Below are 57671 nucleotides of genomic sequence, written 5' to 3'. Positions count from 1 at the left end.
CGTGGTACCGCTTCCTGATCGGGTTCGGCTTCTCCGTCATCGTCCTGTCGCTGATCGCCGCCCTGGTCGCGCACTACCTCTACGGCGGCGTCCGCCTGCAGACGCAGGGGCAGAAGGCGTCCGCCGCGGCTCAGGCGCACGTGTCGGTGCTGCTCGGACTGTTCGTTCTCCTCAAGGCGGTCGCCTACTGGTTCGACCGATACGGCCTGGTCACCGCCGGGCACCGGATGTCCAACCAGGCGTTCACCGGGCTCACCTACACCGACGCGCACGCGGTCCTGCCTGCCAAGACGGTGTTGACAGTGATCGCGGCGATCTGCGCGCTGCTGTTCTTCGCCAACGTCGTACGCCGCACCTGGCTGCTGCCCGGACTCGGTGTGGGTCTGCTGGTGCTGTCCACGGTGCTGCTCGGCTGGGCGTGGCCGGCGATCATCCAGCAGGTGACCGTACACCCAAACGAGCCGGTCAAGGAGAACAAGTACATCCAGCGCAACATCGACGCCACCAGGCAGGCGTACGGCGTGAACGGCGCGGAGGTGAAGGAGTACACCGCCAAGACGAGCACGACCGCCGGTCAGCTGGCCGACGACGCCGACACCCTGCCGGGCGTACGCCTGATCGACCCCGCGATCGTGGGGGAGACGTTCGAGCAACTGCAGCAGGTGCGCGGCTTCTACACGTTCAACAAGCCGCTGGACGTCGACCGCTACAAGATCGACGGCGAGTCCCGCGACGCGGTGGTGGCGGTGCGCGAGCTGAGCCTGGCGGGCGTTCCGGCCGACCAGCGCAACTGGAACAACGACCACACCGTCTACACCCACGGCTACGGGCTGGTGGGCGCGTACGGCAACCAGCGCACGGCGGAGGGAAGCCCGAAGTGGCTGCAGGGCGGCATCCCGACGCAGGGCGAACTCGGGAAGTACGAGCCGCGCATCTACTTCGGCGAGGAGTCGCCGCCGTACTCCATCGTGGGCGCGCCCAAGGGAGCCAAGCCGGTCGAGCTGGACATCCCCGGTGGCAGCGGTGACGCGAAGACCACCAACACCTACCAGGGCAAGGGCGGGGTGCCGATCGGGTCGTTCGGCAGCCGGCTGCTCTACGCCGCGAAGTTCCAGGACTTCAACATCCTGCTCAACCAGTCCCGGATCAACTCCGCGTCGAAGGTGCTGTACGACCGCGAGCCGCGCGAGCGGGTGCAGAAGGTCGCGCCGTGGCTGAGCCTCGACTCCGACCCGTACCCCGCGGTCGTGGACGGCCGGATCAAGTGGATCATCGACGGCTACACGATGTCTGCCGACTACCCGATGTCCCAGCGGCTGCTGCTGGACGACGCGACCTCGACGTCGCTGACCCGGCAGCCGGCGATCGCGGGCCAGCCCAGCGAACGCCTCAACTACGTACGCAACTCGGTGAAGGCGACGGTCGACGCCTACGACGGCACGGTTTCGCTGTACCAGTGGGACGACAAGGACCCGGTGCTGCGCACCTGGATGAAGGCGTTCCCGGGCACCGTGCAGCCGAAGTCGAAGATGCCCGACGCGCTGTTGGACCACGTGCGCTATCCCGAGGACCTGATGAAGATCCAGCGGGAGATCCTCGCGCAGTACCACGTCACCGACGCCGGGTCCTTCTACCAGGGCACCGAGCGGTGGCGGGTGCCCTCCGACCCGACCCAGCAGGGCGCGAAGCAGCCGGCGTACTACCTGTCGGTGCGGATGCCCGGTGAGGACGGGCCGGCGTTCTCGCTCACCTCGACCTACATCTACTTCAACCGCGAGAACCTCGCCGCGTTCGTGGCCGTCGACGCCGACGCCAGATCGAAGGACTACGGCAAGATCCGGGTGCTTCAGCTCGCGGACAAGACGCAGATCGACGGGCCGAGCCAGATCGCCAACAAACTCAACTCCGACACCCGGGTGGCCGACGCGCTGCTGCCGTTGACCCGAGGCGACAGCCGGGCCACCAAGGGCAACCTGCTCACGTTGCCGGTCGGCGGCGGGCTGCTCTACGTCCAGCCGGTGTACGTCGAGAGCGGCTCCGGCGACGCGTCGTACCCGCTGCTCCGGCTCGTGCTGGCGTCCTTCGGCGGGCAGACAGGTGTGGGCACGACGCTCCAGGAAGCGCTGAACATGGTGTTCCAGGGCGACGCGGGTGCCGACACCGGGGAGAACGCCGGCGACCAGCCGAACCAGCCCGAACAACCGGGCAAACAGCCGAACCAGCCGAACCAGCCGAACCAGCCCTCGGAGACGGTGGCCGCGGCGCTGGCCGAGGCGAGCAAGGCGTTCGACCAGGCTCAGGCCGCCTTGCAGAAGGGCGACCTCAAGGGGTACGCCGACGCGGTGGCGCGGGCGCAGGAGGCGGTGGGCAGGGCGGCGAAGGCCCAGGCGGCCGAGCGCGACCGGGCCGACCAGGCCACCCCGAAGCCGACCCCCAAGGCCACTCCGACCCGGACGCCGACCCCGGCGCCCCGGCCCGGATAGGCGACCCGCAGGCCTCCGCCGCAGGCCGGAGGACGCCCGGGCAAATCCGGGCGAATCCTCCCAGCCTGCGGCGGAGGTGGCCGATTTGCACTCGGCCACCATGACCCGTACTCTTTAACACGTCGCCGCGGGGTGGAGCAGCTCGGTAGCTCGCTGGGCTCATAACCCAGAGGTCGCAGGTTCGAATCCTGCCCCCGCTACCAGGTCAGAGGCCCGGAGGATTTCCTCCGGGCCTCTGTTCGTATGTCCGGTCATACGTCTGTCCATATGCGTCGATGGGGCACTGGCCGGTCGGGCAGACTGAGCGCGTGCTGCTGACCGTCTCGACCACCCACCAGCCGGCGACCGACCTCGGCTACCTCCTGCACAAGCACCCCGACCGCGTGCAGGAGTTCAGGCAGTCGTTCGGCACCGCGACGGTCTTCTACCCCGAGGCCACCACGGAACGCTGCACCGCCGCGCTCCTGCTCGACGTCGACCCGGTGAGGCTGGCCCGGTCCCAGGCGAAGAACGCTCCCGATTTCAGCCTCGCGCAGTACGTCAACGACCGCTCCTACGCCGCGTCGTCGCTGCTGGGGGTGGCGATGGCCGACGTGTTCAGCACCGCCCGGAGCGGTCGATGCGTCTCCCGGCAGGAGCTGGCCGACTCCGCGATCCCGCTCGAGATCGCCGTCCCCGTGCTCCCGTGCCGCGGTGGTGCCGACGTCGCGCACCGGCTCTTCGAGCCGCTCGGGTGGGCCGTCGAGGCCGAGCCGATCCCGCTCGACGAGGCATTCGAGGAGTGGGGCGACTCCCGCTACGTGCGCCTTCGGCTGTCCGCCGTCGTCCGGCTGGCCGCCGCGCTCAACCAGCTGCACGTGCTCCTGCCGGTGCTGGACGAGTCCAAGCACTACTGGCAGGGCCCCGACGAGGTGGACAAGCTGCTGAGGTCGGGGGAGGGCTGGCTCGGTAGCCACCCGGAAGCCACCCTCATCGCCCGCCGCTACCTGGGCCGTCGCAGCGGGCTCACCCGGACCGCGCTCGCCCGGCTGGCCGAGCTCGGCGACGAGGTCGAGGAGGCCGTCGAGCCGCCCGAGGACGAGGACGTCTCGCAGCCGGAGGAGAAGCGCGTCCCGCTGAACGTCCAGCGACATGAGGCGGTCCACCAGGCCCTGCTCGAGGTGGGGGCGAGGACGGTGATCGACCTCGGTTGTGGCCCGGGCCAGTTCCTCGACCGGCTGGTGAAGGACCCGGCGTTCACCCGCGTCGCGGGCAGCGACGTCTCCACCCGCTCCCTTCAGTACGCCGCGCGGAGACTGCGGCTGGACCGGATGAGCGAGCGCCAGGCCGAGCGGGTCGAGCTGTTCCAGAGCGCCCTCACCTACGAGGACGACCGGCTCGCCGGCTTCGACGCCGCCGTCCTGATGGAGGTCGTCGAGCACGTCGACCCGCCCCGCCTGGAGGCGCTCGAACGCGTGGTGTTCGGCGCGGCCGGGCCGGGGGCCGTCATCGTGACGACCCCCAACGCCGAGTACAACGTCCTCTACGAGGGACTTGCCGGCATGCGGCACCCCGACCACCGGTTCGAGTGGACCCGGGTGGAGTTCGCCGAGTGGTCCGGGCGTGTCGCCGCGACGTACGGCTACCACGTCGAGCGGCGAGGCATCGGCGACCTCGACGAGAGGCTCGGCGCTCCGACCCAGCTGGCGATCTTCACCCGGAAGGAGGGCAACGATGACTGACGTGACAGCCGGCAGGCACAAGGTCGCCGTTCCCGCCATGGGACTCGTCGTCCTGGTCGGTGTTTCCGGCAGCGGCAAGTCCACCTTCGCCGGTCGCCACTTCAAGCCCACCGAGGTCGTCTCCAGCGACTTCTGCCGTGGCCTGGTGGCCGACGACGAGAACGACCAGTCGGCCACGCCGGACGCCTTCGACGTACTCCACTACATTGCCGGCACCCGGCTGCGCCGCGGGCTGCTCACCGTTGTCGACGCCACCAACGTCCAGCAGGCGGCTCGTGCAGCCCTGGTCAAGCTCGCCAGAAGCCACGACGTGCTGGTCGACGCGATCGTCCTCGACGTCCCCGAGCAGGTCGCGGTCGAGCGCAACCTGCAGCGCCCCGAACGCGACTTCGGCGCTCACGTCGTCTCCCGCCAGCACCGCGACCTCAAGCGGTCGCTACGGCGGCTGAACAAGGAGGGCTTCCGCCGCGTCCACGTCCTGCGTGGCGCCGAGCAGATCGATGGCGCCGAGATCGTCCGCGAGCGCCCCTGGAACGACCGCACGGACGAGCACGGCCCCTTCGACGTCATCGGGGACGTGCACGGATGCGCGTCCGAGCTTCGCACCCTGCTCGCCGAACTCGGCTGGAAGATCGAGTACGACGGCAGCGCGGCGGTCGACGCCACGCACCCGGAGGGCCGGCAGGCCGTCTTCGTCGGCGACCTCGTCGACCGCGGCCCGGACACCCCGGGCGTACTCCGCCTCGTCATGGGCATGGTCGCGTCCGGCAACGCCCTCTGCGTCTCCGGCAACCACGAGGCCAAGCTCGTCCGTGCCCTCCGGGGCTCCAAGGTGGCCGTCTCCCACGGCCTGGCGGAGTCGCTCGCTCAGCTGGAGGGCGAGCCGGAGGAGTTCCGTGCCCGGGCGTTCGCATTCATGGACGGCCTCGTCAGCCACTACGTCCTCGACGGCGGGAAGCTGGTCGTGGCGCACGCCGGGCTGAAGGAGTCCTACCACGGGCGATCGTCGGGCCGGGTGCGTTCGTTCGCGCTGTACGGCGACACGACCGGCGAGACCGACGAGTACGGCCTGCCCGTCCGCTATCCGTGGGCGCGGGAGTACCGCGGCCAGGCGGTCGTCGTCTACGGCCACACCCCGGTACCGGCGGCGGAGTGGATCAACAACACCATCTGCCTGGACACCGGCGCCGTCTTCGGTGGCGCGCTCACCGCGCTGCGCTACCCCGAGCGCGAGATCGTGTCCGTACCGGCCGAACAGCAGTGGTACGAGCCGGTCCGTCCCCTCGCTCCGGGCACGGCGGACCGCGAGGCGTCGGTCCTTCGGATCGGCGACGTCGCCGGCACCCGCTGGCTGGAAACCACCCACGCCGGCAAGGTCAAGATCCCGGAGGAGAACGCCGCGGCCGCGCTGGAGATCATGAGCCGCTTCGCGGTCGACCCGCGATGGCTGATCTACCTGCCGCCGACCATGTCGCCGGTCGCGACCTCCACGACCGAGGGCTTCCTGGAGCGCCCCGAGCAGGCCTTCGAGGAGTACGCCGGGTGGGGCGTCTCGCGCGTGGTGTGCGAGGAGAAGCACATGGGCTCGCGCGCCGTCGCGATGATCGCGAAGGACGCCGACGCCGCCGAACGGCGCTTCGGCGTGGGGGACGGCACCACCGGCGTGGTCTACACGCGGACCGGTCGGCCGTTCTTCACCGACACCACCGAACTCGTCGACCGGCTGCGCCTCGCGACCCAGCCGCTGTTCGAGTCGCTGACCACGGACTGGCTCGCCCTCGACTGCGAACTCCTGCCCTGGTCGGCCAAGGCGCTCGACCTCATCAAGACGCAGTACGCCTCGGTGGGTGCGGCGGCCCGCACCGTGCTGCCCGAGGCGCTCGCCGTGCTGGAGCAGGCCGCGGCGCGCGGGCTCGACGTCGGTGGCCTCCTCGACCGGTCGCGGCGCCGGCTGGGCAACGCCGAAGCCTTCCGGGACGCGTACGCGGCGTACGTCCGGCCCACCGACGGGCTCGATGGAGTGACCCTCGCGCCGTTCCAGATCCTCGCCTGCGAGGGCCGCGCGCTTGCGCTCGCCGAGTCGCACGGGTGGCACCTCGCCGAGCTCGCGAAGCTGGAGGGCGACCTGATCACGCCGACGCGGCACCGGTTCGTGGACCTCGACTCACCAGACGAACGGGACGCGGCCACCCGCTGGTGGCTGGACCTGACGGCCGACGGGGGAGAGGGCATGGTGGTCAAGCCGGCGCACCTCGTCGAGAGTCGGGTGCAGCCCGGCATCAAGGTCCGTGGCCGGGAGTACCTCCGGATCATCTACGGCCCCGACTACCCCGGCTCCCTCGACGTGCTGCGCGGGCGCCACCTGGGCAAGAAGCGCCAGCTCGCCCAACGTGAGCATGGACTGGGGCTCGAGGCACTGACCGCCTTCGTCGGCCGCGAGCCGCTCTGGAAGGTCCACCAGTCGGTGTTCGCGGTGCTCGCCCTGGAGTCCGAGCCGGTCGACCCCAGGCTGTGACCCGGTGCGTCGTACGCGTAGAACGAAGACGCACGGGACCTTCGCCGCCGGACCGTCCGGCCGGGAGAACTCGTAGCCGAACTCCGCCACGATCGCCTCCGGACCGGTGTCTCGTGGACGACGACGTCGACGACCCGCCTCGCGAGGTCGTCAGCGGCGGCACCTCGGGTGTGGTCATCGGATGCCGTACGTCGGTCTGTTCGGCGTACAGGTCCGGCAGCTCCTCGAAGCGACCGTCGGCGACGCCGTGAACCGGCCGGCCACTCCGCGGGGTCGGGTCGTGGCCACGAGGAACGCGCAGTAGAGCGTGCGGGACAACCTCGGTGCAACCGGCTGGCGCCTGACCGCTGAGCAGGTGAGCCGGCTGGACGTCGCGAGTTCGGTGGACGCGCCCTACCCGCACTTTCCGTACGAAGGACAGGAGGGGTTCGCGCGTCTCAACCCGAGAGCGGTCAAGGGCTGCACGACGCCGCTCGGCGGCGCGATGGGTGGGGTCAGCGAAACGGCGGGCAGCCCGGGTCCGGAGTGGGGCAGGCTAAGCGGATGGTCTCGGTCCTGCTGGACGACATCGGTCTGCTCGTCACCAACGACCCGGAGCGCGACGGTCCGCTCGGTGAACTGCGGAACGCCGCGGTGCTCGTGGAGGGCGGCGTCGTCGGCTGGGTCGGGCCGGCCACCGCGGCACCGGTCGCGGACAGCCGGGTCGGGTGCGGCGGCCGGGCGGTACTGCCCGGCTTCGTGGACAGCCACGCCCACCTGGTGTTCGCGGGCGAGCGGGCGGAGGAGTTCACCGCCCGGATGAGCGGCCGTCCCTACGACGCCGGCGGGATCGGTGTCACCGTGCGCGAAACGAGGGCGGCGCCGGACGAGATCCTGCACGCCCGGGCCGGCACACTGGTGGCGGAGATGCTCGCGGGCGGCACGACGACGGTCGAGATCAAGAGCGGGTACGGCCTCACGGTGCGCGACGAGGCCCGGTCGCTCGCGGTGGCCGCCGCCCTCACCCCCGAGACCACCTACCTCGGCGCGCACGTCGTACCACCGGAGTACGCCGGCCGCCGCGACGACTACATCGACCTCGTACGCGGCGACATGCTGGCGGCCTGCGCACCGGTGGCCCGATGGGTGGACGTCTTCTGCGACCGGGGCGCGTTCGACGCCGACGAGTCCCGCGCGGTGCTCACCGCCGGGAGCGCTGCCGGGCTGTCGCCCCGGCTGCACGCCAACCAGCTCGGGCCCGGCCCCGGCGTGCGCCTGGGCGTCGAGCTCGGCGCCGCCTCGGTGGACCACTGCACGCACCTGACCGCGGAGGACGTGGCCGCGCTGGCCGGTTCGGCGACGGTGGCGACGTTGCTGCCGGGCGCGGAGTTCTCCACCCGCTCGCCCTACCCGGAGGCGCGCCGGCTGCTGGACGCCGGGGCGACCGTGGCGCTGGCCACCGACTGCAACCCGGGTTCGTCGTACACCTCGAGCATGGCGTTCTGCATCGCCCTCGCCGTCCGCGAACTGGGGATGACGCCCGCGGAGGCGGTGTGGGCGGCGACCGCCGGCGGTGCCCGGGCGCTGCGCCGCGACGACGTGGGCGTGCTGCGCCCGGGTGCGCGGGCGGACCTGACGGTGCTCGACGCGCCGTCGTACGTACACCTCGCCTACCGTCCGGGCGTTCCGCTGGTACGCGAGGTGTGGAAGGACGGACGTCCGGCCTCGGGTCACGCGTGGTCGAGGTAGCTCTCGCCGTACTTGTCCAGGAGCGGGCTCAGGTGCACGGTGGTCAGCGCCCGGACGGCCTGCTCCGCTCCGGCCCGCAACGCCCGCTGCGTGGTGGAACCGGACAGGTGCGCATGCAGGAACCCGGCCATGAACGCGTCGCCCGCGCCGTTGGTGTCCACCACCGCGGCCACCGGTGCGGCCGGGATCCGGTGCACCTCATGGCTGTCGTCGACGGCTGTCGCGCCCTGCGCCCCGAGGGTGCACACCGCGAGCCGCGCTCGGTCCGCGACCAGGCTGTGCATGAACGCGAGCGGGTCGTCCAGCCCGTCGGCGTTCATGAAGACGTACGACGCGGCGTCGATGAACGGCCGGTGGAACGCGGCGCTGCCGTCGTAGTCGTGGATGTCGGTCCAGATCGGCACCCCCATCGCGCGTACGACGTCGATCAGGTCCCGTGAGTGCTCGGACAGGTCGAGGACCACGGCGCGGGCGCCGCCAAGCTGCTCCCGCAGGACGGTATCCGGGCAGGCGCCGTCGGGCAGTCCTCGGTCGGCGAATTTCGGCAGGTCGAGGTAGATCGACAGCCGGCCACCCTGCGGGTCCATGAGATTCAGGTGCCGTTCGCTCGCGCCGGGCACCCGGCACACCCGCAGCGGTACGCCGGCCGCGGTCAGCGCGGCCTGGATGCGTTCGGCGTGGACGTCACCACCCACCACGGTGTGCAGGGTCACCGGCCGGCCGAGGTCGACCAGGTGCAGTGCCTTTCCGGCCGAGGTGCCGCCCAGCGTCTCGACGTCGCCGTCGGCGACCACCATGTGCGGGTACGGCGCGGGGAGTTCGGCCACCCGCACGATGTGGTTCCACGAGGCCGGGCCGCACACGACGACATCCGGCCGATGATCGGGCTGCATGGCCCAATGATGGCCCGGTATGTGCCGGCGGTCAGGCCTGGGCGATGTAGTTCTCCAGTTGCGCCCGCTCGAATTCCAGCTCACCGATCCGGGTCTTCACCACGTCGCCGATGCTGACCAGCCCGGCGAGCCTGCCGTCGACGACGACCGGGACGTGGCGTACGCGCTGCTCGGTCATCAACCGCATCAGGGAGTCCACGGTGGCGTTCGGCGCGCAGGTGTGCACCTCGCTGGTCATGATCGTGGACACCGGCTGGTCGAGGAGCCGGGACGGATCGGAGAGGTGCCGGACGATGTCGCGCTCGGAGACGATGCCGGTGATCGTGGCACCGTCCTCGCTGACCACGACCGCGCCGATGTTGGCACTGTCCAGCAGCTGAAGGAGATCTCGTACGGCGGCGTCCGGTCTGATCGTCACGACCTTGGGGCCCTTGCCGCGCAGCACGTCGCTGATCCGCATCACCGGCTCCCTTCGTGCCCTGCCGGTCCGACCTGCGGCCAGCACCGGCCAACTTTCTGTGTTGGGCACGCTAGCCCGGACCGGGCCGCAAAGAAATCCCCCGCGATGGCGTATGCGCGTAATTACCGGGAAGTCCGCCGGCCCGTGCGGGGGAGGGTTCGCCGCCGACACCGGCGAGTGCAGTCTTGGCGGTCACCCGATCATCGGCGCGCCGATCACCTCACTGGTCCCGCGATCAGGACTCGGTGACCGCGCGCTCGGTGATCGCCGGGTCAGTCCTTCTGGTCTTTCTGGTCGCCGACCAGACCGAGGACCTCGTCGTGCAGCAGGCCGTTGGTGGCGACCGCGCCGGCGCCGTACGGTCCGGGGGTGCCGTCCAGGGAGGTGAAGCGCCCACCGGCCTCGTCCACGATGACACTCAGCGCGGCCATGTCGTGCAACTCGAGCTCAGGTTCGCAGGCGATGTCGACGCTGCCCTCCGCCACGAGCATGTACGACCAGAAGTCGCCGAACGCGCGGGTGCGCCCGCAGCTTTCGAGCAGGCGCCCGAACCCGGCGCCGCGTCCGGCGTCGATCCATTCACCAGGACCGGAGTACGACAGGAAGGCCTCGGGCAGCGTGGCCACCTTCGACACCCGGCACTGCTGTGCCAGCCGCATGCTGCGCCCGGCGTGCGCGCCGTCGCCCTTCGAGGCCCACCAGCGCCGGCCGAGGGCGGGAGCCGACACGATCCCGACGGTGATCTCCTCCTCGACGGAGAGGGCGATCAGAGTGGCCCACACCGGCACGCCGCGGACGTAGTTGGCGGTGCCGTCGATCGGGTCGACGATCCATCGGCGGGCGCTCCAGCCGCTGCGGCCCATCTCCTCGCCCTGGATGCTGTCACGGGGGCGGGCCCGGCCGAGTGTGCGGCGGACGGCCTCCTCCACGGCGGTGTCGGCCTCGCTCACCGGAGTCTCGTCGGCTTTCGTCGACACCTGCAGGTCAAGCGCACGGAAGCGGCTCATCGTGAGCGCGTCTGCGTCGTCGGCAATCATGTGGGCGAGCCGCAGATCTTCGGTGTGCGTCGAGGCCATGGGGACACGGTAGTGGGCGCGCGATGATCGCACATTTCGACCCGCTGATCGAACCACCGGTGGGCCTTGGGCGTGTGAGTAGGAAACCACCGTCGGCCACGCCGCGTACCGACAGGACAGGCACCACGCGGGCGGTGACGTGGATGCAGTACGACCCCGGGAGGGTGGCATGTTCGATCGGGCCTTCGGACTTCCGCTGCACGTTCTCGTCAACCACCTGGTCGTGGTGTTCGTCCCGCTCGCGGTGCTCGCCGCCCTGGTGTACGCGCTGGTTCCGCGGTGGCGCCGGCTGCTGAGGTGGCCGGTGCTCGCCGGTGCGGCGGTGTCCCTGGTGGCCGCGTTCGTCACCGTGCAGAGCGGCTACGCGTTGTACGACCGGCTGGGCAAGCCGGCCGAAGTCGAACTGCACGAACACCGCGCCCAGCTGCTGGGATGGCTGGTGCTGGCGTTCTTCTGCTGGTGCGTGGTCTCGGCGTTCGTTCTCGGCGGCCCGGGCGCGCCGACTCCACGCTGGGAGGCGGGCCGGCGTCGTGCCGCCGGGATCGCCCGGCCGGTCCGGATCGTGGTCGCGGTCGTCCTCGTCGGCATCTCGGTGGCGACCGGGATCCAGGTCATCCTCGCCGGTGACGCGGGTGCGCGCGCGGTGTGGGGCGGCGGCGGATGACAGACGGCCGGCCAGGGACGTGCGGTGCGACTAGTCGCCCGCGTGGAACTCGCGGGAGTCCAGCAAGCGGCGGTACGACTCCACCCGGGCAGGGTCCAGTCGGCCGTCGGCCACCGCCTCGTCCAGGGCACACTCCGGCTCGGTCCGCTGGTGGGTGCAGCCGCGGGGGCATTCCTCGGCCACGTCGTCCAGGTCACCGAAGGCGCCGATCAGCCGGTGCGGGTCGACGTGTGCCAGCCCGAACGACCGGATGCCGGGCGTGTCCACGATCCAGCCGCCGAACGGCAGCGCCAGCATCACCGCCTGCGTCGAGGTGTGCCGGCCCCGGCCAGTGACGTCGCTGACCTCGCCGGTCGCCCGGTGTGCGTCCGGGATCAACGTGTTGACCAGCGTCGACTTGCCCACCCCGGAGTGCCCCACCAGCACGCTCACCCGGTCCGTGAGCCGCTCCCGGACAAGGTCGCCGAGTTCCTCGTCGTGCCGGGTCACCACCGAGGGGACGCCGAGCGGGCGGTAGATGTCGAGCAGGTCGTCGGGTGAGGCCAGGTCGGCCTTGGTGAGGCACAGCAGCGGTTCGACGTCGGCGTCGTAGGCCGCGACCAGGCACCGGTCGATCAGCCGTGGCCTTGGTGGGGGGTCGGCCAGCGCGGTGACGATCACCAGCTGGTCGGCGTTGGCGACGATGGGGCGTTCGATCGGATCGTCGTCGTCGGCGGTACGCCGGAGGACGGTGGTTCGCTCCTCCACCTCCACGATCCGGGCCAGCGTGCCCGGGTCTCCGGTGACGTCGCCGACCAGGCGCACCCGGTCGCCGACGATGACGCTGGTCCGGCCGAGCGTTCGGGCCCGCATGGCGATCACCTGGCGGGCACCGGCATCCCCACCGTCCCGCCTGTCCCCGTCGGCCGCCTCCACCCGGCAGGTGTAGCGGCCGCGGTCACGGGTGACGACCACGGCCGTGGTGGCGCCGGCGTAGTTCGGGCGCTGCTTGGTGCGGGGGCGGGTACGCCGGGCGGGCCTGCCGTAGCTCTCGTGGTCGTCGACCTCGAACCGGCGCTGCCGCGAACTCACGCAGCCGCCTCCGGGCCGAGCATGGCTGCCCACATCGCCGGGAAGTCCGGCAGGGTCTTGCCGGTGGTGGCGATGTCCTCGACGCGCAGGTCGGGAACGACCAGTCCGAGCACGGCGGCCGCGTGCGCCATCCGGTGGTCGTGGTAGGTGCGGAACTCTCCGCCGCGCAGGGGGCGCGGCGAGATCTCCAGGCCGTCCTCGGTGTCGCGTACGGCGCCGCCGAGCCGGTTGAGCTCGGTCGCCAGGGCGGCCAGCCGGTCGGTCTCGTGGCCGCGGATGTGCGCGATCCCGCGCAGCCGTGACGGCCCGGTGGCCAGCGCCGCCACGGCGGCCACCACCGGGGTCAGTTCGCTCACGTCGTGCAGGTCGAGGTCGACGCCGGTGATCGTGTCCGGGCCGCGCAGGGTGAGCCCTTCGCTGTCCAGGCGTACGTGGGCACCCATCAGGGTGAAGATCTCCCGGATTGCGTCACCGGCCTGCTCGGTGGTCTCGGGCCAGCCGAGGACGCGGATCCGGCCGCCGGTGACCATGGCCGCGGCGAGGAAGGGGGCGGCGTTGGACAGGTCGGGTTCCACCTCGGTGTCGTACGCCCGGACCGGACCCGGCGCCACCCGCCAGGTGTGGGCATCGCTGTCGTCGACGGCCACGCCGCGTTCGCGCAGCATCGCCACCGTCAGGTCGATGTGGGGGAGTGAGGGCACCGGCTTGCCGACGTGGTGCACCGTCACGCCGGCGTCGTAGCGAGCGCCGGCCAGCAGCAAAGCCGAGACGAACTGGCTGGACGCCGAGGCGTCGATCTCTACGCTTCCACCCGGCATCGCGCCGGATCCGCGCACGGTGAACGGCAACGCGTTGCGGCCGGCGTCGTCGACGGTGCCGCCGAGGGCGCGCAGCGCGGACAGGATCGGGCCCATCGGGCGTTCCCGCGCCCGCGGGTCACCGTCGAAGGAGATGTCGCCGCGGGCGAGCACCGCGACCGGCGGGACGAAGCGCATGACCGTTCCGGCCAGCCCGCAGTCGACCCGGCCCGGACCGCGCAACGGCTCGGGCGAGACGTTCCATCCCTGCGGCGTCTCCTGGATCCCGGTGCCGAGCGTGCGCAGGGCCCCGGCCATCAGGGCGGTGTCCCGGGCCCGCAGCGGGCGCCGGACCGCGGAGGGTCCGTCGGCGAGGGCGGCGAGCAGCAGCGCGCGGTTGGTGATCGACTTCGACCCGGGGATACGGACGTCGGCATCCACCGCGGCGGCGGCGCGCGGCGCGGTCCACAGGTCGCTGGCGAGACTTCCCATCGAACGCCGAGCGTAGCCGACCGGCCGGGCTGCGTATGGCGCCGCGTCACGCCGCGGCGGAACGCTCACAGCCCGCGCGGGTGAGCACGACCTGGCCGGAAGATCACCTCCCGGTCGAGGAGATCGCCGTGGTCCGATCCGACCACAGCCCCCGGGCCAGCGTGTCCGCCGCCCGCTCGGCCGCCGTCCGGTCCGAGGTGGACGTCTGTCCCGGGCAGCCGGCAGCGAGCAGGAACGCGACGACCACCGTCGCCACGAATGTCCCGCTTCGCGGTGTCCTCCTTCGGGGGTCGGCCCGGGCGGCCGGACCCGGGACCCCTTGGGTCAACTGCCGGGCGGTCCCGAAGCACCGCCCGTCGGCAGGTGATCGACTTCAGGAGCGACCTCCGACAACGGCCGCAGGTTTCGTATCCCGTTGGACAGGCTGGCCACCACCGCGGCGACCGCGAGGATCCCGGCGAACACGAGGAACCCGCCGCGACCGCCCCACCACGCGACGACGAGCCCACCGAGCAACGGCGCGAGTGGCTGCAGGCACTGGGCGAGCAGGCCGATCGCGCTGTCCACCCGGCCCTGCATCCGGTCGGGCGTGACCGCGATCTGGTAGCCGACCAGCGCCGCGTTGAGGGTGGGTGCGGGCAGGATCGCGAGCGCCAGCAGCGCCGCCACCGGATAGCTGCCCGGCACGAACGCCGCCGCGGCGACCAGGCCTGCGACGACCCACAGGAAGCCGACGATGAGGGCCTGGACGCGGATCCGCGGCTGTAGCCACGGCGCGGCCAGCGCGCCGAGCAGACCGCCGACCATGATCGCCGACTGCACCGCGCCGACCGCCGCGGGCGGTGTCCCGCGTTGCAGCAGCACCACCACGAGGACGAACAACACTCCCGAGAACGCCGCGTTCGCCAACGGCGCCAGCACCAGCACCGCCCGCAGGAACGGCTCACCGACGACGAACCGCAACCCCGACCAGACCGCCCGGCCGAGCGGTTCGGGCCGATCCGGGTGCTCGGGTTGGTCCGGGTGCTCGTCCCGCAGCGGTCGCCGGATCAGCCACACTGCGATCAGCGAGACGACGTAGGAGATCGCGTCGGCGAGGAACGGCGCCCAGCGGGCGACCGCGAACAACGCTCCACCCAGCGGAGGGCCGGCCAACTCGGCCGCGTAGCCGCGGGCCTCGTTGCGTGCCGCGGCGGTCGGCAGTTGCCCGGCCGGAACGATGTGGCGCACCGCGGCCGTCTGCGCCGGGCCGAACAACGCGCCGGCTCCGCCCTCCACCACCGCCACCACGAGGATGAGCGGCAGGGACGCCCGGCTGCCGATGATCGCGGCCACCAGCCCCACGGCCGCGCACGCCCGCAGTGCCTCGCAGCCGATCAGGACGCGGCGCCGGTTCCAGCGGTCCACCAGCGCACCGGCCGGCAGGCCGAAGAGGGTGCCGGCCGCCATCCGTACTGTTCCCACCAGCCCGGCCTGGACCGGCGAGCCGGTCAGTGCCAGGACCAGTAGGGGGTACGCCAGACCGGCGGCGCCGGAGCCGAGCTCGGAACAGGCCTGGCCGACCCACAGCCGCCGGAAGTCGCGGTTGCGGTGCAGTGGAAGCGGAGGATCGGCCGGCGCCGCGGCGGTCCGCCCCGCGCCGGCGCCCTGCTCGGTCCGCTCGGCGTCGTCGGTCGTGTCGCTGGTCATCCCGCCCCCTCGGAGCACTCCACGCCGACACCGGCGCGACGGCCAGATGTGAAGGTAATGCTTCATATCTGGTCCGGGCAAGGTCGTTTCACCGGAGCTTGGTGGTCGGTGTGGTCGGTGTGGTCCGTGCGGCAGCCGGGAGCTCGCCGTCCTAGTCCACGATCGGCACCACGAGCAGGGACGTCCGAACCCGCCGGGTTCCCTCACGCCGGCGCCGGCCCAGCCGCTGGAACGGCTCCGCGGCCGCGTGCAGCGCGGTGAGGAGTTGTTCGGTCTCGGCCGCGGTGAGGTACGCCGTGCCGGTGTCCAGCCCGACCTTGCCCCGCCACTCGGCCGGCAGCGTGGACTCACCGGCGACGTACGCGTCGAGTTCGGCGCGCTGGGTGTCCAACAGCGCGCCGCTGAGCAGGGTGACCGCCGCCTGCTGTGCGCGGGTGGCGAGGGAGGAGACGTTCAGCGCCTTGGCGGCCGCCCGCCAGGGCCGGGACCGTCCGTCCGTGGCGGCGGCGGACTCGTCGCGTTCGACGATGCCGAGGTCGGCGAGGGCGCGCAGGTGGTAGCTCATCGCGCTCGGAGTCAGCCCGGTGAGCTCGGCCAGTTCGGTTGACGTGGCCACCCGCCCGCCGTACAGCTCGTCGATCACGGTCAAGCGCGCCGGGTGACTGAGTGCCCGGATGGCGCGCGGGTCCTCGAGAGTGATCTGGGAACGGCGACGTCTGCCCGGGCGACGTCGGGGAGACGCACGGCCTGAAGAAGTGCTGCCAGCCATGACCCGACCCTAGGCGTCACTACGTCGGAGCGCGGCGGCAGAACCCAAGCGGCGCCGACCGGACGACGGACAGGATCCACCGACCGGCCGGCGTCGGAAGGTCGCTCGGCCTCGCTCGGGTCAGCTACCGATACCGGCCTTCGCCAGCACCGGCTTGGCCGCGTGTGTGGCGCCCGAGCCCAGGGCCTTCGCGGCCTTGCCGGCGCGCTTCGCGTCGCGCTTGGCGTCGCGGGTGATCCGGGCCGGCTTGGACGCCTTGGAGGCCATGGCCGCGAGCTTCGCCTCCTGGCGGGCGAAGAGCTTGGCGAGCTTGGCCTCCTGCCGGGCGGTCCGGGCGGCGTACTTCGCCTCCCGGCGGGCGCCGCGGGTCATCCGCTTCGTCGCCGCGCGGGTGTGCTCGGCGCTGTGGCTGGCCCGCCAGGCCAGGCCCGGCTTGCCCTCGGTGTCCACCGCGGCGAGGAGCAGTCCGCCGAAGATGCTGAGGTTCTTCAGGAAGTGGACCTGCTGCTGGCCGCGCGACTCCGCGTCGTCCTCCTGCCAGAACGCATGGCCGGCGTACGTCGTCGGCAGCACCGAAACGGCGAGCGCGAGCGCGCCCCAGCGGCGGCCGACACCGGTGGCGAGCGCGAGCCCGCCGACGACCTGGACGGCGCCGTTGATCCGGACGAGCGTGCGCGGGTCCTCGGGGATCCGGTCGGCGACCACGGGCGGGGCCACCCGCTTGGCGGCCGGGACCAGCTGGTCGGTGACCGACTTGGCGCTGGGCACCAGGGGGTCGGGGTTGCGGATCGCGCGGACCCCGTGGACCACGAAGGTCGACGCGAGCATCGGACGAGCGAGCATTCGTACGAGCGTCATGAGATCTTCATACCGCGTCCGGGGGTGGTCCGAACATCCCGGCTCCCTCCGGCCGTGCACTCGCTGACCGAATCCGGGCGGCCGACCACACAGAGGGGCGCTCGCGCCCGGGTGCCGCGCCGGTCGGCACGGCACCCGGACCCGAACCCGAACCCGGGCCCCGACCGGCTCAGGGAGCCAGGCGGTGCAGGTCACGTGGGAAGAGCGTCACCTGCCGGATGTTCTCCGCGCCGACCAGCCGGGCGACGAACCTCTCCAGCCCGAACGCGAACCCGCCGTGCGGCGGCATGCCGTACCTGAACGTCTCGAGGTACGTCGCGTACGGCTCCGCCGGCTGCCCCGCGGCCTCCAGCGCGGCGAGGTAGTCGGCGTACCGGTGCAGCCGCTGCCCGCCGGTGACGAGCTCGACCCCGCGGAACAGCAGGTCGAAGGAGTTCGACCAGCGCGGGTCGTCCGGCTGCGGGTGCGTGTAGAACGGCCGCTTGCTCATCGGGTAGCCGACGACGAACACGAAGTCGCTGCCGTGCTCGCGCAGCGCCCATTCACCGATGGCGCGTTCGTGCGCGGGCGCGAGGTCCGACTCGTCCGGGTCGGCGCCCACCAGCGCCAGCGCGTCGGCGAAGTGCAGCTCGGGCACCCGCGGCGGCAGCTTGGGCAGCTCCACGCCGAGCCGGTCCAGCGCGGCCGGGGCCCGCTCGCCGACCGCCGCCAGCATCCCGCCGACGACCGAGGAGACGACCTCCATGACGTCGCGGTGGTCCCGGACGAAGCCGAACTCCGCGTCCAGTGAGACGTACTCCGCCAGGTGGCGCACCGTGTCGTGCGGCTCGGCCCGGAACACCGGCCCCACCTCGAAGACCCGCTCGAACACCCCCACCATCGTCTGCTTGTAGAACTGCGGCGACTGGGCGAGGTAGGCGGGCCGGCCGAAGTAGTCGAGGCGGAAGACGTTCGCCCCGCTCTCGGTGGCCGACGCCACGATCTTCGGCGTCTGGATCTCGGTGAACGCCAACCCGGTCAGCGTTTCCCGGAACCCCGCGACCGCGGCCGCGGCCAGCTCGAACGGCGCCCGCAGCAGCGGGTGCCGCAACGTGACCGGGGCATGGTCGAGCAACGTGGGCAGGCCGGCGTTGACAGCCGGGCGCCACAGCTCGATCGGCGGGGTGGGTACGGGGTCGGTGAGAAGTGTGAAGGTCGGTTCGCCGACCTCGACCCCTCCTGGTGCCTGCGGGTTGGCCACGGCCTTCCCGGTCACCTCGACGACTGTCTCCTCGGCGTACTCCTCGATGCGTTCCATGGTGGCCGGGTCGCGCACGACGACCTGGGCCAGCCCGGAGCGGTCACGGAGTACGACGAACGTGACGGACGCGAGGCGCCGGCGGCGGTGGACCCAGCCCGCGAGCCGGACGTCCTCACCGGCCCGGGCGGGCAGCTCGGCGGCGAGAGTACGGACACCTGTCTGCTCGAGGCTCTGCTCGGAGGTCTGCTCGAGGGCATGGACAGGTCGCTGCATGGTGGTCACCTCCCACGGGTGCGGGACCCCCAGGTCTGCTCGGCAGTCGGTCTGGGCGGTCCCTGCCTGGTTGCGTCCCCTGGGGTGTGGGCGAGGGGGACTCGCGGTGCCACCACACCTTCGCCGCCGATCCCGCGAAGGCGGGGCCGACGGCCTCGTTCGGGCCCGTTGACGGGGGCCGGTCGGCGGGGCTTACAGGCCGGGTGAGCGGCGTTCTTCCCCGCGGCTCGGGAGTGTCTTCGCGCCGGGGTCGGAGGCCGCCTTCTCAGCTACCGGTCGGCTCTCTGGGCTCCGGGGTGCCCCGCGCTACTTGTCTCCGTCGTTGCCGTTGGCGCCCAGAGTACGCGGGCGGCCGTCGGCCCGCACCGGGGATTTGGCACCCCGGCGAAGGGCCAGAAGAATGGGGGCCGGCGCCGGTCCACCCTGACCGGTCACGGGAGGTGGTCGGTGTGTGCGGAAGATACTCGCTGAGCCGGGACCCTGAGGATCTCGCCCGCGAGTTCGAGGTGACCCAGGTCGACGTGCGGGAGAAGCTGGCCGACTACAACGTCGCACCCACCAAGCAGGTGGCGGTCGTGGTGGACCGCCCGCCGGGCAAGGGCGGTGAGGACGACAAGAGTGCCGCCAAGGGTGCCAAGGGCGGCAAGAGCGCCGACGCCACGCTCGAACGCCACCTCCGCACGGTCCGCTGGGGCCTCATCCCGTTCTGGGCGAAGGACCCGAAGATCGGCAACCGGCTGATCAACGCCCGGATGGAGACCGCGGCGGAGAAGCCCGCGTTCCGCAAGGCGTTCGCCTCCCGCCGGTGCCTGGTGCCCGCCGACGGCTACTACGAGTGGTACGGCGAGAAGAAGGGCCACAAGCAGCCGTTCTTCATCCACCGCAGCGACGGTGGTGTGCTGGCGATGGCCGGTCTGTACGAGATCTGGCGCGACCCGGGCAAGGCCGAGGACGACCCCGACCGGTTCGTGTGGACGTGCACGGTGCTCACCACCACCGCCGAGGACGAGCTGGGCCGCATCCACGACCGGATGCCGTTGCTGGTCGAGCCCCAGGAGTACTCCACCTGGCTGGACCCGCGCCTCGACGACGCCGACCAGCTGCGGTCGGTGCTGGTGCCCGCGGCGCCCGGACGGCTGGACGCGTACCCCGTCTCGACCGAGGTCAACAACGTCCGCAACAACGGCCCGCAGTTGCTCGATCCGCTCCCGGCAGAAGAGGCAGGCGACGTGGCGGACCCCCGTTAAGGTAGGTCACCCCTGCCGATGAGGACGTCATGAACACCGTGAGCGAACGCGTGGTGAAGACCCCGGAGGGTCCCGCCCGCCTGATCTACAACCGGGGCCGCCGGACGGCCGTCACGCTGGTCCTCGGGCACGGCGCCGGCGGCGGGGTGGACGCCTGGGATCTCGCGGTCCTCGCCGAGGCGCTGCCCGAGTACGAAGTGACCGTGATCCGCGTCGAGCAGCCCTGGCGGGTGGCCGGACGGAAGATCGCGTCGCCGCCGGACAAGCTGGACAAGGCCTGGATCGCCGCCCTGAACAGCATGCGCACCAGGACGCCGCTGATCGTGGGCGGGCGCAGTGCGGGCGCCCGGGTCGCCTGCCGGACCGCCCGGAGTCTCGGCGCGCTCGGCTGCCTGGCGCTGGCGTTCCCGCTGCGTCCGCCGGGGCGTCCGGACAGGTCCCGCGCCGACGAGCTGCGCAACACCGGAGTGCCCACGCTCGTCGTCCAGGGGGAGCGCGACGCGTTCGGCGGCCCGCGCAACATGCCCCGCGGCCTGCGGCAGCAGAAGGTGGTGGCCGTGCCGGGCGCCGACCACAGCTTCGTGGTGCCGCGCTCCGCGCCCGTCAGCCAGGAGGAGGCGCTCACCCTGATCGCCGAGTCCACGCTGGAGTGGATCGCCAGGACGACCGGGATCGAGCTGCCACAGGTGTGACGGATCGGCCGGCCGGGCGACCGCCGGTCGCGCTCGCGGACGCGGCTGTCCGGGACGCGAGGTTCGGGTGGTTTCGTCCGGCGGCCGGGAATTCCGGCGGGCCGGTACGTGTTCCGGTCTCGGACGGTGCCGCGCGAGTGTCCGGCGCCGTTGCGAAGGAGGCCTTGTGGTTGCCGCGTGCCAGAACCGCCCGACGCCTTCCACCCCGCCGGAGGCGGTGGTGGGCTGGCGGGAGTGGACTCCCGAAGACGGCTCCTCGTCGGTGGGGCTATCCTCGCGGGCGATGACAGCTGCCGTGAACGCCGAGACGCCGGAGGAGCGGAGCGCCCGATTCGAGCGGGATGCGCTGCCCTTCCTGGATCAGCTGTACAACGCCGCCCTGCGGATGACCCGCAACCCGGCGGACGCGGACGACCTTGTGCAGGAGACCTTCGCCAAGGCGTACTCCTCGTTCCACCAGTTCAGCGAGGGAACCAACCTCAAGGCGTGGCTGTACCGCATCCTGACCAACACCTTCATCAACACCTACCGCAAGCGTCAGCGCGAGCCGCAGCGCGCCGCCACCGAGGAGATCGAGGACTGGCAGATCGCGCGCGCGGAGTCGCACACCTCGGCGGGGCTCAAGTCCGCCGAGGCGGAGGCGCTGGAGCACCTGCCCGACTCCGACGTCAAGGAGGCCTTGCAGCAGGTGCCGGACGACTTCCGGATGGCTGTCTATCTCGCCGACGTGGAGGGCTTCTCCTACAAGGAGATCGCCGACATCATGGGAACACCGATCGGCACCGTGATGTCCCGGCTCCACCGGGGCAGGCGCCAGTTGCGTGAGCTGCTGCAGGACTACGCCCGCGGACGTGGGCTGGTGCCGGCCGCCGACGCGAAGGGTGGCGAGAACGCATGAGCTGCGGCAAGCCCCACGAGACCGACTGTTCTGAGGTCCTGGAGCGGGTCTTCCTCTTCCTCGACCGGGAGATGGAGGACGCGGACTGTTCGCAGATCCAGCGGCACCTGGACGAGTGCGCACCGTGTCTGCAGAAGTACGACCTCGAGGGTCTGGTGAAATCCCTCGTCGCCCGCTCCTGCGGGCAGGACAGGCCACCGAGCGACCTTCGCCAGAAGGTGCTCCTGCGTATCCGGGCGGTGCACGTGGAGATCAGCGAGGACTCCGGGCCGCCGGCCGGCTGAGACCCCCGGGCGAAGGCCCTCGGCACTGCGAGGTCGCCCGAAGACGAAGACGGACCCCACGCCATCGGCGGTGGGGTCCGTTCGTTTTTCCAGGGCTGCCGCAGGTCCGCTGCCCGGACCCTGGTGGCCCGGCCGGCGCGCGCGGCGGCTCAGGTGTTGGGGCGCTTGCCGTGGTTGGCGGCCTTCTTGCGCCGGGCCCGACGTCGCCTTCCGTTCTTCGCCATCTCGTCACCCTCTCGTGGTCCATGTGTCGCGTACGGTGCGCCGATGCGTTCGCACGCCCGGGCATCTTCCCACGACCTCGGATCCGCGTCGGCAGGGCGTCCTGGCTGAGGCACCGGCGCGAGGGTGCGCGTACCCAAAAAACCTGTGACTCTGCGTAGAAAACTTTTGTGACCAAGGCTGCTCGCTGGATGGAGAATCTTCAGCGGACGGTCACGTCATGTGATCATCGTTCGGTCAGCCCGTGGTGCAGTGCTGACCACGCCGACGGGCGGCTGAACGCCGGCCCTCCGCGAGCTCGTCGGCACCTGCGCGCGCCCAGTGGGACCGTTGACTCTGTGTGACTTCCGGTGGTCGATCTGCCGGATTCTCGGTCTGACCATATGAACGACGGGTAACCGAATCTCCCTTGGTTCGTACGCTTTGGGAGCTTCTGCGGTCAAACACCTACCCGCCGGTACTCACTGAGAGTAGTCGCTACTCTTCGGAGTTATCACCTCGGTACGGAGTTGACCGCGCTGATCTTTTTCCGTTGACTCGTCACCGCCGGGTCACGAGCAACCAACGGAGCCGCGACCGAGGTGATACCTCGGTAGCAGAAAGTGATCATCGGGGCCAGGAAACACCTCCCTCCGATGTAGCTCTCCGTGTTGACTTCCCCGGTCCTTGTCGATTCCACCCCCGTCATCACTGGAAGGAAGGCAGGCTTATGAACGGCGTTCGCACCAGCACACCCGCCGCCAGGCGCGGCTGGGAGTGGAGCTGACCGTGGACCCGGCCGAGCACCTCGGCCATGGGAGACCCACGTGCCCGTCCATGCCCCCCGTCCACCACCACGTCCGAGGACGCGACCAGGTACCACCACGAGACCACCGGGATGGTTGCCGGTGAATTGCGGGAGACAGGCCCAGAAGCTGTGCCGATACTTGGGAGGAGGGGACAACATGAGTGCGACCGGTGCGCGGCGGCGCGACGTGCTTCGCGGCGGCTGGGAGTGGGCGTGAGCATGGGCGCCACTACGACTAAGCTGCACCGCAGCCGGTCAGGAAGAGTGGTCATCCATGCCGAGTCGGTCCACCCGGGCTTACGTTCTGGGGCTGTGCGTGGTCGCTGCCTCGGTCTCGGTCGTGTCGATCGTCAACGTCTCGCGGCCGACCGACATCGCGTGGTTCGCCGCCCTGGTTCTCCTGAGTGTGCAGCTGAAGGCACCGCTCGGCCGTAACGTCGACGTGTCCCTCACGTCGGTGGTGGCGGTGGCGACGTACCCGGTGCTCGGGATGTGGGGCGCACCCGCGCTGATCGGCGCGTTGTTCGCCACCAGGCAACAGACCTCTTTCTACAAACGGGCCTACAACGTCGCCCAGAACGTCGTCTGCACGTTCATCGGCGGCGCCGCCTACGTCGCACTCGGCGGCGAGGTCGGCGCGCTGGCCCGCGGCTCGTTCCCGCAGATCCTGCTTCCCATGACCGTGGCGATCATCGCCTGGCACGTGGCGAACGCCGCACTGTTGATCGGGGTCCTCTGGCTCGACGGGGGCCGGGCCCCGGTGCGCGGCATCCGGACCAACTTCTTCGAGGTCTTCCTCTCCTTCCTCGGCTATTCCTACCTCGGCCTGCTGCTCGCCGTGCTGTGGCTCGGCCAGCTCGGGCCGTTCGCCGGTCTGCTGCTGCTGGTTCCGTTGCTGGTCGCGCGGTGGGCGTTCGCGCAGTACGCCGCGGAGCAGAAGTCCCACCAGTCCACGCTGCAGGCGCTCGCCCAGGCCATCGAGACCAAGGACCTCTACACCCGCGGCCACGGTGAACGGGTTGCCCGGGCCGCGCGCATGCTCGGGAGCCAGATCGGCTGGGACGGTGACCGTCTGGACGCCGTCGCCGAGGCCGGTCTGCTGCACGACGTCGGCAAGATCGGCGTGCCGACCCGGGTTCTGCAGAAGGACGGCCGGCTCACCGAGGAGGAGTTCGAGGCCATCAAACAGCACCCGCTGCACGGCGTCGAGGTGGTCGGCGACATCGCGTTCCTGGAGGACGCCCGGGCCGGGATCATGCACCACCACGAGCGCTACGACGGCACCGGCTACCCCTCCGGGCTGCGCGCCTGTGACATCCCGGTCTTCGCCCGGGTGTTGTCGATCTCCGACGCCTTCGACTGTATGACCAGCGTGCGCTCCTACCGCGCGGCCCGCCCGGTCGCGGAAGCACTGGAGGAGCTTCAGCGCTGCCGCGGAAGCCACTTCGACCCCGAGCTGGTCGACGAGTTCGTCACCGCCGTCGAACGCGAGGGCTGGCAGGCCGCGCCCGTGCAGCCGGTGCAGCCGGTCCCGCGGGCGGAGCAGAAGGTCGTCTTCGACCACGACGACCCGGTGCACCCGCCCCAGGTCGAGGGCTCGGCCGAGGCGAACTCGTGAGCGGCACGCTGTCGCCGTACCGATCCCACCCGCGACTGGACGGCTCGGTCCTGCTGGCGGTGTGCGCCGGCGTCCTGGTGCTGGTCGCCGTCGTCGAGACGGCCGTGCGCGGCGTCGCGGCGCCAGCTGTGGCAGGCGTGTTCGGGTGCCTCGTCGCGGTGGGGGAGATGGTGCGGCTGCGACTGCCCGACGACCGGGTGCAGGCGCCGATCGGGCTGGCCACGGCACTGGGCTACGCCCTGCTCAGTCACCTGCCCACCGAGGGACGAGCGTCCCACTCGATCCTGCAGACGGTCGCGGTGACCTCCGGCGGAATGCTCGCCGGCGCGCTTCCGCACGTGCTCGCCGGCCGGTCGGCGGAGCTGGAGGGCATCGCCCGGCGGGTGATAGTCGTGGCCGGTGTCGCCCTGCTCTTCCGCCCACTGGTCCTGGACGAGGACCTGTTCGCCGCGTTCGACAGCCACGTCCCCTCCGACTACGTCCTGCTCACGGTGGTCGTCGGCCTGGTCGCCTGGCCCCTGGAGGCGGTACTGGCCGCCGGGGTCGCGGCCAGCCAGCAGTGGGGACCGTTCCGGGCACTGCTGCGCAACGAACTCGGCGCGTTCTTCGGCATCGGCGCGGCGATCGCCTCCACCGGGGTGCTCATCCCCCTGGCCACCTGGGAGGTCGGCCTGTGGGGCCTGCCGCTGGTGACCATCCCGCTGCTGCTGGCCCAGCTGTCCTACCGCCGGTACGCCGCGATCAGACGTACGCAGGTGCAGACCATCCAGGCGCTGTCCCGGGCCACCGAGGTCGGCGGCTACACCGACACCGGCCACGCCCGCCGGGTCACCGACCTCGCTCTCGCCATCGGCCGCGACCTCGGCCTGCCCGAACGCCGGATGCGGGTGCTGCAGTACGCCGGGCTGATGCACGACCTCGGTCAGCTCTCCCTCACCGACGCCATCCCCGGCGGCGCGACCGTGCTGGTGACCCCGGACGAGCGCCGGCGGATCGCGACGTTCGGTGCGCAGGTCGTCCGCCAGGCAGGCGTCCTGGAGGACGTCGCGGAGGTGGTGGAGGCGCAGTCCGAGCCGTACCGCCGCCCGCACCTGCCCGACGACCCGACCGTGCCGCAGGAGAGCCGGATCATCAAGGTGGTCAACGCCTACGACGACATGGTGGGCCGGGCCACCAGCGAGGACGCCCGGCTGGAGGCCCTGGAAGGCCTTCGGCTCGGGATGGCCTACGAGTACGACCCGCGGGTCGTCGCCTCGCTGGCGAGAGTCCTCGACCGGGTGACGCCGGCCCCACGCTGACCCCGCACTGACGGCGTGGCGGACGCCGGACCAACGCTGCGGCCGTGCCCGGCGTGGTTGGATGGCGGGCGGTCCAGGGGAAGGAGAGGCTGTGGCCGAGCAGGTCAGGGCGGAGATGGTCGCCAACGTCTTCGAGGTCGCGGTGCAGTCGGGCGACCCCGTGCAGGCGGGGCAGATGCTGCTGGTGCTGGAGTCGATGAAGATGGAGATTCCCGTCCTCGCCGAGCACGCCGGCCGGGTCCGCGAGGTGACGGTGAAGCCCGGCGAGGTGGTCCAGGAAGGCGACGTCCTCGTCGTACTCGACTGAACCTCCCGTGAGCTCGCCTGAGCTCCGGACCCACGTCCCTGGCACCCAGGACGCGCAGGGGCGCGGGTCGGGTCAGATCTCGCGGCGGTAGGCCAGCAGGGTGACACCCGGCACGGGCTGCCAGTCGCGGTCGGGCACCCGTCCGAAGCCGAGGCGTTCGTACAGCCGGTGCGACCGGTGCCCCACCGTCGTCGTCGACAGCACCACGGCGTGGTGGCCGTCCGCGCGCGCCTGCCGCAGCATGGCGCGGACGAGGAGCGCACCGATGCCCCGGCCCCGGGCGGCCGGCGCCACCGCGAGCATCCGGAACTCTCCCTCGCCCGGGCCGCTCAGCTCCTGGTAGGGCGACCCGGGCGGGCAGTAGGTCACCGTGCCCAGCACCGGGGCCTCGGTCTCCGTGCCGGCCTCGTCGACAGCCACCAGCAGGGCTGCCTCGACGGCCCGCCGCTTGGTGTCGAGCAGCGTCTCGGCGTAGTCGTCGGTGCCGGCCAGCAGGCCGTCCTGCCGGTAGGCCGCGAGCGTCACCTGCCCGGCCGCGGCGTACTCCTCCGGACGCGCCTCCCGGATCACCGGCGCGGGCGGCAGCGAGCGGACGTATGCGCGCAGGTGCTCACCGGAGTCGGTCACCCAGTCGCGTTCGGGAACGCGGACGAAGCCGAGGCGTTGATAACGGCGGTGAGCATCGACCATGGAGTCGGTGGTCGTCAGCGCGAAGGTGGTCTCCCCGGCCAGCCGGGCCCGCGCGGCGCACTCCTCGACCAGCGCGGTGCCGACGCCGCCTCGCCGCGCGTCAGGAGCGACCGCCAGCATCCGCAGCATCGCCTCCCGCGGCGGATCCTCGGTCCAGCGCGTCCCGGGCAGGGTGAGCGTGGCGGTGCCGACCAGCCGGCCTTCGTCGACCGCGACGACCACGTCGGTCGCCGGATCCTCCGCTCGGCGCCGGGTGTCGTCCAGTGCCGGGAGGTAGTTGGGGTGGACGAGGCTCTCGCCGCCGTAGACCTCGCCCAGCAGGCGGCTCACGGCTGCGTACTCGCTCGGGCGGACGTCGCGGACCAGCATCCGCCCGTTATAGCCGAGGCCGCCGACAGCCGGACGGGCAGACCGGCGGGGTCCGGCCCGCCGTGCGCACCTCAGACGCCGAAGGTGGCCCTGGGGTAGGGGATCTCCGGGTCGGTGAGGACGTTGAGGAGGTACGGCACCTCCGAGTCGAACGCTCGCCGCAGCGCCGGCCCGATGCCGTCCGGGCGGGTGACCGTCTCGCCGGCTCCGCCCAGGGCGCGTACCACCTCGTCGTACCTGGTGGCCGGCGCCAGGTCGGTGGCGACGTCGTAGCCGTACAGCATCCGCATGGGGTGCTTCTCCAACCCCCAGCAACTGTTGTTGCCGACGACCATCACCACCGGCAGCCGGTGCCGCACCAGCGTGTCGACGTCGAGCAGCGACATCCCGGCGGCACCGTCCCCGAGCAGCAGCACGACCTGCGAGGACGGTCGGCTCACCCGGGCGGCGATCGCCGCGCCGAGGCCCGCACCGAGGCAGCCGAACGGCCCGGGGTCCAGCCAGCAGCCGGGGCGGGCCGGCTCGACGTACTTTCCGGCGAACGACACGAAGTCGCCGCCATCACCGATCACCACGGCGTCCTCGGCCAGCAGGCGGCGCAGCTCGCCGTAGATGCGGGCCGGGTGGATCGGGTCACTGTCGGCGGCCAGCAGCGCGAGGTCACGGGCCCGCGCGGCCTGGTCGCTCGCCCGCAGCTCCGCGGCCCAGGCCGTCCAGCCGGGGCGCCGCAGCACCTGCTCCCACGCCGTGGCCAGGGTGGCCAGCGTGACGCGCAACGGCCCGGCCGCGGCGGCCGCGAGAGGGACGTGCCGGGCCAGCTGGTCCGGTGCGTCGACGATGTGCACGACCTTCGCCGACGGCGCGCCGTCGCGGCCACCGAACGAGCCGTACGCCAGCCGGAAGTCCAGCGGCGTACCCACCACGATGGCCAGGTCGCAGCGTCCGACGGCGGTCGAGCGGGCCCGGGAGACCAGCTGCGGGTGCCCGGACGGGAAGATCCCGCGCCCCATGCCGTTGGCGACGACCGGTAGCTCGAGCTCCTCGACCAGCGTGCGGGCGGCGCAGTCGGCCCGATCCAGGTAGACGTCGGAGCCGAGCACCAGCAGCGGACGCTGGGCGGACGCGAGCAGCGTCGCGATCTCGCCCACCGCCTCGACGTCCGGCTCGCCGAGGTCGGTCTCGCCCACATCGGGCACGGACGCGGAGGTGCGGCTGTAGAGCTGGTCCATGGGTACGTCGAGGAAGACCGGGCCCCGGTGCCGGGTCCCAGCCAGGCGGAACGCCTGGTCGACCGCCGGAGCGATCTCGTCCACCTTCGGCACCGTCGCGGCCAGCTTGGTGACCGGGGCGAGCAGCGGCGGATGGTCCAGTTCCTGCAGGCTGCCCGCACCCCACCGCTGGGTGGGTGCGCGGCCGCCCAGCAGCACCAGCGGCGACCCCGCCTGGTGGGCCTGGGTCACCGCGCTCACGGCGTTCGTGACGCCCGGCCCGGCGGTGACCACGGCCAGGCCGGGAGTGCGGGTGAGCTTGCCGACCGCCTCGGCGGCGAACACCGCGGTCTGCTCGTGCCGGACGTCGACCAGGCGCAACGGGGGAAGGGAGGGCCGCTCGGCGCCACCGACGGCCGCGTCGTAGAGCGGGAAGACGTGGGCGCCGGACAGGGTGAACATCGCGGAGACACCATGTGCCCGGGCCACCGCGACCGCGAGGTCGCCGCCGTGCCCTTCGCGCACCACCGAGCTCCCCGAGCCGGTCTGCTCGATCTCGGTCATGTCCGAAACCTACCGTGCGGTATCCCTCACCCGCCCCGGTTACGCCTCCGCGGCCGCGCCGGATTTTCCGGTCGCGCCCGGGGTCAGGACGTCCCGCACGCCCGGCTCGCCGGCGTCGGCGAGATAGTCGTCGGGCCGGGTCTGGTCCTGTCCGTTCGGGACCTTCAGCGCCCGCAGGACCACCGTCACCACCACCGTCACCACGACGTTGAGCACCCACGCCGTCATCGCGACGTAGCCCTTCTCGCCCAGCAGCGGAATGCTCGCCGTGGACCCGCCGAAGTGCTGCGCGCCGGTGAGCGGGTTGGCGATGTTGTACGCCGTCCAGGTGCCGTAGGCCATCCCGACCGCCCAGCCGGCGAACAGCCCCCAGCGGTGGAACCACCGGGTGTAGAGCCCGAAGACGATGGCCGGGAAGGTCTGCAGGATCCAGATGCCGCCGAGCAACTGCAGGTTGATGGCGAAGCTCTTGTCCAGGCCCAGCACGAAGATCAGCGCGCCGAACTTCACCACCAGCGAGACAAGCTTGGCTTGCCTGGCCTCCGCGGCGTGACTGGCGCTCGGGCGCAGGAACGCCTTGTAGACGTTGCGGGTCCACAGGTTGGCCGCGGCGATGGACATGATCGCGGCGGGAACCAGCGCGCCGATCGCGACCGCGGCGAAGGCCACCCCGGCGAACCAGCTCGGGAACATCGCGTCGAACAACATCGGCACCGACAACTGCGCGTTGGGCTTGCCGTTCAGTCCGACGGGCTTGATCCCGGCCGCGATCGCCATGAAGCCGAGCAGCGCGAGCAGCGCGAGCAGGAAGGAGTACGCCGGCAGGATCGCGGCGTTGCGACGCGGCACGGAACGGTTCTTCGACGACAGGACGGCGGTGATCGCGTGAGGGTACATGAACAGCGCCATCGCCGAACCCAGCGCCAGTGTGGCGTACGGCCAGGCCTGGCCGACGGCCGCGAAGGAGAAGTTCGCCGGATGCCCGCCCGCGCCGTCGGCGGCGGCGAACTTCTTCTCCGCCGCGTCGAAGATGCCGCCCCAACCGCCCAGCCTGGTGGGGATGTAGACGACGGCCACCACGATCACGAGGTAGATCAGGAGGTCCTTGACGAACGCGATCAGCGCGGGTGCGCGCAGCCCGGAGGAGTAGGTGTAGGCGGCGAGGACCGCGAACGCGAGGAAGAGCGGCGCGTCGGCGAGCAGGATGTTGCCCGAGCCGCCCAGGCCCATCACCTCGAACACGGCCTGGATCCCGACCAGCTGCAAGGCGATGTAGGGCATTGTGGCCAGGATGCCGGTGAGGGCGACCGCCAGGGCGAGGGCGCGCGAGCCGAAGCGTCCCTGCACGAAGTCGGCCGGGGTGACGTAGCCGCGGCGGTGCGACACCGACCACAGCCTCGGCAGGAACAGGAACACCAACGGGTACACGATGATCGTGTACGGCACCGCGAAGAAGCCCTGTGCGCCGGAGGCGAACATCACCGCGGGTACGGCGACGAAGGTGTAGGCGGTGTAGAGGTCGCCGCCGAGCAGGAACCACGTCACCCACGTACCGAACCGCCGCCCGCCCAGGCCCCACTCGTCCAGGCTGGCCAGGGACTCGCCCTGCTTCCACCGGGCGGCCTTGAACCCGAGCACCGTCACCGCGACGAACAACACCACGACCACCGCGAGCGCGGTGGCGTCGATCCCGGGTTTCATCGAGTACCGCCTTCGGTCCGGTCGGTCGGCCTGGTCGTGGTGTTCGGGCCGCCGGCTGCCGCGGCCGCCGAGGTCGACGTGGAGATGCCGCGTCGGCGGTTCTCCCGCCGCACCAGCAGGTAGGCCGCGCCTGTGCACAGGGCGGACAGGAAGATCCACAGGATCTGGTACCAGTAGAAGAACGGGAACGCTCCGAGGCGCGGCTCGACCCGGGCGTACGACGACGACCACAACGTGCCCACGAACGGCGCCGCGAGCAGGACCGCGACCACCACCCGGGTAGGCGTGACCAGTGGTGCGGCTCTGCGTGCTGCTGGTGCCACCATGACGACCTCCGTCGACCTACGACGACGTACGACGACCCTCCGTGCCGGACAGCCGCGACGAGAGTAGTGCCCGGGCAGGCTCGGGGAAAGGGTTCTGACCGTGACGCGCCTGAGGTCGGCGAACGAAGAGCGGAACGTCAGCGCGCAAGCATGGGGAACGTCAGCGCGACGGCGCGGAGAACAGCCCCGGTCGGCTGGCCCTCAGCACCCGCAACAGCACCAGCAGCAGGTCGGCGCGTACCTGCGGAGGTGTTCCGAACAACGCCACGTCGCGCGGCGTCTGCTGCCCGACGACTCCGAGCGCCAGTTGCAGGTGCAGCGCCCGCAGGAACGAGCCGGTGTTGCCGGCGACCGGGGTGGGCCACTCGGGCCGGGGCTCGTCGTCGCCGACGTGCGGCGGCACGAGTGCGGCGGCGAGGCGTTCGACCCACGGCTCCAGCACGTCGACATCGAGCAGGTTGCGGTGGAGCACGGTCATCACCGCGAACGCCAGCCGGTCGTCCTCGCCGTTGCGGAAGTGGAAGCCGGAGGGTGTGAGCAGCCGGTCGGCCATCACGTCGAGCAGCACCGTGAGCTCGAGCTTCTCGAAGTGCTCGGAGCGGGCCAGCGCCGCGAGCAGGTCGGCGCCGTGGGCGACCGCGTGCGCCCAGCCGTGCCCGTCGACGTATCCGCGGAGATCGCGTTCGCGGACGAACCACGACGCCGCCCGGTCGCCCCAGCGGAAGATCGCGTCGGAGTGCAGGACCCTGGCGGTCTGGTCGCGCAGCACCGCCTCGGTCAGCAACATGGCAGAGCCCGCGCGCCGGAACACCGTATCGGTGCCGTCCTCGCCGAGCCCGGTGTACAGGCCCTCGGCCACTCCGTCGCCGAAGCCGGTCAGCAGCTCGTCGTACACGCCGTCGCCCAGCCAGGTGAGAAGCACCGGCCGGGCGATTCCGTCGCGGACCCGTGGGTCGGGGTCGCCGAGCATCTGCACCAGCTCGGCGGTGAGGTCGTCGAGGGGCCGGTCGTCGGGCAGCCTGAACCCGCTGGCGCGGACGTGTTCCCAGTAACCTGACCGAACCCCCACGGGGACATCCTTCCAGACATACGCGTGCTCCGCGTGCTATCGAGGACCGCCCGGGCGTGATCGAACCGCCGCAGGCGGCGAGACTAGCGCGCCCTCCGGTTACGCTCTCGGCGTGCCCTCCCTCGATGACGTGGTCCGCCAGTACACCGAGCTCGCCGAGCTCGATCGTGAGTGGCTGCACCGGCTGGTGGCCGAGTGGCAGATGCTCGCGGACCTGTCGTTCGCCGATCTGGTTCTGTGGGTCCCCGACCGCGAGGGGCTGGGGTTCTGGGCGTGCGCGCAGATGCGTCCGACGACGGGACCGACCGCTCACCTCGACGACCTGGTGGGGTCGTTCGTCCCCCGGGGGCGCAGGCAACTGCTCGACACCGCCTACGACGACGGCCGGATCTGCCGGGAGGGCGACCCGGAGTGGCGGGACGAGGTGCCGGTCCGGATCGAGAGCATCCCGGTGCGGCGAGCCGGCCAGGTACTCGGCGTCATCACCCGCAACACGAACTTGCTGTCGGTCCGAACGCCAAGCCGGCTGGAGCTGACGTATCTCAAGACCGCGGCGGATCTCGCGCAGATGATCAGCGAGGGTGGGTTTCCTTTGCCGGGGGAGCCGGCCGACCTGGACGCGGCGCCCCGGGTGGGTGACGGGCTGATCCGGCTCGACGTGGACGGGATCGTGACGTACGCGAGTCCCAACGCCCAGTCGGCGTACCGCCGGCTCGGCCTGACCGGCGACCTCCTCGGCTGTCACCTGGGAACGATCACCGCCGGGCTGCTGCCGCCGTCGCGCCGCCCGGTGGACGAGGCCATTCCGGTGCTCATCTCCGGGCGCGCGCCCCGCCAGACCGAGGTGGAGAACAACGGTGCGGTGGTCACCATGCGGGTGATCCCGTTGGTGCCGAACGCCACCCAGGTGGGTGCACTGGTGTTGGTTCGCGACGTCACCGACCTACGCCGGCGCGAGCGGGAACTCCTCACGAAGGACGCGACGATCCGCGAGATCCATCACCGTGTCAAGAACAACTTGCAGACGGTTGCGGCGCTGCTTCGCCTGCAGGCTCGGCGGATCGGGGTGGCCGGTGGGCGGGAGGCCCTGGAGGAAGCGGTCCGGCGGGTGGGCACGATCGCGATCGTGCACGAGACCCTGTCCACGGCGTTCGAGGAACGCGTGGAGTTCGACGAGGTGGCCGACCGGGTGCTGGCGATGGTGGCCGAGGTGTCGGTCCCGGAGACCCGGGTGGTGCCCCGGCGGGTCGGATCGTTCGGTCTGCTCGGCGCGGAGACGGCGACTCCGCTGGCGATGGTGATCACCGAGGTCGCGCAGAACGCCGTCCAGCACGGTGTGGGCAGGCGAGGTGGCCGGGTCGAGGTGCTCGCGGACAGGTCGGCGGGCCGGTTGCGGGTGGTGGTCGAGGACGACGGGCAGGGGCTGCCCACGGACTTCGACCTGGAGCGCTCCGGTCAGCTGGGGCTGCAGATCGTCCGCACGCTGGTGGAGAGCGAACTCGGCGGGGTGCTGTCGATCGGCGGCCGGGAGGAAGGCAGCGGGACGCGGGTGGTGGTGGATCTCCCCGACGAGGGGCAGCCACGCGGACGGGGCCGGCACGCCCAACTCCGACGCCCAAGGCTCTGACGCCGCCGACCTCCGCGCGGAACTGACAGCGGACATGAAACAAGCCCCCGCCCGAGGGGCGGGGGCTGCTTCCAGGCGTCGCGAAATCAGATGATGCGGGCCCGGGAGCGGGCGGCGCGGCGCTTGAGCGCCCGTCGCTCCTCTTCGCTCATTCCGCCCCAGACTCCGGCGTCCTGGCCGGTTTCAAGGGCCCACTGCAGACAGAGGTCGACGACTTCACAACGACGGCAGACCGCCTTGGCCTCCTCGATCTGCAGGAGCGCGGGCCCGGTGTTCCCGATGGGGAAGAACAGCTCAGGGTCCTCGTCCCGGCAGATGGCCCGGTGGCGCCAGTCCATCAAGGCTTCACTCCTCAGTTCGTTGCGTGCCGGATCCACCGGCCTCGCAGGTGGCTTGATTCTACTGTGTGAACACTTTCACGATCTTTTGCGTGACAACGAGCGCGCACCAGCATCCTGGTGGCGGCCACACGTATGTGATCGCGGTACGTCAGCCCCCGGCGCACGCACCGATCGGGTGTCTGCGCCTCTCTGCAGGCTCGATAGTTTCAACTCTGCCAGCGATACACAAGACCCTTTCCGCGTTATGCCGCGGAAAAGTCCATGTCGGTTACGTCACAAACCAGGCCCATCGGTCACCCAGTGTAATTTTGATCTACACGCACCGAACATGTCGCCGCAAACCACACAGCATATCGACGGGCCGGCGCGGCCCTCGCGGCGGCGTCCACCGGTCCCGTGGTAGGTAACCTTCGCGGTATGTCCCGCCGTCGTCCCAGTACCTCACCGAAGTCGTCGACGCCCGCCGCCGCGACCGCCGGCTCCGCCGGGAAGAGCTCCGGTGGACGACCGGGGCGGCCCCAGAAGGGGCAGACGGCGCACCGGCCGGCAAACCCACACCCGACCGGACAGCCGGTCGAACACCCGGTCGAACAGCCGCCGGAGGCGGGCTCCCGGCCGCAACGCACGCCGGCCACGTTGTACGTCGCGGCGGTCGTGGTCGTCCTGGAAGCACTGGGTGCGGTGGTGGCCGGCGGCTGGCTGACCGTCGAGGCGATCATCACCCGCACTCGCGGGATGGGAATCGCCGCCAGCGCGGGCGTGTTCGTGCTCGCCGCCGGGGTAGGACTTGGGTTTCTGGCATGGGGTCTGCTGCGCGGCCGTCGATGGAGTCGCGGTCCGGTGGTCGCGATCCAGTTGCTGATGCTGCCGCTGGGCTACGAACTCCTGTCGGGGAGCACGACCGTCGTCGGCGCGAGCATGCTGGCGACGGCGATCCTCACGCTGGTGCTCGTACTCGCGCCCCCCTCGACCGCCGTCTTCCGGGACTAGGTCGTCGGCCCGGGAGAGCCGGGAAAGCCGGGAAAAGAACGCCGCGTGTGCATGTGGTGGTGCGCGGCGGCGATTCCGTCTTGTCAGTCCTGCAACAGGCGTTCGCGAAGTTGCGCGAGCGTGCGCGACAGCAATCGGGACACGTGCATCTGCGAGATGCCGACCTCGGCCGCAATCTGTGATTGCGTCATGCCCTTGAAGAACCGCAGCAGCAGAATGCGCTTCTCCCGCTCGGGAAGCTGCGACAGCAACGGCCGCAGGGCCTCGCGGTATTCGACACCTTCCAGCGCCTCGTCCTCGGTGCCGAGGGAGTCCACGACCGCGGGTGCGTCGTCCTGCCCCTGGTCGGGTGCGTCGAGGGACAACGTGCTGTAGGCGTTGGCCGACTCGAGCCCCTCGAGGACCTCCTCCTCGCGCACACCGAGCTTGCCCGAGAGCTCCCCGACCGTCGGTGCGCGGCCGAGTTCCTGGGTGAGGTCGCCGGTCACGGTGGCGAGGGACAGCCGCAGTTCCTGCAGTCGGCGGGGAACCCGGATGGCCCAGCCGCGGTCGCGGAAGTGCCGCTTGAGCTCACCGACGATGGTGGGTGTCGCGTACGTGGAGAACTCCACACCGCGTTCGGCGTCGAACCGGTCCACCGACTTGATCAGGCCGATCGTGCCGACCTGCACCAGGTCGTCCAGCGGCTCACCACGGTTGCGGAACCTGCGGGCGAGATGCTCGACCAGCGGCAGGTGCATTTCCACGAGGCGGTCGCGGACCTTGGCTCGGCGCGGGTCGTCGCAGTCGAAGCGCGCGAGGTGGGCGAAGAGCTCGCGGGTCAGCGTCCGGGTGTCGAGCACCCGGTCCAGGCCTGGCAGGTCTTCGGGTGCCGACCCGAAATCGTGCGTCACTGGGTGTTCGATCATTTCTCTGCCGAGCCTCTTCCCCGTGGCGGTAACTCCGCCGAGGTGCCGCCGGACGACGCGGCGCTGCCCTCGGGCGACGTACCGGATTCGCCAGTGTTCTTGTGGTGACCTCGACCGCGCTGGCTGCGCGCGTCGTCGAGGGTGCGGACGGCGCCACCCGATGGGGGCACCAGGCCCGCGGTCTCGCCACGCTTGGTCAGCGTGACGGTGGCCCGCTGGTGTTCGGGCTCTACGAGGGTGTCGACCTGGCCGGCGAGTGCGGTGAGCACTGTCCAGGAGAAGGAGTTACGGGCGGGCACCCGCGGGTTGCGCGAGTGGACCGTGACCGCGACGGTGAGCTCGTCACCGGAGAGTTCGAACCGGCATCGCAGTTGCGTCCCGGCCACTGCCTGGTGGAGCAGGAGCGCGCTCGCCTCGTCGACCGCGATGCGCAGGTCCTCGATCTCGTCGAGGGTGAAGTCGAGTCGGGCTGCCAACGCGGCTGCCGTTGTGCGGAGGACCGAGACGTACGCGGTTCGTGCGGGTACGCCGAGCTCCACGACATCTGTGTCCTGGTCGCCTTGTTCCGCCTCGGCGCTGTGCGGTACCTCGGTCACTGGGGGTTCCTCCGCAGGTGGTTGCAGGGGGCGCTCGACGGGTGTGCGCGCGAGGGTCCGGGTGCGCGTCGTCGAGATGGCCGAACCTGTCGGTCGGGCCTTCGGTCGCGGGCTTCGGTCGGGACAGCCCCACCGTACGCCGGGAGACTACCTGCTGGCGGCAGGTTTGGCGACGGGGAGTGCCAATCGCATCGCTACACGTGACAACGTGATGTGGAGCTTCGAAGTGTGGTGGCGCGTCGGTGCGGCGTGTCGACGCGGTGTGTCGGTGCGCGCAGATCTGCGCGCCGGCGGAAAGCACGAACCGCACCGCTCCCGCGTCGCGGGAGTCGGTGCGGTTCGTGGCCGGGTGCTCGGGCGTGCGGTCGCCGTCGCCGGGACGCGGTCAGGCTGCCTTCTTGGTCTCCCAGAAGATGTCCGCGATCTCGTCGATCTTGGCGAGCAGTTCGTCGGCGACCTTGAGGTCGGCCGAGCCCTTGGTGCCCGAGGCGCCGGCGAGCTTGGTGGCCTCGTTGACGAGCGTGTGCAGCTGCGGGTACTTCTCGAAGTGCGGCGGCTTGAAGTAGTCGGTCCACAGCACCCACAGGTGGTGCTTGACCAGCTCTGCCCGCTGCTCCTTGATCAACAACGCCCGAACCCGGAAGTCGGGGTCGGAGTTGCCATCGAGCTTCTTGATGATCTCCTTGACCGACTGGGCCTCGATCCGTGCCTGGGCCGGGTCGTACACCCCGCACGGCAGATCACAGTGTGCCGAGACTTCCACTGCCGGTGCGATCAGACGCGAAAACATCCTCGCCCTTCCTTCCCAACCGTGTCTGGGTGGTTTGGTTCCCTTGCAACGTCTTGTGACACTACTACCGCATTCAAACACTGGTGAGCGGGGGAGCTTGTGCCGCGGTTCGGAATTGCCGTCGTACGCGGACGGTCCATGCAACCGACGCTACGGGACGGAGACCGGCTGGTGGTGCGCTACACCGGCGTCGCGGGCGTTTCCGCGCCCACGGGCAACGCGGAGCCCGGGAGAAGCACCGGGGGAAGTACCGAGGAGAGGGCGGCGGGGGAGCCCGAGGTCGTCGTGCGGCCGGGTTCTCTGGTCCTGGTCCGGCTGCCGCACCGTCCGCTGTCGGTGAAACGGCTGGTCCGCCGCGAGCCCGAGGGCTGGTGGGTGGAGCGGGACAACCCGTACGAAGGTGTCGACTCCTGGCAGGTCGGCGCGGTGCCCCCGCAGGATCTGGTCGCCGTCGTGGTCAGCCGGCTCCGGCTCCTCAACGCCGTCGCCCGCCGGGTGCGGGCCCGCCGCGCCGGCCGCGGGCAGCGGCACTGACGCGGAGCCGCCCCCGGCGGTAGGGGGCGCAGGGCAGGCCGCGGGTCAGCGGCCCGCCCGGTCCTCCTCGGTGCGCACGTGCAGGACGCGCTGGAGGAAGGCGCGGGTGCGTTCGTGCCGCGGGTCGGTGAGCACCTCCGACGGCCTGCCGGACTCCACCACCACGCCGTCGTCCATGAACACCACCGTGTCGGCGACGTCGCGGGCGAACCCCATCTCGTGCGTGACGACGACCATGGTCATGCCGTCCAGCGCGAGCTGGCGCATCACCTCCAGCACCTCGCCGACGAGCTCGGGATCCAGCGCCGAGGTCGGCTCGTCGAACAGCATCAGCTTCGGCCGCATGGCGAGCGCGCGGGCGATGGCCACCCGCTGCTGCTGGCCGCCGGACAACTGGGCCGGGTACTTCCGCATGTGGTCGCGCAGGCCCACCCGCTCCAGCAGATGCTCGGCGTGTTCGCGGGCGGCCGAGCGCGGCTCGCGTCGCACCCTGACCGGCGCCTCCATGACGTTCTCCACCGCGCTCATGTGCGGGAACAGGTTGAACTGCTGGAAGACCATGCCGATCTCGCGGCGCTGCGCCGCCACCTCGCTCGGCTTCAGCTCGTGCAGCCGGGTGCCACGCTGCTGGTAGCCCACGAGCTCGCCGTCGACCCACAGCCGGCCGCCGTCGATCTTCTCCAGGTGGTTGATGCAGCGCAGGAACGTCGACTTGCCCGAGCCGGACGGCCCGATCACGCAGCACACCTGGCCGCTGGCGACGCCGAGATCGACGCCGCGGAGCACCTCGTGCCGGCCGAAGCGCTTGCGTACCTGTTCAGCCCGCACCATCTCCGCGGTGTTCGGCACGCCCTGGGTGCCGTCGCTCGTGCTCGCCGGTGTCGTCATGAGCCACCTGTCCCACCGCGGCCGAGCCGCATCCAGGTCGTACGGGCTCCACCCGTCGACCGCTCCGAACGGGAGGACGCTCCGCGGGTGAAGTGTCGTTCGACGAAGTGCTGGATCACCATCATCACGCTGCTCATCGCGAGGTACCACAGGCACGCGGCGACCAGCATCGGGAACACCTGGAACGTACGGCTGCCGATGCCCTGCAACTGGAACCAGAGTTCGTACGCCGGGACGTAGGCGACCAGCGCGGTGTCCTTCAGCATCGCGATCGTCTCGTTGCCGGTAGGCGGCACGATCACCCGCATCGCCTGCGGGAGGATGATCCGCCGCAGCGTGAGCGCCCGGGACATGCCGAGCGAACCGGCCGCGTCAAGCTGGCCTTGCGGGATGGACTGGATGCCCGCACGCACGATCTCGGCCATGTAGGCGGCCTCGGACAGCGCGAGGCCCAGGATGGCGGCGACGAAGCCGGAGATGACCGTACGTGCGTCGAAACCGAACAGCCGGCCGTCGACGTCGACGCCCAGCAGGTCCGCCAGCGCCCAGTCGAACGGCACACCGAACTCGAACCGCTTGTAGAGAATGCCGAGGTTGCCGAACAGCACCAGCAGCACGACGCGGGGTACGGCGCGGAAGAACCAGATGTACAGCCAGGCGATCCCGGACAGGATCGGGTTGACCGACAGCCGCATCACCGCGAGCACCACGCCGAGCGCGATCCCGATCGCCATCGCCACGACGGTGAGCGCGATCGAGGTGCGCGCGCCGTCGAGGACCGGCCCGGAGAAGGCGTTGCGGGCCATGAAGTCCCACTGGAACGCGCCGTTCGTGAGCAGCATGTGCACGAACATCGCCGCCAGCACGAGGATCACCGCGCTCGCGGCCCACCGCCACGGGTGGCGGACGGGGACGGCCTCGATGGCGTGCGCCTGCCCGGACGGGGTCTGGGTACGGGCTTCGCTCATGAGGAGGCGGACTCGACCTTCACCTGGTCGGCGGTGATGGCGCCCTTCTGGTTGCCCCACTTCTTGAGGATCTTGGCGTAGGTGCCGTCCTCGATGATCGCCTTGGTGGCGGCGGCGAGCGCGTCGGCGAACTTCTTCTGGTCGCGGCCGACGATGAAGCCGTACGGCGCCTGGCCGTAGGGCTCACCGAGCAAGGCGAGCTTGCCCTGGCTCTGCCGCACGGCGTACACCGCGATCGGAAGGTCGGCGGTCATCGCGTCGTACTTGCCGGTGACGACGTTGCTGGTCACGGTGTCCTGGCCGGGCAGCGCCTGCACGCCGATCTTCGGTTTGCCGGCGGCGACGCACTTCTTCGACCGGGCTTCCAGGTCGGGCACCTCGACGGTGTCCTTCTGCACTCCGACCTGCAGGCCGCAGGCGTTGTCGATGCCGACCTTCTTCGGATTGCCCTTCTCCGTGACCCACTGGATGGGGGAGTTGAAGTAGGAGATCATCAGCACCTGCTTGGTGCGCTCGGGATTGATCGTGAACGACGACACACCCGCTTCGTACTTGCCCGACTGCACCGCCGGCAGGATGTTCCCGAACTCGCTGGGCACCCAGTCGACCCGCAAGCCCAGCTTGGCGGCGATCGCGTCGTACAGCTCGACGTCCATGCCGATCACCGTCTTGCCGTCGGCGTCCATGAACTCGTTCGGCGCGTAGGACGCGTCGGTGCCGACCCGGATCTTCTTGTCCGACTTGATCTCCGCGGGCACCATCGCCGCGAGCTTGCTGTCGGCCTTGGTGGTGACGGTCGGCTTGGCGGCCGAGCCGGACTGGCTGCTGCTGCCACAGCCGGCGAGCACGGTCGCGGCGGTGACGAGCACCGCGCACGAGGCGGTCGCGAAGCGGGTGAACTGCCTGGGCATGGCACGTCCTTTGCGTGTGAACTGCTGGTGCGGAGTGCTGCGGGAGTGGTGCGAGTTCGCGTTGTCCCCCGCGAGGCCGAACATGGTATGACACACTCATCGGATACGGGTGATCCCCGTTTGACGCAGCGACCGACCCGGACCCTCCCGTCGCCGCCGCGGTGTCTTCCTCTCGTACGCCGGCCGGGCACCGAACGCGTGCCCCCGCGTCGATCCGCCCCGTTTCTCCCTCTATTTCGCAGGGTCCTCATGTCGACAGACTCCTTGACAGACTCGTCCGTGACCGGACTTTCGCCGTCCAACCCGGCCCCGCCGCCCGCCGCGTCCATGGGTGGCGAGGAGGATCCGGCGTTCCCCTTCCACCGCGGCGGCAAGCTCGAGGTCGCCTCGTCGGTGCCGTTACGCGGCCGCGACGACCTGTCCCTCGCCTACACCCCGGGAGTCGCCCGGGTTTGTACGGCGATCGCCGAGTCGCCCGAACTCGTCCACGACTTCACCTGGAAGTCCCGTTCGGTCGCGGTCGTCACCGACGGCACGGCGGTGCTCGGGCTCGGCGACATCGGGCCTGAGGCGGCGCTCCCGGTGATGGAGGGCAAGGCCCTGCTGTTCAAGAAGTTCGGCGGGGTCGACGCCGTGCCGATCTGCCTGGACTGCACCGACGTCGACGAGCTGGTGGAGACCGTCGCCCGGATCGCACCGGCGTTCGGCGGCATCAACCTGGAGGACATCGCCGCACCGCGGTGTTTCGAGGTCGAACGCCGACTGCGGGACCGGCTGGACATCCCGGTCTTCCACGACGACCAGCACGGCACGGCGATCGTTGTCCTCGCCGCACTCACCAACGCCCTCGAGCTGACCCGCCGCAAGGCGGTGGACATCCGGGTGGTCATCTCCGGCGCGGGCGCGGCCGGCGTCGCGGTCGCGGCCATCCTGCTCGCGGCCGGTGTGGTCAACATCGTGGTCACCGATCGCGGTGGCGCGCTGCACCCGGGCCGGACCGACCTCAACCCGATCAAGCAGACGCTGGCGCTGACCACCAACCCCACCGGGGCGACCGGCTCGTTGTCCGACGTCCTCGCGGGCGCCGACGTCTTCATTGGCGTGTCGGGCGGGCAGGTCGAGGAGGACCTGGTGGCCGCGATGGCGCCGGACTCGATCGTGTTCGCGCTGGCCAACCCGACCCCCGAGGTGCACCCGGAGGTCGCGGCCCGGCACGCCGCGGTGGTGGCCACCGGGCGTTCGGACTACCCCAACCAGATCAACAACGTGCTGGCGTTCCCGGGAGTGTTCCGGGGCGCGCTGGACGTGCGGGCCAGTGGGATCAGCGAGGCCATGAAGCTGGCCGCAGCCCAGGCGCTGGCCGGGCTCGTCGGTGCGGACCTCGCCGCCGACCGGATCGTCCCCTCGCCGTTCGACGCCCGGGTGGTGCCCGCGGTGGCCGCGGCGGTCGCCGACGCGGCCCGGGCGGAGGGGCTCGCCCGGCGCTGAGTCCGCGTACCCGACCGTGCCGGCCCGGAAGTGGGAGTGCCTGACGGCGCCCGGCCGGGTCGGTAGGGTCGGAGCGTGTTCGCCGCCTATGCCGCACGACTCGACGCCCGTGACCCGCTGTCCGCGCTGGAGTGGGGTGAGCGCCCCGAGCCGGAGCCCGCGCCGGACTGGGTGCGCGTCGACGTCCGGGCCACCGCGCTGAACCACCACGACCTGTGGTCGCTGCGCGGTGTCGGCCTGGCCGAGAAACAGCTCCCGATGATCCTCGGCTGCGACGCCGCCGGGGTGGACGAGGACGGCAATGAGGTCGTCGTCCACGCGATCGTCGGCGACCCGCACTGGCGCGGTGACGAGACGCTGGACCCGCGGCGTTCGCTGCTGTCCGAGCGGCACCCGGGCACGTTCGCCGAGCAGGTGGCGGTGCCCCGCGCCAACCTGGTGCCCAAGCCTGCCTCGCTGTCCTTCGAGGAGGCGGCCTGCCTGCCCACCTCGTGGCTGACGGCGTACCGCATGCTGTTCACCCAGTCCGGGCTGCGGCCCGGCGACACCGTCCTGGTCCAGGGGGCCGGCGGCGGTGTGTCGACCGCGCTGGTGGTGCTCGGCAAGGCCGCCGGCCTGCGGGTCTGGGTGACCGGCCGGGACGAGGCCAAGCGCACGCGGGTGGTGGACGAGCTCGGTGCGGACGCCGCGTTCGAGTCCGGAGCCCGGCTGCCCGAGCGGGTCGACGCGGTGATGGAAACCGTCGGCGAGGCCACCTGGAGCCACTCGCTGAAGGCGCTGCGGCCGGGCGGGACGCTGGTGTGCTCGGGGGCCACGAGCGGTCCGAACCCGCCGGCCGAGCTGAACCGCATCTTCTACCTCGGCCTGCGCGTGGTCGGTTCGACGATGGGTACGCGTGACGAGCTCGCCGCGCTGCTCCGGCTGTGTGACCAGTCCGGCGTCCGGCCGGTGATCGACCGGGTGCTGCCGTTGTCGCAGGTGAAGGACGGGCTGGCGGCGATGGCCGACGGCGACCTCTTCGGCAAGGTCGTCTTCACCGTCCAGCCGTAGCACAGGGCCCGGCGAAGTTCCGGCGTACTGTCCGGCCTCCCGGCGCTTCGTCGCCGGCTGTGTCAGGGGCCGAGCACGCCAGGGCTCACTCGTCCTCGTCGTCCAGGCGGGCCAGCCAGGTGGCCAGGCGCTCGATCGGCGTCTCGAACTCGGGGTTGAGATCGACGAACTCCTGCAGCCGTCCAGCCAGCCAGGCGAGCGACACCTCGTCGTCTCCCCGGCGGTCGGACAGCTCCTCGATTCCGCGGTCGGTGAAGTACATCGTGGCTACGAACTCCGGTCTGCGAACCTCGTGGTGTGGTGCCCGGCGGCTCAGCCGAACACGCTGTCGAACAGCGCGGCCTGCTCGGTCTTGTGCACCGAGCCCGAGCCGACGGCCGGTGCCGCCGAGGCGGGCCTGGCGGCCAGGCGTACGGACTGACCTAGCTGGGGCACGAAGTTGAGCGCCATGTGCGGCCAGGCACCCTGGTTGGCCGGCTCGTCCTGCGCCCACACCAGGTCTCGCGCACCGTCGAACTTCGCCAGCTCCGCCCGCAGCGCCTCGGCCGGCAGGGGGCTCAGCTGCTCCACCCGGACGATCGCGGTGCGCGGCTCGGCACCCTCGCGCCGCTTGCGCTCGGCGAGCAGCTCCCACGCGATCTTGCCCGAGCACATGACGACCCGTTCGACGTTGCCCGGGTCCACGGTGTCGTCGCCGATCACCGGAAGGAACCGGCCCTTGGTGAACTCCTCGGGCTTGCTGGTCGCCGCCTTGCTCCGCAGCATCGACTTCGGAGTGAAGACGACCATCGGCCGGTGCACGGCACCCAGGCTGTGCCAGCGCAGCAGGTGGAAGTAGTTGACCGGGGAGGACGGCTGGGCGACGGTCATCGAGTCGTCCGACGCGAGCTGCAGGAACCGCTCGATGCGGGCGGAGGAGTGGTCGGGCCCCTGGCCTTCGTACCCGTGCGGAAGCAGCAACACGACGCCGGACAGCTGGCCCCACTTGGCCTCACCGGCGGAGATGAACTCGTCGATGATGGTCTGCGCGCCGTTGTGGAAGTCGCCGAACTGCGCCTCCCACAGCACCAGCGCGTCCGGCCGGGCCACGGAGTAGCCGTACTCGAAGCCCATCGCGGCGAACTCGCTGAGCAGGGAGTCGTAGATGTAGAACGGCCCCTGGTCCTCGTCGAGGTTCTGGAGCGGTGTCCACTCCTCGCTGGTGTGCCGGTCGACGATGGTCGCGAACCGCTGGACGAACGTGCCCCGCCGGCTGTCCTGACCGGCCAGCCGGACCGGCCGGCCTGCCATCAGCAGGGAGCCGAAGGCGATGATCTCCGCGGTGGCCCAGTCGATCGGGCCGTCGGTGATCGCCGCCGCCCGGCGCTGCAGCTGCGGCAGCACCTTCGGGTGGACGGTGAACCCCTCCGGCGTGGACACGTGCGCGTCCGCGATCCGCTTCAGCGTCTCCAGCGACACCGAGGTGTCCGCCTCGGCCGCCGGCTTCTCGGGGTAGTCCGGCGCGGTGAAGTAGTCGTCCGACGGTGCGTTCTTGGCGGCCCGGACCTCGGCGAACACCCGCTCGAGGCGTTCCTGGTAGTCGCGGAGGGCCTGCTCGGCCTCCTCCACGGAGATGTCGCCGCGCCCGATCAGGGCCTCGGTGTAGAGCTTGCGGACCGAGCGCTTGCCCTCGATCAGGTCGTACATCCTCGGCTGGGTGAACGACGGGTCGTCGGTCTCGTTGTGGCCCCGGCGGCGGTAGGAGATGACGTCGATCACGACGTCCTTGTGGAACGTCTGGCGGTACTCGAACGCCAGCCGGGCCACCCGGATGCACGCCTCGGGGTCGTCGCCGTTGACGTGGAAGATCGGCGCCTGGATCATCCGCGCGACGTCGGTGCAGTAGGTCGAGGAGCGCGACGCTGTGGGCGAGGTGGTGAAGCCGACCTGGTTGTTGACGATCACGTGGATCGTTCCGCCGGTGCGGTAGCCGCGCAGCTGGGAGAGGTTGAGCGTCTCCGCCACCACGCCCTGCCCGGCGAACGCCGCGTCACCGTGCACGAGCACCGGAAGGACCGGGAACTCCAGGCCGCGGTTGAGGATGTCCTGCTTGGCGCGGGCGATGCCCTCCAGCACCGGGTCGACGGCCTCGAGGTGGGAGGGGTTCGCGGCCACGGACACCTTGATCTTGGCGCCGCTGTCCGCGGTGAACTCGCCCTCCGCGCCGAGGTGGTACTTCACGTCGCCGGAGCCCTGGATCGTCCGCGGGTCGATGTTGCCCTCGAACTCGCGGAAGATGTGCGCGGCCCGCTTGCCGGCGATGTTGGCGAGGACGTTGAGCCGGCCGCGGTGGGCCATGCCGATCGTGACCTCGTCCAGGCCCGCCATCGCGGCCTGCTCGCACACCTCGTCCAGCAGCGCGATCGCCGACTCGCCGCCCTCCAGGCTGAACCGCCGCTGGCCGACGTACTTCGTCTGCAGGAAGGTCTCGAACGCCTCGGCCTGGTTGAGCTTGGACAGGATGCGCAACTGCTCCTGCTGCGGCAGCCGGTCCTGCGGACGCTCCACGCGGTCCTGGATCCAGCGCCGCTCGTCCGGCTCCTGGATGTGCATGTACTCGATGCCGACGGTGCGGGAGTACGCGTCGCGCAGCAGCCCGAGGATGTGCCGCAGCATCATGAACCGCTTGCCGCCGCCGAAGCTGCCGGTGGCGAACTCGCGGTCGAGGTCCCACAGCGTCAGGCCGTGGGTCACCACGTCGAGGTCCTCGTGCCGGCGGACCTTGTAGTCGAGCGGGTCGGTGTCGGCGATCAGGTGCCCGCGCACGCGGTAGGCGTGGATGAGCTCCAGCACCCGGGCCTGCTTGCCGATCTCGTCGTCGTGCGAGGTCGGGATGTCGGACACCCAGCGCACCGGCTCGTACGGGATCCGCAGCGCGGCGAAGATCTCGTCGTAGAACTCCTCGTCGCCGAGGAGGAGCTGGTGCACCCGCCGGAGGAACTCACCGGACTGTGCGCCCTGGATCACCCGGTGGTCGTAGGTGGAGGTGAGGGTCATCACCTTGCTCACCGCGAGACGGTTCATCGTCTCCTCGGCGGCACCCTGGTAGGCGGCGGGGTACTCCATCGCGCCGACGCCGATGATCGCGCCCTGCCCGGCCATCAGCCGCGGGACCGAGTGGCTGGTGCCGATCGTGCCCGGGTTGGTGAGGCTGATCGAGGTGCCCCGGAAGTCCTCGACGGTGAGCTTGTTGTTGCGTGCGCGGCGTACGACGTCCTCGTACGCGCTCCAGAAGGACGCGAAGTCGAGCGTCTCGGCGGCCTTGATGTTGGGGACCAGCAGCTGGCGGGAGCCGTCGGGCTTCTGGATGTCGATCGCCAGGCCGAGAGCGAGGTGGGGTGGCTTGACCAGGGTGGGCTTGCCGTCGACCTCGGTGAAGCCGTAGTTCATCTCCGGCATCGACCGGACCGCCTTGGCGATCGCGTAGCCGATGAGGTGGGTGAAGCTGACCTTGCCGCCGCGGGAGCGGGCGAGGTGATTGTTGATGACGATGCGGTTGTCGATGAGCAGCTTCACCGGCACCTGACGCACGCTCGTCGCGGTCGGGACGGCCAGGCTCTCCTGCATGTTCTTGGCCGTACGGGCCGCGGCGCCGCGCAGGGGGACGAGCTCGGGCTCGGCAGCCTTGGTCTCCTCGGCAGCCGGAGCGGCGGGCTTGGCGGGAGTGGACTTGGCGGGAGTGGACTTGGCCGGGGTGGACTTGGCCGGCGCGGCCTTGGCGGAAGGGGCCCTGCTCGGCGCTGACTTCTCCGGAGCCGGCTTGGCGGGGGCCGCCTTGGTGGGAGCGGAGGAATTCGGCCGACCGGACGGGGCCTGCTTCTCGGTGCTCGGCTTCTCGGTGCTCGACCGAGCGGGTGCGGCCGAGGTGCCGTTCGTCCCGGACGCGCCACCGGACCCTTTGGCCTTGGCCGAGCCAGCTCCGGTGCCCGCGTCGGCGCCGCTGCCGTTGCGGTCGGGCTGGTAGTCGCGGAAGAAGGCCAGCCAAGCCTTGTCCACGGAGTCAGGGTCGTTCAGGTAGCGCTGGTACATCTCGTCGACGAGCCACTCGTTCGTCCCGAACTGGGACAGCGGGTCGTTGTGCGAGGACTGGGACGCCACGGCGTTGATCGCCTCTTCCGCTCACCATGATCGTTTGGACCGATTGTTCGGCTTCCGGGACCCAAGCCTAGTCGCCGAGTCCAACTCCGTTGGTCCCGGAGCAGTGGTTTTGGTTACGAGCCGGACCCCGGCCGGCGACACCGCGTGGGCAACCGCCCACACGGTGTCGCCGGCCCGGGCTTCGGGCCTGGTCAGCGGCGGTCTTCGGGAAGCTCCGAGGCCGCCAGGACAGACCGGAACAAGCTGCGGTAACGGCGCATGATCGACAGCAGCTCGTCGGTGCCGAGGTCGGCGTCCTCGCGCCAGTCGCGCTCGATGCGGTCGCGGTGCTCGGTGAAGGTCGAGGTGACGAACACCATCGCCTCCCCGACGAGCAGGCCGGCCTCGTGCGCGGCGTCGCGCGGGTCGTCCAGGAGCTTGGCCTGGGCGTCCAGCCACCGCTGCTGGAGATCGTCGATCCGGCGCCGGCGTTCGGCGTCGTCCCCGTCGGCCTCGACCCTGTCGCCCGGCCTGTCGGCCTCGACCCTTTCGCCGGGCCGGTCGCCGGACCGAAGGGCCGCCTCGTCCGGTTCGCTCGAGCCGTCCGGGGCGTGCGTGCCGTCCGTGACGTCCGAGGCGCCCGGGAAGACCGGCACGTCCGAGGTGCCCGGGCTGTCGACCGTGCCCGGGGTGGACGGGCCGGCGGGGCTGTCCGGGTCGTCCGACCTGTGCGGGCGGCCCAGGGCGTTCGGGCGGTCGAGGGCGTTCGGGCTGTCCGGGGCGTCCTGGCGGTCACGGTCCGGCACCCGCTCCGCACCCGCGGAGTCGTGGTCGTCATTCGGCCCGGACCGGCTGTTCCGCTCGGGTCCCACGGGCGACCCGGGGACCTCCGGCGACTCCGGCGACTCGGACCCGCCGGTGAACGGACGTTCGGTCACCTCGTCGCCCGCTGCCTCGTGGTCGCGGCCTGCCGGTGCCTGGCCCCGCCGCTCACCGCCGAACTCGGTGCCCGAACGGTCGTCGTCCGGTCGGTCCAGGTCGGTTCGGCTCGCGCCGGAGTGCTCCACGTCGGGGCGCTCGGCCTCGGAGTGTCCGGCGTCGGCTCGCCCGGCCTCGGACTGCTCCGCGTCGGGGCGCTCGGTCTCGTGGCGCTCGGTCTCGTGGCGCTCGGTCTCGGGGCGCTCGGTCTCGTGGCGCTCGGCGTCGTGCCGGCCGAACGGGCCGCCGCCGGGAGCCTGCGGCGGCTCACCGCCCCAGGCGGGCTCACCCTCCGAGCCCGGCCGGGTTCGCCGGAACCCCGGCCGCTCGGGCGCTTCTGCGTCGCCGCCGTCAGTCCGGAACGGACCTGGCGCCTGCGCGGGCCGGCCCATCGCGTGAACGCGGTCCTGCGGGCCGGTGCGGAAGTCGCTCGGGGGAGTACGGAGTCCGCGCGGGGTGAATGCCGCCTCGAAGTCGTCCTGCTGCCTGGCCTCGACGCCGGCCAACCGGGATCCCGGCTGGTGCGGACCGGGCCCGAACCCCTGGCGTTCCTGGTCGTGGCCCGGCTCGGGGCGCCGGCCGTGCTCGGGGGCGTAGTCCTGGCCGCCGCGCTCGTGCCCGCGCTGGTCCTCCGGGCGCTGGTCGTCCGGGGCTCCGTCACGCGGGCCGTCGTCCGGCGGGAACGGCCGGAACGCCTGGGTCTGGTCGTCGTACTGCTCGTTGTCCTCGCTGTCCTCAGGCGGCGAGGTGAGCCGCTCCAGCCACGACTTCCGGCCCTTCTGGACGTCCTTCATCGAACGTTCCTCCCACCTGCGAAAGCTGTTGGATTACGAAGGTTCGACCGCTTGGTCCCGGGCAGCCTCCAGCACGTGTGACCCGCTGTCAAGCGCGGCTCCGAACCGCTGCCGAGCACCCCGCCGGCCCGCGTTCGTGCCTGCCGGGACGGGTGCCGAACGGGCTCTCCGCATGTCCTCGGCAGCTGTTCCGGCACGCCTTCGACAGGCCTCCCGACAGGCCGGTCATACGTCTCGCCGGGAGCGAAATCGGGGTACCTTGGGCGAAAGTTTCTCCTCGTCGGGCCCGGCGACCCATCGGCCGGCCAGGCCGCCGCCCGGCCCGACGGTCGGCTTCGTCACGGGGTGAGGCGGATGAGGACCGGGGTGACCAACACGCCGGCGCGTGGCCGGTCTGCCGGCGTGCCGCGCTCGCTCCTCCCGAACGCACACGACGCCGACCGGGAGTCCGCGCGCAAGCCGTGGGTCGGTCGTTCGTACGCGCATCTGGTGTTTCCGGTGCCGCATCTGGACGAGCATCACCGCGAACTCCTCGACCGGGCGGTCCGCGGCCAGGTCGGCGGTGAGGGAAACGACACCGGCGAGATCCGGGCCGGCCGGGGCGAGCGCACCTGGCAGGTGGTCAACGCCGAGGCCGACGCCGAGCCCGGCCTGCCGGTGCTACGTCGGCAGTGGAGACATCCGGGCGGTGACTCGCTGCTGCTGGTGGTCCTCGGGTGGTATCCCCTGGTGGTGACCGTGGGAGCGGAGTCGGCGGCCTCCATCCGTGCCCGCCGAGCCCTGCGCCGCGTGGTGGACGCCGCGGAGTCCGCAGGTGCGCGAACGCTGCCCGACGCCGACCTGTCGCGGGTGCTGGCGCAGAGCCGCGAACGCTGGGAACGCGCGGTCGCGCTCCGCCAGGTGATCGAGGAACGCCGTACCTGGCTGGAGTGCCGTCACTGCCGCGGCTGTGGCGAATGGTCGGCGTACGGCGTACTCCACTGCCGTGGATGTGCGCGCAGGTTCGCACCGGCCGACGATGCGGAGCGGGACGAGCGGGGCCGGATCGCGGCGGAGGAGTCGGCCCGGGCCGAACGCGAGCTGGCCGAGCTGGGTTCGGGTGCCGGGTTGTTCGCCGACTGGCCGGCCACACCCCGTGCCACCGCCGACACCGCCGACCGGGCCACCGACCGGGGCGCGGACCGGTGACCGGCGAGCGGTGGGGCTGGGAGCTGCGGGCGCCCGAGGTGGCGCCGCCGAAGCCCTTCACCGACCAGCCACCCGGACTCCCACCCGCCGACGCGCCGTGGCTGACCAGGCTGGCCGGTCGCCGCGACCGCACGCCGCTCGGCTGGTGGTCGCACGTACGCCGGGTCTGCGGGCTCGCCCTGTGCGCCGGTGCGACGTGGCTGTCCACGGCGCTGACCGGCGACGTCGGGCACTGGACGACCGGGATTCTCGGCGTGGTCACGGCGGTCGTGGGCTACTTCACCGTCCGCCCGCTCGCCCTGCCGTGGTGGAGCGACCTGCGCTACCGCCGCTGGCGGCGCTCCGTGCTTGCCGACCAGGGTCCCGTGCTCGCCCAGACCCGCGACTGGGCACGCCGGCGAGCAGAGCACGAACGCGTACGGACGGCCGCCGAGCGCCCCCAGCGCTGGGAGCCGGTGCGTCCGGTGACCACCCACCGGGTCGACGTCTACGGCGGTGATCCCGAGGGTGCGGGCGCGCTGCTGCTGAGCGTGGCGGGTTCGCTGCTGGACACCGGCGCCGAGGTCACGGTGGTGGACCTGTCCCAGGACGGCATCTCCCACCCGGTGACCCGGCGGGCCCGCGAGGATCGCCGGAGGGTCGAGGAGGTCCTGCTTCCCGACGGACTGGCTGACCTCGGCCTGCTCGCCGGCCTGTCCGCCGAGGACGTCGGCGGGGTGGTCGCGGAGGCGGTGCACGTGACCGAACGCGAGCGGGGTCCGGGCGGCGATCGCACGCTTGACGCCACGCTGATCGAACAGGTCTGCGGTTGTCTTCGCGGCCCGCTGACGTTCACCCGGCTGCACGCTGCCGTCCGGGTGGTGGCCTACCAGGAGGCCTGCCCGCAGCAGTTGACGCGGGAGGAGTACGACCGGCTGGCCGGCCTGCTGGGCGAGGGTGCCCGGCGGTCCACCGAGGCCCGGTTGTTCCGGCTGGCCGCGGCGTTGCAGCGGCTCGCGGCGCTGGAGTCGGAGTCCCGGGCCGGCGCCGAGGCGGGTGCCGGCGCCGAGGCCGGCTCGCAGTCCCGTATGCGCGTCCGGTCGTCCTCGCCCGGCGCCGCCGAGTCTCCCGCCCTGAAGGTCTGGGAGCTGTCCGAACGCGTCGGCGACCTGGCCGGTGACCTGCTCGCCCACGTGGTGTTCCAGGTGCTGCTGTACCGCCTGCGCGGTGCGGAGGACGGTGACACGTCATCCCGCCGGGTGGTGGCGCTGGTCGGCGCGGACCGGTTCCGTCGTACGCACATCGAACGCCTGGACCGGCTGGCCCGCCGGCGCGGTGTCCGCCTCGTACTGCTCTTCCGGCACCTGCGCGAGGACGCGGTGGAGGTGCTCGGCGGCGGAGAGGCGGTGATGTTCCTGCGGCTCGGCAACGCGCGGGAGGCCGAGCAGGCCGCGGCGTTCATCGGCCGAGACCACCGCCTGGTGCTCAGCCAGTTCACGGTGTCGCGCAGTGCCGGCCTGGCCACGACGGTGGGCACGTCCCGCGCCGACAGCGTGAGCGACCAGCAGGCCAAGACCAGCGGGCGGCAGTGGTCGCGCAGCCGGGAGTACCACTACGGCGCGCTGATGGACTTCCCGCACGACTCCGGTGCCCGCACCAGGATGGACCAGTCCTCGACCTCCACCGGGCGGAGCACGTCGGCGACCACCGGAACCAGCCGGTCGGAGCAGTCCGCCACCACCGAGGGCCAGGCGATGGGCTACCAGCGGGTGTACGAGTTCAGCGTGGAGCCCGCGTTCCTGCAGTCGCTGTCGCCGACGGCGTTCGTGCTCGTCGACCCTCGCGACCCGGGCAGCCCCCGGCTGGGCGACTGCGAGCCCGAACTCTCCCAGGAACAACGCGACACGACGACGTCTCTTCGCAAGCCGGAGTTCGAGGTGGGGGAGATCGGTCCGCGGGTGGGAGAGGAGCTCCGCGCGCGGCTGGCCCGGTCGACGGGGCTGCCGGACGTGGCGGCGTTCGCAGGCCGCGAGTTGCCGGAACCCACCGGTCTGCCGCGCGCCTCGGCCGGGCAGAGTGCACCCGGCGGTGAGCCGGTCCCCTCCGCCGACCAGGTGACGCACGACGACCTGATGCGCGACGACGACCTGATGCGCGACAACGATCTGGTGCGCGACGACCTGCCTTCCGGCGGCGGCTCGGCGACCGAGGGGCACCGGGCCGCGGAGGAGTACGACGTTCGCGAGGAGTACGTACCGCGTGAGGACCAGTTGCCGCGCGAGCGGTGGGAGGGGATGTTCCGCCGCCGGCCGGACCGGGACGAGCGCCCGGACTGAAGCACGTTCCGGTAGGTCGAGATGCACCGACCGCGGGCGCGCCCTGCTGTGCGCGACCCGAACGACCGGCGGGTGACATTCCATTCATGATCACTTCCGTGCCCGGCCTGGTATTTCGGCAGCGCGCATTCCAGCTCTGTGTTCGGCAGTACGAATTTTGGCGGTACGAATTTGGCGGTACGAATTCCGCAGACGCATTTCGGCAGGGCGCATGTGAGTCGGCTCGATCGGGTGCCCTCCGGGCGGTCCGTGTTCGTTCGGCCGCGTGTTCCCGAATCGTCTCCAATCGACCGGATCGCCTTGTGGGGAAGGAGTCAGAGGCGGCGGGCGTTCATGTTCCGGTCAACCCGGACTGTCGTGATCTGTCCTTTGTCGAACAATTGGTGATTGTCTTTCCATAAGGGTCCGGCCTCCGGTCAACAATGTGAAAAAGGTGCGGGACCCGGTGGTCGCGGGCCATAGTCGAAGAAGGTTCCCGGCCGTCACCCGTACTGGGTGGGCTGCGTCGCGTTCTCTGGGGCGGAAGGGGAGGGGAATGCCTGCGAGGTCCGAGACGGGCGGCGTGGGCTCCTCGACATCCTCGCTGATCCCGCACGCACGCCGTCCGTCGTCCGCACTGCAGGGTTTCCTTGACGCCAAGGTGACGGTGCCCGCGCCGACCGTGCCGGTGCTCCCGCGCCCACGGTTGTTCGCCGCGCTGACCGCCGCCACGGAGCGCCGGGTGACGGTCGTGAACGCCTCCGCGGGTACGGGCAAGACGATGTTGCTCGCCTCGTGGCTGCGCTGGTCTGCCAACCAGCGTGCGGCCTGGGTTTCGTTCGACAGAGGCGACAACGAGCCGAAGTTCTTCTGGGCGTACGTCGTGGAGTCCCTGCGGCGTGCGTGCGGCGCCGAGGACGCGGCGGTCCTTGCCGACCTCGGCGGGTCGGATCTGGGCGGTGAGGAGTTCCCGCGGCGGTTCCTGGACGCGGCGGCCCAGCTACGCGAACCCGTGGTCCTGATCGTGGACCAGGCGCACGAGATCACCGACTGGCGGCTACTGGCCGGACTGGAGACAGTGCTCCGGCACGGCCCGGCGAGCCTGCGGCTGGTGCTCGCCGGGCGCGGACAGCCGGCGCTTCCGCTGGCCCGGCTGCGGGTGGCGGGTGAGCTCGCCGACCTCGGTTCGGCCGACCTGGCCTGCACCTGGGAGGAGGCCCGCGAGCTGCTGGCGGCCTACGGCGTCCAGGCCGACGACACCCAGATCTCCCGGGTGTGGCGGCGTACCGAGGGCTGGACGACCGGACTGCGGCTGGCCGCCCTGTGGTGGCAGGCACAACCGGCGGCGGATCGGGACCTGGCGGGCTTCACCGGCGACGAGCCGCTGGTCGCCGGATACCTCGACGACGAGATCCTGCGCCCGCAACCGCCCCTGGTCCGGGAGTTCCTGCTGGCGACCTGCCTGGTCGAGCCGGTGTGCGGGAACCTCGCCGACGCGATGACCGGCGAGTGCGACGGCGCCCTGACGCTGGAGGCACTCGACCGGGACAACGCACTGGTCAACGGCGTCGGCGCGGGGCGGGTGTGGTTCACGTACGCGCCGCTGCTGCGGGAGTTCCTGACGTACCGGCTGCGCCGGGAACGGCCGGCGCAGGAGCCGGAGCTTCGGTGCCGTGCCGCGCGGTGGTACGCGGGTGCCGGGATGGTGGCGGATGCGGTGCGCTGTGCGGGGGCCGCGCGGGACTGGGCGCTCACCGGCGAGATCCTCGGGCGGGACGGCAACCGCGTCTTCGCCAACGGCGAGGGGGCCGAGCTCGAGCCGCTGCTGGCGTCGATCCCCGCGCAGGACGTCGCCGCGCACGCCGATCTCGCCGCCGCATGCGCGCACGTACGGCTGAACGCGGGCGACCCGGACGGCGCGGAGGCCCTGCTCCGGCTGGCCGAGGAGGTACGCCCCGCCACCGACAGGACGGACGACGGAGACGAGGCTGAGGATGCCGATGACGCGGACGGGCGGCAGGTGCTCGTCCGGTCGTTGCGCACCGCGCAGCTGCGGCTCCGGCAGACCTGCCTGCGCGGCCGGGTCGCACCGGCGGACGTGGCGCGCGGCCGCGAGCTTCTCGACCGGGCCCGCACGGCGGGGGTCGCCGCGGACCGCCAGGCCGACGTGGGCGCGCTGGCGTACTGGGTCGGGGTCGCCGACCTCTGGCGCGGTGATCTGCCCGCGGCGAAGGAGGCGTTCGCGCACGCTCTCGGCCGGTTGACCGCTGGTGGGCTGCACCGCTGGGAATGTCGTACGCGCGACTGGCTGGCCCTGCTGAACGCGCTGGAGGGCCGGCTGGCGGCGGCCGAGGAGGCGCTGCGCGCCGGGGCGGAACGTGGAGGCGGAGCGCCGGGCTCCCGTCCCGCCGGCGCGGAGGCGGGCCCGGCCGGCGAGCGGGCACCCGACACCCGGCCGGGCCTCTCGCTCGTACGGGACCTGGCCCGCGCCGCGATCGAGCTGGAACGGGACCGGCTCGACCAGGCCTGGGCACTCCTCGAACACCACCGTCACGGGGGAACCCGGATCGCGGCGTCCACCGCGTCCACGGCCACGGCCGCGGCGGGAACCGACGGCGCGAGCCCCACGGACCCGGCCGACCGGATGGACGCGAGACCTCCTGCGGCCGCCGACGATCCCGCCGACCCGCCGGTGGGCGACCTGCTCGGAGTACTCCGCGCCCGGATCCTGCTCTACCGCGGCGACCTCGGGGCGGCGCGGACCGAACTCGCCGCGACCAGGGACGCCGCCGGCCGGCTGCATCCTGTGGTCGACCAGGCGGCCACACTGCTCGAGGTGGAGATCTCCACCCATGAGGGAGCGGCCGAGCGGGCCGCTGAACTCCTCGGCGGGCTGCGCGCCGGAACCGCTCCGGCCGGCAGCGCCCGGGCGGACGGCGCCCAGGCGGACGCCGACCCGCCCGCGGCCGTACTCGTCGCCGAGGGACGCACGTTGCTGGCGACTGGCGAACCCGCCGCGGCGCTCGCCTCCGTCGCGCCGTGTCTGGACGCCGAGAGGTCTCCGGCCCCGCTGGACACCGTGGCTGCCCTGCTGGTGGCGGCGACCGCGCAGCGCCGGCTGGGTGCCCAGGCGCCGGCGGGTGAGTACCTCGAACGCGCTCTCGCACTGGCCGAGCGCGACGAGCTGGTCCGGGTCTTCCTCGACGCCGGCCGGGGAGTGCGCGCGCTGCTCACCGTGGTGGTGGCGCCGGAAGGCCGGCACGCGGCGTTCCGCAGTGCGCTGCTGCACCGGTTCGACGTGGCCCCGGCGGCCGGCTGGAAGGCCAAGCCGAGCGAACAGGCGATCCGGCTCACCGCGAGCGAGCGCGCGGTCCTGCGCTACCTGCCCTCCCACCTGACCAACGAGGAGATCGCCCAGGACCTGTGCCTGTCGGTGAACACTGTCAAGTCACACTTGCGCACGCTCTACCGCAAGCTCGGGGTGACCTCCCGGCGAGAGGCGATCGCCCGCGCTCTGCAGATCGACCTGTTGCGCTGATTGCCTTGTTTCAAAGGCATCCGGACATAGCGGCCGGGACGGTCCCGGTTTCCCGGCACCGTCCCGGCCGCTGCTTTTCGAGTGCTTGCTTCTCCCGGTCAGTCACGCAGCGCCGAGAGTTCGCGGCCGTGCACCGACAGGGCGTAGATGACGAGGATGTCGACCGCGATCATGATGGCCGACCAGATCGGGAACGCCGCGAGCGCGAGGAAGTTCGCCAGCAGGCTGATCGCCGCGATCACGATACCGGCGTACCGTGCCCAGGTCTGTCCCGCGAGGAGCGCGAGACCGGTGACCACGAGCAGGGCGGCCAGCCCGATGTGGAACCATCCCCAGGCGGTGTAGCCCCAGGGAATGATCAGTCCGCTGCTGGCGACCAGGAAGTAGGTCGTCTTGAACAGGCTGGTGAAGCCCCAGATCGCCTGGAGGCATCCCAGGACGATCAGGACGACTCCGGCGTAGACCAGCCAGCCGACGCCTTGCGCTGCCGCCTCGGGCATGGTGCTCATTCGGCCACCTCGCCCCTCGGCTTCGGCCTCGGCGGACCGGCGTGCCTTGGGCACCGTGGCCTGGGCTTCCGCCTGCTTGGTCTGGCCCGTCTCGCGCCCGGTGTCACGCGCGTGCTCGGCCTGGCCCTGTGCCTGCTGTGCCCGCTGGCGACCTTCCTGCGCCGGCGTGCCCATGTCGCCGTGTTCAGTCATGGCCCATAACCCCCTGGTGGTTCGCGCCCTCCGTTCGACGGAGGGGTCCACACACCACGCTGCGTGCAGACCCCGGCCCGCCACCTCACCCGGACGGGGTGAACTCCTGCCACCGCTCGGCGAGCGTGCTGGGGGTGCGCCGCGTACGTGCTCCAGCGTGCGGGCGGGTGCGGTGCGCCCGCGCCACCCCATCCGGGTGAACCCGAAGGTCCCGGTGCACAGGAGACCTGCAGCTTCGCAGTCCCGGCCCGCCGGGTACTTGGATCCCACTCCGGCCGCTGCGTCTGTTGTTGCCCGCTTGGGCGGCGAACACTGGACCGAGACCCCACGTGAGGACGGACATCATGGCGAAAGCGGTTGGTATCGATCTGGGTACGACGAATTCGGTGATTGCTGCGGTGGTGGATGGGACGGCCACTGTGGTTCCGAATGCGGAGGGGCAGCGGACGACGCCGTCGGTGGTGGCGTTCACCGAGGGTGGTGAGCGGTTGGTGGGTCAGTTGGCGCGGCGGCAGGCGATCTTGAATCCGAAGGGGACGATCACGTCGGCGAAGCGGTTCATTGGGCGGCGGTTTGAGGAGGTGAGTAGCGAGGTTCATGCGGTGTCGTTTGATGTGGTGCCCGGCCCGGATGGTGCGGTGCGGTTCAGCGTGCATGGGAAGTTGTATTCGCCGGAGGAGATTTCTGCGCTGGTGTTGCGGAAGTTGGCTGAGGATGCGGGGAAGTTCCTTGGTGAGAAGGTGAACGAGGCGGTTATCACGGTGCCGGCGTATTTCAACGATGCGCAGCGTCAGGCGACCAAGGATGCGGGGCGGATCGCGGGTCTTGAGGTGTTGCGGATCATCAACGAGCCGACGGCGGCGGCGCTGGCGTATGGGTTGGACAAGAAGGGGCATGAGACGGTCCTGGTGTTCGATCTGGGTGGTGGGACGTTCGATGTGAGCCTGCTTGATGTGGGGGAT

At 71.3% G+C, this 57671-nt stretch carries 46 protein-coding genes, 1 tRNA gene and 1 pseudogene (1 of these 48 running past the window's edge); 22 read left to right on the top strand and 26 right to left on the bottom strand.

The window, feature by feature from the left end; all coding sequences use genetic code 11:
• The 5 genes from ABZV93_RS18840 to hutI form a co-directional block, all read left to right on the top strand.
• A protein-coding gene (locus tag ABZV93_RS18840) for a UPF0182 family protein (protein ID WP_354937500.1) crosses the window boundary here: on the top strand, positions 1–2483 show its 3' portion. 514 nt of this gene lie to the left of the window's left edge; the window shows 2483 of its 2997 coding nt (coding positions 515–2997); the start codon falls outside the window, past its left edge; it ends in the stop codon at positions 2481–2483.
• 126 nt (positions 2484–2609) lie between these two features.
• Positions 2610–2686: transfer RNA gene (locus ABZV93_RS18835), tRNA-Met, on the top strand.
• Positions 2687–2791: 105 nt separating this feature from the next.
• Positions 2792–4204: a 3' terminal RNA ribose 2'-O-methyltransferase Hen1 gene (locus ABZV93_RS18830; protein WP_354937497.1), complete on the top strand. Its 1413-nt coding sequence runs from the start codon at positions 2792–2794 to the stop codon at positions 4202–4204.
• Positions 4197–6719 (top strand): polynucleotide kinase-phosphatase, encoded by a 2523-nt coding sequence (locus ABZV93_RS18825; protein ID WP_354937494.1) that lies wholly within the window; start codon positions 4197–4199, stop codon positions 6717–6719. Before ABZV93_RS18830 ends, ABZV93_RS18825 begins: the two co-directional genes overlap by 8 nt.
• Positions 6720–7262: 543 nt before the next feature.
• Positions 7263–8447 (top strand): imidazolonepropionase, encoded by a 1185-nt coding sequence (gene hutI, locus ABZV93_RS18820; RefSeq protein ID WP_354937491.1) that lies wholly within the window; start codon positions 7263–7265, stop codon positions 8445–8447.
• Here hutI and ABZV93_RS18815 read toward each other — a convergent pair.
• The 3 genes from ABZV93_RS18815 to ABZV93_RS18805 form a co-directional block, all read right to left on the bottom strand.
• On the bottom strand, positions 8429–9340 hold the full coding sequence (locus ABZV93_RS18815; RefSeq protein WP_354937488.1) for a carbohydrate kinase family protein: 912 nt from the start codon (positions 9338–9340) through the stop codon (positions 8429–8431). The genes hutI and ABZV93_RS18815 overlap by 19 nt on opposite strands.
• A 31-nt stretch (positions 9341–9371) precedes the next feature.
• The gene (locus tag ABZV93_RS18810) at positions 9372–9800 is read right to left on the bottom strand and encodes a CBS domain-containing protein (RefSeq protein ID WP_354937485.1); all 429 of its coding nucleotides are present in this window, start codon (positions 9798–9800) and stop codon (positions 9372–9374) included.
• 272 nt (positions 9801–10072) lie between these two features.
• Positions 10073–10876 carry an inositol monophosphatase family protein gene (locus ABZV93_RS18805; RefSeq protein ID WP_354937482.1) on the bottom strand — a complete coding sequence of 268 codons (804 nt, stop codon included), beginning with the start codon at positions 10874–10876 and terminating at the stop codon, positions 10073–10075.
• Between the two features lie 169 nt (positions 10877–11045).
• Here ABZV93_RS18805 and ABZV93_RS18800 point away from each other — a divergent pair, with 169 nt between their 5' ends.
• Positions 11046–11540, top strand: coding sequence for a DUF2231 domain-containing protein (locus ABZV93_RS18800; protein ID WP_354937479.1), 495 nt, complete (start codon positions 11046–11048; stop codon positions 11538–11540).
• Positions 11541–11570: 30 nt separating this feature from the next.
• Here the strand turns inward: ABZV93_RS18800 and rsgA are convergent, their stop codons facing one another.
• From rsgA to aspS, 7 genes are all read right to left on the bottom strand, one after another.
• The gene (gene rsgA, locus ABZV93_RS18795; protein ID WP_354937477.1) at positions 11571–12611 is read right to left on the bottom strand and encodes a ribosome small subunit-dependent GTPase A; all 1041 of its coding nucleotides are present in this window, start codon (positions 12609–12611) and stop codon (positions 11571–11573) included.
• On the bottom strand, positions 12608–13900 hold the full coding sequence (gene aroA, locus ABZV93_RS18790; RefSeq protein ID WP_354937474.1) for a 3-phosphoshikimate 1-carboxyvinyltransferase: 1293 nt from the start codon (positions 13898–13900) through the stop codon (positions 12608–12610). Before aroA ends, rsgA begins: the two co-directional genes overlap by 4 nt.
• A 103-nt stretch (positions 13901–14003) precedes the next feature.
• Complete coding sequence (locus ABZV93_RS18785) at positions 14004–14156, bottom strand: hypothetical protein (protein ID WP_354937471.1); 153 nt, start codon at positions 14154–14156, stop codon at positions 14004–14006.
• Positions 14157–14224: 68 nt separating this feature from the next.
• Entirely contained in the window at positions 14225–15589 is a 1365-nt protein-coding gene (locus ABZV93_RS18780; protein WP_354937468.1) for an MFS transporter, read from the bottom strand.
• Positions 15590–15740: 151 nt separating this feature from the next.
• Positions 15741–16358, bottom strand: coding sequence for a helix-turn-helix domain-containing protein (locus ABZV93_RS18775; RefSeq protein WP_354937465.1), 618 nt, complete (start codon positions 16356–16358; stop codon positions 15741–15743).
• A 120-nt stretch (positions 16359–16478) separates the two neighbouring features.
• Positions 16479–17216 (bottom strand): DoxX family protein, encoded by a 738-nt coding sequence (locus ABZV93_RS18770; RefSeq protein WP_354937462.1) that lies wholly within the window; start codon positions 17214–17216, stop codon positions 16479–16481.
• 169 nt (positions 17217–17385) lie between these two features.
• Positions 17386–18729, bottom strand: coding sequence for an aspartate--tRNA(Asn) ligase (gene aspS / locus ABZV93_RS18765; protein WP_354937460.1), 1344 nt, complete (start codon positions 18727–18729; stop codon positions 17386–17388).
• A 449-nt stretch (positions 18730–19178) separates the two neighbouring features.
• On the opposite strand from aspS, the gene ABZV93_RS18760 reads away from it, so the two are divergent.
• The 7 genes from ABZV93_RS18760 to ABZV93_RS18730 all read left to right on the top strand — a co-directional run bounded on the left by ABZV93_RS18760 (position 19179) and on the right by ABZV93_RS18730 (position 26082).
• On the top strand, positions 19179–19976 hold the full coding sequence (locus tag ABZV93_RS18760; RefSeq protein ID WP_354937457.1) for an SOS response-associated peptidase: 798 nt from the start codon (positions 19179–19181) through the stop codon (positions 19974–19976).
• Positions 19977–20005: 29 nt separating this feature from the next.
• Positions 20006–20668: an alpha/beta family hydrolase gene (locus ABZV93_RS18755; RefSeq protein ID WP_354937454.1), complete on the top strand. Its 663-nt coding sequence runs from the start codon at positions 20006–20008 to the stop codon at positions 20666–20668.
• Positions 20669–20951: 283 nt separating this feature from the next.
• On the top strand, positions 20952–21566 hold the full coding sequence (locus tag ABZV93_RS18750; protein WP_092887048.1) for a sigma-70 family RNA polymerase sigma factor: 615 nt from the start codon (positions 20952–20954) through the stop codon (positions 21564–21566).
• Positions 21563–21850, top strand: a complete 288-nt coding sequence (rsrA, locus tag ABZV93_RS18745; RefSeq protein WP_354937451.1) for a mycothiol system anti-sigma-R factor — start codon at positions 21563–21565, stop codon at positions 21848–21850. The genes ABZV93_RS18750 and rsrA overlap by 4 nt, the downstream gene beginning before the upstream one ends.
• Before the next feature lie 1283 nt (positions 21851–23133).
• Positions 23134–24477 carry an HD-GYP domain-containing protein gene (locus ABZV93_RS18740; RefSeq protein ID WP_354937448.1) on the top strand — a complete coding sequence of 448 codons (1344 nt, stop codon included), beginning with the start codon at positions 23134–23136 and terminating at the stop codon, positions 24475–24477.
• Positions 24474–25775 carry an HD domain-containing phosphohydrolase gene (locus tag ABZV93_RS18735; protein WP_354937446.1) on the top strand — a complete coding sequence of 434 codons (1302 nt, stop codon included), beginning with the start codon at positions 24474–24476 and terminating at the stop codon, positions 25773–25775. The genes ABZV93_RS18740 and ABZV93_RS18735 overlap by 4 nt, the downstream gene beginning before the upstream one ends.
• Before the next feature lie 91 nt (positions 25776–25866).
• On the top strand, positions 25867–26082 hold the full coding sequence (locus tag ABZV93_RS18730; protein ID WP_354937443.1) for a biotin/lipoyl-binding carrier protein: 216 nt from the start codon (positions 25867–25869) through the stop codon (positions 26080–26082).
• Between the two features lie 72 nt (positions 26083–26154).
• On the opposite strand, the gene ABZV93_RS18725 is transcribed toward ABZV93_RS18730, so the two are convergent.
• The 5 genes from ABZV93_RS18725 to ABZV93_RS18705 form a co-directional block, all read right to left on the bottom strand.
• Positions 26155–27141 (bottom strand): GNAT family N-acetyltransferase, encoded by a 987-nt coding sequence (locus ABZV93_RS18725; protein ID WP_354937440.1) that lies wholly within the window; start codon positions 27139–27141, stop codon positions 26155–26157.
• 71 nt (positions 27142–27212) lie between these two features.
• Positions 27213–28913, bottom strand: coding sequence for an acetolactate synthase (locus ABZV93_RS18720; protein WP_354937437.1), 1701 nt, complete (start codon positions 28911–28913; stop codon positions 27213–27215).
• Positions 28914–28952: 39 nt separating this feature from the next.
• Positions 28953–30614: a monocarboxylate uptake permease MctP gene (gene mctP / locus ABZV93_RS18715; protein ID WP_354937434.1), complete on the bottom strand. Its 1662-nt coding sequence runs from the start codon at positions 30612–30614 to the stop codon at positions 28953–28955.
• Positions 30611–30940: a DUF3311 domain-containing protein gene (locus ABZV93_RS18710; RefSeq protein WP_354937431.1), complete on the bottom strand. Its 330-nt coding sequence runs from the start codon at positions 30938–30940 to the stop codon at positions 30611–30613. The genes mctP and ABZV93_RS18710 overlap by 4 nt, the downstream gene beginning before the upstream one ends.
• Positions 30941–31100: 160 nt before the next feature.
• Positions 31101–32009, bottom strand: coding sequence for a DUF2785 domain-containing protein (locus ABZV93_RS18705; RefSeq protein ID WP_354937428.1), 909 nt, complete (start codon positions 32007–32009; stop codon positions 31101–31103).
• A gap of 112 nt (positions 32010–32121) precedes the next feature.
• Here ABZV93_RS18705 and ABZV93_RS18700 point away from each other — a divergent pair, with 112 nt between their 5' ends.
• A complete protein-coding gene (locus ABZV93_RS18700) occupies positions 32122–33636 on the top strand; it encodes a histidine kinase N-terminal domain-containing protein (protein ID WP_354937425.1) in 1515 nt (504 codons plus the stop codon).
• 86 nt (positions 33637–33722) lie between these two features.
• On the opposite strand, the gene ABZV93_RS18695 is transcribed toward ABZV93_RS18700, so the two are convergent.
• Positions 33723–33974, bottom strand: coding sequence for a WhiB family transcriptional regulator (locus ABZV93_RS18695; protein WP_092656556.1), 252 nt, complete (start codon positions 33972–33974; stop codon positions 33723–33725).
• Positions 33975–34394: 420 nt separating this feature from the next.
• Between ABZV93_RS18695 and ABZV93_RS18690 the strand changes: the two genes are divergently transcribed.
• Entirely contained in the window at positions 34395–34967 is a 573-nt protein-coding gene (locus tag ABZV93_RS18690) for a hypothetical protein (protein WP_354937422.1), read from the top strand.
• A gap of 83 nt (positions 34968–35050) precedes the next feature.
• On the opposite strand, the gene ABZV93_RS18685 is transcribed toward ABZV93_RS18690, so the two are convergent.
• The 3 genes and pseudogenes from ABZV93_RS18685 to sodN form a co-directional block, all read right to left on the bottom strand.
• Positions 35051–35860: an RNA polymerase sigma factor SigF gene (locus tag ABZV93_RS18685; protein ID WP_354937420.1), complete on the bottom strand. Its 810-nt coding sequence runs from the start codon at positions 35858–35860 to the stop codon at positions 35051–35053.
• Positions 35861–36105: 245 nt separating this feature from the next.
• Positions 36106–36471, bottom strand: a pseudogene (locus ABZV93_RS18680) (anti-sigma regulatory factor); the annotation flags it as partial.
• A gap of 385 nt (positions 36472–36856) precedes the next feature.
• Positions 36857–37261: a superoxide dismutase, Ni gene (sodN, locus tag ABZV93_RS18675; protein WP_354937417.1), complete on the bottom strand. Its 405-nt coding sequence runs from the start codon at positions 37259–37261 to the stop codon at positions 36857–36859.
• Positions 37262–37399: 138 nt separating this feature from the next.
• On the opposite strand from sodN, the gene ABZV93_RS18670 reads away from it, so the two are divergent.
• Positions 37400–37795 carry a peptidase S24 gene (locus ABZV93_RS18670; protein WP_354937414.1) on the top strand — a complete coding sequence of 132 codons (396 nt, stop codon included), beginning with the start codon at positions 37400–37402 and terminating at the stop codon, positions 37793–37795.
• A 45-nt stretch (positions 37796–37840) separates the two neighbouring features.
• On the opposite strand, the gene ABZV93_RS18665 is transcribed toward ABZV93_RS18670, so the two are convergent.
• From ABZV93_RS18665 to ABZV93_RS18655, 3 genes are read right to left on the bottom strand one after another with little or no spacing between them, the layout of a single operon-like run.
• Positions 37841–38626: an amino acid ABC transporter ATP-binding protein gene (locus ABZV93_RS18665; RefSeq protein WP_354938180.1), complete on the bottom strand. Its 786-nt coding sequence runs from the start codon at positions 38624–38626 to the stop codon at positions 37841–37843.
• Positions 38627–38679: 53 nt separating this feature from the next.
• Positions 38680–39651, bottom strand: a complete 972-nt coding sequence (locus tag ABZV93_RS18660) for an amino acid ABC transporter permease (RefSeq protein ID WP_354937411.1) — start codon at positions 39649–39651, stop codon at positions 38680–38682.
• Entirely contained in the window at positions 39648–40562 is a 915-nt protein-coding gene (locus tag ABZV93_RS18655) for an ABC transporter substrate-binding protein (RefSeq protein ID WP_354937408.1), read from the bottom strand. The genes ABZV93_RS18660 and ABZV93_RS18655 overlap by 4 nt, the downstream gene beginning before the upstream one ends.
• Before the next feature lie 327 nt (positions 40563–40889).
• On the opposite strand from ABZV93_RS18655, the gene ABZV93_RS18650 reads away from it, so the two are divergent.
• Positions 40890–42050 (top strand): NADP-dependent malic enzyme, encoded by a 1161-nt coding sequence (locus tag ABZV93_RS18650; protein WP_354938177.1) that lies wholly within the window; start codon positions 40890–40892, stop codon positions 42048–42050.
• 75 nt (positions 42051–42125) lie between these two features.
• Positions 42126–43100 (top strand): zinc-binding dehydrogenase, encoded by a 975-nt coding sequence (locus ABZV93_RS18645; RefSeq protein WP_354937405.1) that lies wholly within the window; start codon positions 42126–42128, stop codon positions 43098–43100.
• 85 nt (positions 43101–43185) lie between these two features.
• Here the strand turns inward: ABZV93_RS18645 and ABZV93_RS18640 are convergent, their stop codons facing one another.
• The 3 genes from ABZV93_RS18640 to ABZV93_RS18630 form a co-directional block, all read right to left on the bottom strand.
• Positions 43186–43362 (bottom strand): DUF6104 family protein, encoded by a 177-nt coding sequence (locus ABZV93_RS18640; RefSeq protein WP_179786819.1) that lies wholly within the window; start codon positions 43360–43362, stop codon positions 43186–43188.
• Between the two features lie 50 nt (positions 43363–43412).
• Positions 43413–47237 (bottom strand): multifunctional oxoglutarate decarboxylase/oxoglutarate dehydrogenase thiamine pyrophosphate-binding subunit/dihydrolipoyllysine-residue succinyltransferase subunit, encoded by a 3825-nt coding sequence (locus tag ABZV93_RS18635; RefSeq protein ID WP_354937401.1) that lies wholly within the window; start codon positions 47235–47237, stop codon positions 43413–43415.
• 191 nt (positions 47238–47428) lie between these two features.
• Entirely contained in the window at positions 47429–48988 is a 1560-nt protein-coding gene (locus ABZV93_RS18630; RefSeq protein ID WP_354937398.1) for a hypothetical protein, read from the bottom strand.
• Between the two features lie 366 nt (positions 48989–49354).
• Here ABZV93_RS18630 and ABZV93_RS18625 point away from each other — a divergent pair, with 366 nt between their 5' ends.
• The 3 genes from ABZV93_RS18625 (at position 49355) to ABZV93_RS18615 (ending at position 56008) form a co-directional block, all read left to right on the top strand.
• On the top strand, positions 49355–50176 hold the full coding sequence (locus ABZV93_RS18625) for a hypothetical protein (RefSeq protein WP_354937395.1): 822 nt from the start codon (positions 49355–49357) through the stop codon (positions 50174–50176).
• Positions 50173–52491, top strand: a complete 2319-nt coding sequence (locus ABZV93_RS18620) for a hypothetical protein (RefSeq protein WP_354937392.1) — start codon at positions 50173–50175, stop codon at positions 52489–52491. Before ABZV93_RS18625 ends, ABZV93_RS18620 begins: the two co-directional genes overlap by 4 nt.
• A gap of 535 nt (positions 52492–53026) precedes the next feature.
• Complete coding sequence (locus ABZV93_RS18615) at positions 53027–56008, top strand: LuxR C-terminal-related transcriptional regulator (RefSeq protein WP_354937389.1); 2982 nt, start codon at positions 53027–53029, stop codon at positions 56006–56008.
• A gap of 98 nt (positions 56009–56106) precedes the next feature.
• Here ABZV93_RS18615 and ABZV93_RS18610 read toward each other — a convergent pair whose 3' ends face one another.
• Entirely contained in the window at positions 56107–56709 is a 603-nt protein-coding gene (locus ABZV93_RS18610; RefSeq protein ID WP_354937387.1) for a hypothetical protein, read from the bottom strand.
• Positions 56710–57053: 344 nt separating this feature from the next.
• Between ABZV93_RS18610 and ABZV93_RS18605 the strand changes: the two genes are divergently transcribed.
• Positions 57054–57671 (top strand): Hsp70 family protein (locus tag ABZV93_RS18605; protein WP_354937384.1); only part of this gene is annotated, 618 nt, incomplete at its 3' end.

It is taken from the genome of Actinopolymorpha sp. NPDC004070 (assembly GCF_040610475.1).
Taxonomy (GTDB): domain Bacteria; phylum Actinomycetota; class Actinomycetes; order Propionibacteriales; family Actinopolymorphaceae; genus Actinopolymorpha.
The sequence above is the reverse complement of the archived record's forward strand: the minus strand, read 5'-3'. Positions and strand labels throughout refer to the sequence as shown.

Excerpts from the sequence above, each read along its gene's own strand:
- aspS (WP_354937460.1), bottom strand. The coding sequence starts at position 18,729 with ATGCAGCGACCTGTCCATGCCCTCGAGCAGACCTCCGAGCAGAGCCTC.
- ABZV93_RS18810 (WP_354937485.1), bottom strand. The coding sequence starts at position 9,800 with ATGCGGATCAGCGACGTGCTGCGCGGCAAGGGCCCCAAGGTCGTGACG.
- ABZV93_RS18710 (WP_354937431.1), bottom strand. The coding sequence starts at position 30,940 with ATGGTGGCACCAGCAGCACGCAGAGCCGCACCACTGGTCACGCCTACC.
- ABZV93_RS18615 (WP_354937389.1), top strand. The coding sequence starts at position 53,027 with ATGCCTGCGAGGTCCGAGACGGGCGGCGTGGGCTCCTCGACATCCTCG.
- ABZV93_RS18660 (WP_354937411.1), bottom strand. The coding sequence starts at position 39,651 with ATGAGCGAAGCCCGTACCCAGACCCCGTCCGGGCAGGCGCACGCCATC.
- ABZV93_RS18655 (WP_354937408.1), bottom strand. The coding sequence starts at position 40,562 with ATGCCCAGGCAGTTCACCCGCTTCGCGACCGCCTCGTGCGCGGTGCTC.
- ABZV93_RS18725 (WP_354937440.1), bottom strand. The coding sequence starts at position 27,141 with ATGCTGGTCCGCGACGTCCGCCCGAGCGAGTACGCAGCCGTGAGCCGC.
- ABZV93_RS18640 (WP_179786819.1), bottom strand. The coding sequence starts at position 43,362 with ATGTACTTCACCGACCGCGGAATCGAGGAGCTGTCCGACCGCCGGGGA.
- ABZV93_RS18770 (WP_354937462.1), bottom strand. The coding sequence starts at position 17,216 with ATGACGCTCGTACGAATGCTCGCTCGTCCGATGCTCGCGTCGACCTTC.
- ABZV93_RS18630 (WP_354937398.1), bottom strand. The coding sequence starts at position 48,988 with ATGAAGGACGTCCAGAAGGGCCGGAAGTCGTGGCTGGAGCGGCTCACC.
- ABZV93_RS18815 (WP_354937488.1), bottom strand. The coding sequence starts at position 9,340 with ATGCAGCCCGATCATCGGCCGGATGTCGTCGTGTGCGGCCCGGCCTCG.
- ABZV93_RS18800 (WP_354937479.1), top strand. The coding sequence starts at position 11,046 with ATGTTCGATCGGGCCTTCGGACTTCCGCTGCACGTTCTCGTCAACCAC.
- sodN (WP_354937417.1), bottom strand. The coding sequence starts at position 37,261 with ATGTTTTCGCGTCTGATCGCACCGGCAGTGGAAGTCTCGGCACACTGT.
- ABZV93_RS18610 (WP_354937387.1), bottom strand. The coding sequence starts at position 56,709 with ATGACTGAACACGGCGACATGGGCACGCCGGCGCAGGAAGGTCGCCAG.
- ABZV93_RS18740 (WP_354937448.1), top strand. The coding sequence starts at position 23,134 with ATGCCGAGTCGGTCCACCCGGGCTTACGTTCTGGGGCTGTGCGTGGTC.
- rsrA (WP_354937451.1), top strand. The coding sequence starts at position 21,563 with ATGAGCTGCGGCAAGCCCCACGAGACCGACTGTTCTGAGGTCCTGGAG.
- ABZV93_RS18665 (WP_354938180.1), bottom strand. The coding sequence starts at position 38,626 with ATGGTGCGGGCTGAACAGGTACGCAAGCGCTTCGGCCGGCACGAGGTG.
- ABZV93_RS18805 (WP_354937482.1), bottom strand. The coding sequence starts at position 10,876 with ATGGCCTCGACGCACACCGAAGATCTGCGGCTCGCCCACATGATTGCC.
- ABZV93_RS18775 (WP_354937465.1), bottom strand. The coding sequence starts at position 16,358 with ATGGCTGGCAGCACTTCTTCAGGCCGTGCGTCTCCCCGACGTCGCCCG.
- ABZV93_RS18695 (WP_092656556.1), bottom strand. The coding sequence starts at position 33,974 with ATGGACTGGCGCCACCGGGCCATCTGCCGGGACGAGGACCCTGAGCTG.
- mctP (WP_354937434.1), bottom strand. The coding sequence starts at position 30,614 with ATGAAACCCGGGATCGACGCCACCGCGCTCGCGGTGGTCGTGGTGTTG.
- ABZV93_RS18750 (WP_092887048.1), top strand. The coding sequence starts at position 20,952 with ATGACAGCTGCCGTGAACGCCGAGACGCCGGAGGAGCGGAGCGCCCGA.
- hutI (WP_354937491.1), top strand. The coding sequence starts at position 7,263 with ATGGTCTCGGTCCTGCTGGACGACATCGGTCTGCTCGTCACCAACGAC.
- ABZV93_RS18650 (WP_354938177.1), top strand. The coding sequence starts at position 40,890 with ATGGGTGGCGAGGAGGATCCGGCGTTCCCCTTCCACCGCGGCGGCAAG.
- ABZV93_RS18670 (WP_354937414.1), top strand. The coding sequence starts at position 37,400 with ATGCAACCGACGCTACGGGACGGAGACCGGCTGGTGGTGCGCTACACC.
- ABZV93_RS18720 (WP_354937437.1), bottom strand. The coding sequence starts at position 28,913 with ATGACCGAGATCGAGCAGACCGGCTCGGGGAGCTCGGTGGTGCGCGAA.
- ABZV93_RS18755 (WP_354937454.1), top strand. The coding sequence starts at position 20,006 with ATGAACACCGTGAGCGAACGCGTGGTGAAGACCCCGGAGGGTCCCGCC.
- ABZV93_RS18780 (WP_354937468.1), bottom strand. The coding sequence starts at position 15,589 with ATGACCAGCGACACGACCGACGACGCCGAGCGGACCGAGCAGGGCGCC.
- ABZV93_RS18825 (WP_354937494.1), top strand. The coding sequence starts at position 4,197 with ATGACTGACGTGACAGCCGGCAGGCACAAGGTCGCCGTTCCCGCCATG.
- aroA (WP_354937474.1), bottom strand. The coding sequence starts at position 13,900 with ATGGGAAGTCTCGCCAGCGACCTGTGGACCGCGCCGCGCGCCGCCGCC.
- ABZV93_RS18690 (WP_354937422.1), top strand. The coding sequence starts at position 34,395 with ATGTCCCGCCGTCGTCCCAGTACCTCACCGAAGTCGTCGACGCCCGCC.